Annotated in this window: 56 protein-coding genes (2 of these 56 running past the window's edge); 11 read left to right on the forward strand and 45 right to left on the reverse strand. The window is 56.0% G+C overall.

The genetic code is table 11. From position 1 onward, the window contains the following. The 4 genes from JYG33_RS06380 to JYG33_RS06395 form a co-directional block, all read right to left on the reverse strand. Positions 1-817: the start of an ABC transporter ATP-binding protein gene (locus tag JYG33_RS06380; protein ID WP_207875161.1), read on the reverse strand. Its footprint begins 1070 nt before the window's first position; 817 of the gene's 1887 nt are visible here — the first part of the coding sequence; the start codon lies at positions 815-817; the stop codon falls past the left edge of the window. Beyond that, complete coding sequence (locus tag JYG33_RS06385; protein ID WP_207875162.1) at positions 817-1701, reverse strand: ABC transporter permease; 885 nt, start codon at positions 1699-1701, stop codon at positions 817-819. Before JYG33_RS06385 ends, JYG33_RS06380 begins: the two co-directional genes overlap by 1 nt. Beyond that, on the reverse strand, positions 1698-2711 hold the full coding sequence (locus tag JYG33_RS06390; protein ID WP_207875163.1) for an ABC transporter permease: 1014 nt from the start codon (positions 2709-2711) through the stop codon (positions 1698-1700). The genes JYG33_RS06385 and JYG33_RS06390 overlap by 4 nt, the downstream gene beginning before the upstream one ends. Positions 2712-2793: 82 nt before the next feature. Next, a complete protein-coding gene (locus tag JYG33_RS06395; RefSeq protein ID WP_207875164.1) occupies positions 2794-4317 on the reverse strand; it encodes an ABC transporter substrate-binding protein in 1524 nt (507 codons plus the stop codon). 160 nt (positions 4318-4477) lie between these two features. On the opposite strand from JYG33_RS06395, the gene JYG33_RS06400 reads away from it, so the two are divergent. Both JYG33_RS06400 and JYG33_RS06405 read left to right on the forward strand, forming a co-directional pair. Beyond that, positions 4478-4987, forward strand: coding sequence for a 4-vinyl reductase (locus tag JYG33_RS06400; protein ID WP_243430288.1), 510 nt, complete (start codon positions 4478-4480; stop codon positions 4985-4987). Then, the gene (locus JYG33_RS06405) at positions 4980-5660 is read left to right on the forward strand and encodes a GntR family transcriptional regulator (RefSeq protein WP_207875165.1); all 681 of its coding nucleotides are present in this window, start codon (positions 4980-4982) and stop codon (positions 5658-5660) included. Before JYG33_RS06400 ends, JYG33_RS06405 begins: the two co-directional genes overlap by 8 nt. 55 nt (positions 5661-5715) lie before the next feature. Here JYG33_RS06405 and bla read toward each other — a convergent pair whose 3' ends face one another. Beyond that, entirely contained in the window at positions 5716-6591 is an 876-nt protein-coding gene (gene bla, locus JYG33_RS06410; protein WP_207875166.1) for a class A beta-lactamase, read from the reverse strand. A gap of 117 nt (positions 6592-6708) precedes the next feature. Then, positions 6709-10314 (reverse strand): YhdP family protein, encoded by a 3606-nt coding sequence (locus JYG33_RS06415; protein ID WP_207875167.1) that lies wholly within the window; start codon positions 10312-10314, stop codon positions 6709-6711. 100 nt (positions 10315-10414) lie between these two features. Between JYG33_RS06415 and glnE the strand changes: the two genes are divergently transcribed. Together glnE and JYG33_RS06425 are read left to right on the forward strand one after the other, a co-directional pair. Beyond that, positions 10415-13171 carry a bifunctional [glutamate--ammonia ligase]-adenylyl-L-tyrosine phosphorylase/[glutamate--ammonia-ligase] adenylyltransferase gene (glnE, locus tag JYG33_RS06420; protein WP_207875168.1) on the forward strand — a complete coding sequence of 919 codons (2757 nt, stop codon included), beginning with the start codon at positions 10415-10417 and terminating at the stop codon, positions 13169-13171. A 102-nt stretch (positions 13172-13273) separates the two neighbouring features. Next, the gene (locus JYG33_RS06425; protein ID WP_207875169.1) at positions 13274-13966 is read left to right on the forward strand and encodes an epoxyqueuosine reductase QueH; all 693 of its coding nucleotides are present in this window, start codon (positions 13274-13276) and stop codon (positions 13964-13966) included. Between the two features lie 317 nt (positions 13967-14283). Here the strand turns inward: JYG33_RS06425 and clpB are convergent, their stop codons facing one another. After that, the gene (gene clpB / locus JYG33_RS06430; RefSeq protein ID WP_207875170.1) at positions 14284-16875 is read right to left on the reverse strand and encodes an ATP-dependent chaperone ClpB; all 2592 of its coding nucleotides are present in this window, start codon (positions 16873-16875) and stop codon (positions 14284-14286) included. Positions 16876-17199: 324 nt separating this feature from the next. On the opposite strand from clpB, the gene JYG33_RS06435 reads away from it, so the two are divergent. Next, positions 17200-17928, forward strand: a complete 729-nt coding sequence (locus JYG33_RS06435; protein ID WP_094197086.1) for a helix-turn-helix domain-containing protein — start codon at positions 17200-17202, stop codon at positions 17926-17928. Positions 17929-18074: 146 nt separating this feature from the next. On the opposite strand, the gene JYG33_RS06440 is transcribed toward JYG33_RS06435, so the two are convergent. The 10 genes from JYG33_RS06440 to aceA form a co-directional block, all read right to left on the reverse strand. Then, a complete protein-coding gene (locus JYG33_RS06440; RefSeq protein ID WP_207875171.1) occupies positions 18075-18329 on the reverse strand; it encodes a hypothetical protein in 255 nt (84 codons plus the stop codon). Positions 18330-18395: 66 nt separating this feature from the next. Then, on the reverse strand, positions 18396-18599 hold the full coding sequence (locus tag JYG33_RS06445) for a FixH family protein (protein ID WP_207875172.1): 204 nt from the start codon (positions 18597-18599) through the stop codon (positions 18396-18398). A 19-nt stretch (positions 18600-18618) separates the two neighbouring features. Continuing rightward, positions 18619-20118: a cytochrome c oxidase accessory protein CcoG gene (gene ccoG / locus JYG33_RS06450; RefSeq protein ID WP_207875173.1), complete on the reverse strand. Its 1500-nt coding sequence runs from the start codon at positions 20116-20118 to the stop codon at positions 18619-18621. A gap of 37 nt (positions 20119-20155) precedes the next feature. Next, complete coding sequence (gene ccoP / locus JYG33_RS06455) at positions 20156-21073, reverse strand: cytochrome-c oxidase, cbb3-type subunit III (RefSeq protein ID WP_207875174.1); 918 nt, start codon at positions 21071-21073, stop codon at positions 20156-20158. Next, entirely contained in the window at positions 21070-21243 is a 174-nt protein-coding gene (locus JYG33_RS06460; protein WP_207875175.1) for a cbb3-type cytochrome c oxidase subunit 3, read from the reverse strand. Before JYG33_RS06460 ends, ccoP begins: the two co-directional genes overlap by 4 nt. Then, positions 21244-21903: a cytochrome-c oxidase, cbb3-type subunit II gene (gene ccoO / locus JYG33_RS06465; RefSeq protein WP_207875176.1), complete on the reverse strand. Its 660-nt coding sequence runs from the start codon at positions 21901-21903 to the stop codon at positions 21244-21246. A gap of 10 nt (positions 21904-21913) precedes the next feature. Then, positions 21914-23401 (reverse strand): cytochrome-c oxidase, cbb3-type subunit I, encoded by a 1488-nt coding sequence (gene ccoN / locus JYG33_RS06470; RefSeq protein WP_207875177.1) that lies wholly within the window; start codon positions 23399-23401, stop codon positions 21914-21916. Between the two features lie 182 nt (positions 23402-23583). Beyond that, a complete protein-coding gene (gene ccoS, locus JYG33_RS06475) occupies positions 23584-23769 on the reverse strand; it encodes a cbb3-type cytochrome oxidase assembly protein CcoS (protein ID WP_207875178.1) in 186 nt (61 codons plus the stop codon). 1 nt (position 23770) lies between these two features. Then, positions 23771-24739: a hypothetical protein gene (locus JYG33_RS06480; RefSeq protein ID WP_207875758.1), complete on the reverse strand. Its 969-nt coding sequence runs from the start codon at positions 24737-24739 to the stop codon at positions 23771-23773. A gap of 591 nt (positions 24740-25330) precedes the next feature. Then, the gene (gene aceA, locus JYG33_RS06485) at positions 25331-26638 is read right to left on the reverse strand and encodes an isocitrate lyase (protein ID WP_207875179.1); all 1308 of its coding nucleotides are present in this window, start codon (positions 26636-26638) and stop codon (positions 25331-25333) included. A gap of 308 nt (positions 26639-26946) precedes the next feature. Here aceA and queF point away from each other — a divergent pair, with 308 nt between their 5' ends. Next, on the forward strand, positions 26947-27774 hold the full coding sequence (gene queF / locus JYG33_RS06490; protein ID WP_207875180.1) for an NADPH-dependent 7-cyano-7-deazaguanine reductase QueF: 828 nt from the start codon (positions 26947-26949) through the stop codon (positions 27772-27774). A gap of 168 nt (positions 27775-27942) precedes the next feature. On the opposite strand, the gene JYG33_RS06495 is transcribed toward queF, so the two are convergent. The 15 genes from JYG33_RS06495 to orn all read right to left on the reverse strand — a co-directional run bounded on the left by JYG33_RS06495 (position 27943) and on the right by orn (position 42211). Then, positions 27943-29193, reverse strand: coding sequence for an MFS transporter (locus tag JYG33_RS06495; RefSeq protein ID WP_207875181.1), 1251 nt, complete (start codon positions 29191-29193; stop codon positions 27943-27945). A 5-nt stretch (positions 29194-29198) separates the two neighbouring features. Continuing rightward, entirely contained in the window at positions 29199-29771 is a 573-nt protein-coding gene (gene pgsA / locus JYG33_RS06500) for a CDP-diacylglycerol--glycerol-3-phosphate 3-phosphatidyltransferase (RefSeq protein ID WP_207875182.1), read from the reverse strand. Between the two features lie 39 nt (positions 29772-29810). Beyond that, a complete protein-coding gene (uvrC, locus tag JYG33_RS06505) occupies positions 29811-31634 on the reverse strand; it encodes an excinuclease ABC subunit UvrC (RefSeq protein WP_207875759.1) in 1824 nt (607 codons plus the stop codon). Beyond that, positions 31597-32652: a beta-N-acetylhexosaminidase gene (gene nagZ / locus JYG33_RS06510; RefSeq protein ID WP_207875183.1), complete on the reverse strand. Its 1056-nt coding sequence runs from the start codon at positions 32650-32652 to the stop codon at positions 31597-31599. Before nagZ ends, uvrC begins: the two co-directional genes overlap by 38 nt. After that, positions 32649-33107, reverse strand: a complete 459-nt coding sequence (acpS, locus tag JYG33_RS06515) for a holo-ACP synthase (RefSeq protein ID WP_207875184.1) — start codon at positions 33105-33107, stop codon at positions 32649-32651. The genes nagZ and acpS overlap by 4 nt, the downstream gene beginning before the upstream one ends. Positions 33108-33237: 130 nt before the next feature. Continuing rightward, positions 33238-34551, reverse strand: a complete 1314-nt coding sequence (gene paaK / locus JYG33_RS06520; protein WP_207875185.1) for a phenylacetate--CoA ligase PaaK — start codon at positions 34549-34551, stop codon at positions 33238-33240. A 74-nt stretch (positions 34552-34625) separates the two neighbouring features. Further along, positions 34626-35087 carry a hydroxyphenylacetyl-CoA thioesterase PaaI gene (gene paaI / locus JYG33_RS06525; protein ID WP_207875186.1) on the reverse strand — a complete coding sequence of 154 codons (462 nt, stop codon included), beginning with the start codon at positions 35085-35087 and terminating at the stop codon, positions 34626-34628. Next, positions 35087-35878, reverse strand: a complete 792-nt coding sequence (gene paaG, locus JYG33_RS06530) for a 2-(1,2-epoxy-1,2-dihydrophenyl)acetyl-CoA isomerase PaaG (RefSeq protein WP_042481663.1) — start codon at positions 35876-35878, stop codon at positions 35087-35089. The genes paaI and paaG overlap by 1 nt, the downstream gene beginning before the upstream one ends. Positions 35879-35892: 14 nt before the next feature. After that, on the reverse strand, positions 35893-37557 hold the full coding sequence (gene paaN, locus JYG33_RS06535; protein ID WP_207875187.1) for a phenylacetic acid degradation protein PaaN: 1665 nt from the start codon (positions 37555-37557) through the stop codon (positions 35893-35895). Between the two features lie 83 nt (positions 37558-37640). Then, a complete protein-coding gene (paaE, locus tag JYG33_RS06540; RefSeq protein ID WP_207875188.1) occupies positions 37641-38723 on the reverse strand; it encodes a 1,2-phenylacetyl-CoA epoxidase subunit PaaE in 1083 nt (360 codons plus the stop codon). A gap of 4 nt (positions 38724-38727) precedes the next feature. Then, complete coding sequence (gene paaD, locus JYG33_RS06545) at positions 38728-39228, reverse strand: 1,2-phenylacetyl-CoA epoxidase subunit PaaD (protein ID WP_121740148.1); 501 nt, start codon at positions 39226-39228, stop codon at positions 38728-38730. A 5-nt stretch (positions 39229-39233) separates the two neighbouring features. Next, on the reverse strand, positions 39234-39998 hold the full coding sequence (gene paaC / locus JYG33_RS06550) for a 1,2-phenylacetyl-CoA epoxidase subunit PaaC (protein WP_207875189.1): 765 nt from the start codon (positions 39996-39998) through the stop codon (positions 39234-39236). Positions 39999-40006: 8 nt separating this feature from the next. Next, on the reverse strand, positions 40007-40291 hold the full coding sequence (gene paaB / locus JYG33_RS06555) for a 1,2-phenylacetyl-CoA epoxidase subunit PaaB (RefSeq protein WP_153230488.1): 285 nt from the start codon (positions 40289-40291) through the stop codon (positions 40007-40009). Between the two features lie 94 nt (positions 40292-40385). Continuing rightward, positions 40386-41378: a 1,2-phenylacetyl-CoA epoxidase subunit PaaA gene (paaA, locus tag JYG33_RS06560; protein ID WP_207875190.1), complete on the reverse strand. Its 993-nt coding sequence runs from the start codon at positions 41376-41378 to the stop codon at positions 40386-40388. A gap of 287 nt (positions 41379-41665) precedes the next feature. Next, positions 41666-42211: an oligoribonuclease gene (orn, locus tag JYG33_RS06565; protein WP_207875191.1), complete on the reverse strand. Its 546-nt coding sequence runs from the start codon at positions 42209-42211 to the stop codon at positions 41666-41668. A 43-nt stretch (positions 42212-42254) separates the two neighbouring features. Between orn and JYG33_RS06570 the strand changes: the two genes are divergently transcribed. After that, positions 42255-43502 carry a M48 family metallopeptidase gene (locus tag JYG33_RS06570; RefSeq protein WP_207875192.1) on the forward strand — a complete coding sequence of 416 codons (1248 nt, stop codon included), beginning with the start codon at positions 42255-42257 and terminating at the stop codon, positions 43500-43502. Continuing rightward, positions 43499-44398 (forward strand): ribosome small subunit-dependent GTPase A, encoded by a 900-nt coding sequence (gene rsgA, locus JYG33_RS06575; RefSeq protein ID WP_207875193.1) that lies wholly within the window; start codon positions 43499-43501, stop codon positions 44396-44398. The genes JYG33_RS06570 and rsgA overlap by 4 nt, the downstream gene beginning before the upstream one ends. A gap of 79 nt (positions 44399-44477) precedes the next feature. Here the strand turns inward: rsgA and JYG33_RS06580 are convergent, their stop codons facing one another. Together JYG33_RS06580 and rplS are read right to left on the reverse strand one after the other, a co-directional pair. After that, entirely contained in the window at positions 44478-45149 is a 672-nt protein-coding gene (locus tag JYG33_RS06580; RefSeq protein ID WP_207875760.1) for a CoA pyrophosphatase, read from the reverse strand. 153 nt (positions 45150-45302) lie between these two features. After that, positions 45303-45677 (reverse strand): 50S ribosomal protein L19, encoded by a 375-nt coding sequence (gene rplS, locus JYG33_RS06585; RefSeq protein WP_207875194.1) that lies wholly within the window; start codon positions 45675-45677, stop codon positions 45303-45305. Positions 45678-45953: 276 nt separating this feature from the next. Here rplS and JYG33_RS06590 point away from each other — a divergent pair, with 276 nt between their 5' ends. Both JYG33_RS06590 and JYG33_RS06595 read left to right on the forward strand, forming a co-directional pair. Then, positions 45954-46229, forward strand: coding sequence for a biotin--protein ligase (locus tag JYG33_RS06590; RefSeq protein WP_207875195.1), 276 nt, complete (start codon positions 45954-45956; stop codon positions 46227-46229). Next, positions 46226-46996 (forward strand): biotin/lipoate A/B protein ligase family protein, encoded by a 771-nt coding sequence (locus tag JYG33_RS06595; protein WP_207875196.1) that lies wholly within the window; start codon positions 46226-46228, stop codon positions 46994-46996. The genes JYG33_RS06590 and JYG33_RS06595 overlap by 4 nt, the downstream gene beginning before the upstream one ends. Before the next feature lie 33 nt (positions 46997-47029). Here the strand turns inward: JYG33_RS06595 and JYG33_RS06600 are convergent, their stop codons facing one another. From JYG33_RS06600 to JYG33_RS06625, 6 genes are all read right to left on the reverse strand, one after another. Then, positions 47030-47224 carry a hypothetical protein gene (locus JYG33_RS06600; protein ID WP_207875197.1) on the reverse strand — a complete coding sequence of 65 codons (195 nt, stop codon included), beginning with the start codon at positions 47222-47224 and terminating at the stop codon, positions 47030-47032. 311 nt (positions 47225-47535) lie between these two features. Continuing rightward, a complete protein-coding gene (locus JYG33_RS06605) occupies positions 47536-48177 on the reverse strand; it encodes a peroxiredoxin (protein ID WP_207875198.1) in 642 nt (213 codons plus the stop codon). A 186-nt stretch (positions 48178-48363) separates the two neighbouring features. After that, positions 48364-50181, reverse strand: coding sequence for an acyl-CoA dehydrogenase (locus tag JYG33_RS06610; RefSeq protein WP_207875199.1), 1818 nt, complete (start codon positions 50179-50181; stop codon positions 48364-48366). A 109-nt stretch (positions 50182-50290) separates the two neighbouring features. Further along, a complete protein-coding gene (locus JYG33_RS06615; RefSeq protein WP_207875200.1) occupies positions 50291-51220 on the reverse strand; it encodes an electron transfer flavoprotein subunit alpha/FixB family protein in 930 nt (309 codons plus the stop codon). Next, positions 51221-51970: an electron transfer flavoprotein subunit beta/FixA family protein gene (locus JYG33_RS06620; protein WP_009456000.1), complete on the reverse strand. Its 750-nt coding sequence runs from the start codon at positions 51968-51970 to the stop codon at positions 51221-51223. It abuts the gene before it with no gap. Positions 51971-52055: 85 nt separating this feature from the next. Continuing rightward, a complete protein-coding gene (locus tag JYG33_RS06625) occupies positions 52056-52934 on the reverse strand; it encodes a histone deacetylase family protein (protein WP_243430289.1) in 879 nt (292 codons plus the stop codon). A gap of 56 nt (positions 52935-52990) precedes the next feature. Between JYG33_RS06625 and mltB the strand changes: the two genes are divergently transcribed. Further along, on the forward strand, positions 52991-54184 hold the full coding sequence (gene mltB, locus JYG33_RS06630) for a lytic murein transglycosylase B (protein ID WP_207875202.1): 1194 nt from the start codon (positions 52991-52993) through the stop codon (positions 54182-54184). On the opposite strand, the gene cysM is transcribed toward mltB, so the two are convergent. The 5 genes from cysM to lapB form a co-directional block, all read right to left on the reverse strand. After that, positions 54181-55086 carry a cysteine synthase CysM gene (cysM, locus tag JYG33_RS06635; protein WP_207875203.1) on the reverse strand — a complete coding sequence of 302 codons (906 nt, stop codon included), beginning with the start codon at positions 55084-55086 and terminating at the stop codon, positions 54181-54183. The genes mltB and cysM overlap by 4 nt on opposite strands. Positions 55087-55185: 99 nt before the next feature. After that, on the reverse strand, positions 55186-55572 hold the full coding sequence (locus tag JYG33_RS06640; protein WP_207875204.1) for a DUF655 domain-containing protein: 387 nt from the start codon (positions 55570-55572) through the stop codon (positions 55186-55188). A gap of 116 nt (positions 55573-55688) precedes the next feature. After that, entirely contained in the window at positions 55689-56687 is a 999-nt protein-coding gene (rfaD, locus tag JYG33_RS06645; RefSeq protein ID WP_207875205.1) for an ADP-glyceromanno-heptose 6-epimerase, read from the reverse strand. After that, positions 56684-57613: a D-glycero-beta-D-manno-heptose-7-phosphate kinase gene (gene rfaE1, locus JYG33_RS06650; RefSeq protein ID WP_207875206.1), complete on the reverse strand. Its 930-nt coding sequence runs from the start codon at positions 57611-57613 to the stop codon at positions 56684-56686. Before rfaE1 ends, rfaD begins: the two co-directional genes overlap by 4 nt. Then, positions 57610-57671, reverse strand: the end of a protein-coding gene (gene lapB / locus JYG33_RS06655) for a lipopolysaccharide assembly protein LapB (RefSeq protein ID WP_207875207.1). Its footprint extends 1186 nt past the window's final position; only the last 62 of its 1248 coding nucleotides appear in the window; the start codon falls outside the window, past its right edge — the gene reads right to left on this strand; the stop codon is at positions 57610-57612. Before lapB ends, rfaE1 begins: the two co-directional genes overlap by 4 nt.

The following is a 57671-nucleotide window of genomic DNA, read 5'->3' on the forward strand; positions in this document are numbered from 1 at the left end:
GCATGATGTCAGCCAAGGATGGCAACGCGTATAAAGGGCCATTCAATGCCGGCGTGGCATTTTTCAGTGCCCAGGAATACGGATGCAAAGGCGTATCCAGCACGTCTGCAGCGGGACCTTGTTCGACCACATCTCCGGCATACAGCACGGCAACCTCATCACAAACGTGGGCCGCCATGCGCAAATCGTGGGTGATCAGAATCACGGCCGTTTGATGGCGCTGCTGCACATCTCGCAAAATACGGATGATTTGCGCTTGAGTAATCACATCCAAGGCCGTTGTAGGCTCGTCGGCCACAATCAGCTCCGGGTCGCCGGAAAAGGCCATGGCAATCAAGATACGCTGGCACTGCCCACCCGAAAGTTCATGCGCATATCGGCCCAGCATGGAGGGAGGATCGGGCAAACCCACCTCTTCCAAACGCTCCAGACAGTATTGCTCGCGCGATGTGCGGGGAATACCCAGTCGAGCCAAATGCTCAAACATCTGCTGGCGTATGGTCAGCACGGGGTTCAGGGAGGACAAGGGCTCCTGCGGCACAAAAGCCACTTTTCGGCCCAGCAGGCGACGCATTTGCGCGCCCGTTACCACCGAACCCTGAAAACAGACTTGCCCCGAAGACAAGCGAAGATTGCTAGGCAACATGCCTGAGATCACCCGCCCTATCATGCTCTTGCCCGCGCCGGATTCCCCGACCAGGCCCAAGGTGCGGCCTGCTTGTACTGCAAACGAGACCTTGCGCAGCAGCTCTACCGATTGCCCTTGCACCGGCACTGAGACACTGACTTGCTTGAATTCAATAACTGGCACGCTCATCAGTGCGCTCCTCGTTGCTTGAGCCGAGGATCCAGCGTGGTGCGCAAACCATCACTCAGCAAATTGAAACCCAGCACTGCAAACACAATGCCAATCACTGGTGCCATCAAGCCCCAGCCTGCCTGGTAAATCTGGTCACGACCATCAGCCAGCATCACGCCCCAGGCCACCACATCGGACGGAACGGAAAGCCCCACGAAACTGAGGATCGCTTCAACCACAATGGCTACCCCCATTTGCAGGCTGAACAAGGTGACGATCAGTGGAGCCACGCTAGGGAGCACTTCGCGCAGCATGATGCGCAGGTGGGAAAAACCCAGCAGATGCGCGGCATAGACATAGTCACGCTGACGCGCCACCAGAACTTCGGCCCGAACCACACGATAAAAACGCGTCCAGTCCACCAGCACCACAGCCAAAATCACGTTGAACAGGCCCGTGCCCAGTCCCACCATCAACATCATGGAAAAGACCACAGGCGGAAACGCCATCCACAGCACCACCAGGGAGCTGACACCTCGATCAAACCAGCCACCGATATAGCCAGCCAAAATAGCCAGCACCGTGCCCAGCACCATCGTGCCTGCCGCGGCGGTTACTGCCACCTGAAAGGCCACACGACTGCCATAAATCAGGCGCGACAAAATACATCGCCCCAGGCCATCCGTTCCCAAGGGATACTGCGCCAGACCGCCGTCCTGCCAGGCAGGTGGCAAGAGCGTTGCCAGCAAGTCCTGGGCGTTGGGATCATTCGGAGCCAGCAAGGGGGCAAACAAGGCCACCAGGGCAAAGATCAGTACCAAGGTGCCACCGACCAGCACCTTGGGATGGGCCAGCACAGGCCGCAGCCGCGCTTGCCAAAAAGATTGTGGATGCGCGCTCATGCGGACCTCAAACGTGGATTCATAACGCTATACAAGCCATCGACACAGAAGTTGACGGCCAGCACCATCAAACAGAACACCAGGGCCACGCCCTGAATCAGGGGAAGGTCATGGTTCTTGATGGCTTGCACCATCAGATTGCCGATACCGGGGAAGGAGAAAATGACTTCGATCAGCAAGGTGCCGCCAAACAAAAAGCCAAACTGCACGCCGATCAGAGTCAAGGTGGGCAGGGCCGCGTTTTTCAGCATGTGCACCAGCAGCACGCGCCATTCCGGCACACCGCGCAGACGAGCGACATTCACGTACTGGCTATTGGCCGTTTCAATCAGGCTGGAGCGCAAGACGCGAATCACAATGGGACTGAAAGCCAGCGCCAGGGCCAATGCAGGCAAGATCAGATGCGAGAAGGCATCCCACCAGGCCAGCCATTGACCGCGTATCAACAGATCAAACAGCAAAAAACCCGTACCACCATCGACGGCTGGCGTGCCTTCCATACGTCCCATAAAGGGCAGGACCGGGAACAGCACACCAAACACCACGATCAAAATGATGCCCCACAGAAAGGACGGCACGGACAGCAGCAGCACCAGTACAAAGTCAGCCACAAATTCGATCTTTTTCTTGTCCAGCAAGTACAGAACAATGCCGCCGGGAATAGAGATCAACAAAGCCATCAGCAAACTGACACAGGCCAGCTCCAGCGTGGGGGGCAAGGCCTGGGCCAGCAAACCTGTCACTGGTTGATGAAAGAAGATGGAGTTGCCCAAATTGCCGCGAAATACACCGCTCAACCAAACCTGGTACTGATGCAAGGCCGAGCCATCCATGCCCAGCTCAACACGCAGCGCCTGTGCATCGGCTTCGGTGGCCGAAGGAGGCAACATCATGCCCAGCGAATCAGCCGGAATGACGCGCAGCATGAAGAACACGATCATGGACAGCAGGAACGCCGTCACCAGCACGAAGACGAGCTTGCGCGCCATCAGGAAGCAAACGTTTTTCATGAAGAGAACCGCAGGAGAAAATACGCCGGGAGGAACCCGGTAGACCACCCCGCAGCATCACGCTGCGGGGCGCATGAAAGGCTTACTGCCAGGAATATTCCTGCGGCAGGATGTAACCCGTCTGATAGGTATTGAGCTTCAGGCCCTTTTTGTAGGCAATGGTGGAGATGGACTGCAACACTGGCAGGCTCCAGGCCTGTTCCGCCGCTTCACGGTTCAGCGCCTGGTAACCGGCTACTCGCTTGTCCTCGTCCATCTGACGATTCAGCTCATCCAGCGTGTCCGCCAGGCGCTCTTCTTTCCAGGTGGAGAAACGCAGGCGTGGGTCCAGAATTCGACCCGTGAAAATCTCTGGATCGCCGGTTGCATTGGCCCAGCTATACAGCATGACGCCTGTTAATTTGGACGAATGGCTCAGTTCCAGATACTTGGCCACGGTAATTTCTTCAACCGTAGTCTGTACACCGATCTGGCTCCACATCTGCGCCACCGCACGAGCGACGTCATAGTCCGAAGGGAAGGTGTTATTGGTGGAGTACAAGGTGATGGTCAGCGGTTTTTCCGTGCTGTAACCCGCCTTGGCCAACTCCTCTACCGCCGCTTTCTTGTCGAAAGGAATGTTCAGATCAGGCACATCACCAGGCGAGCCTTTGGTAGCCAGAACCGACAAGGGCTGAGCCACATTTTTATAGAAGGCACGGGACAGACCGGCCTTGTCGATCGCCATATTCATGGCACGACGTACATGCACGTCTTTGAAACTTTCTACATAGCTGGGCATTTGCAGAATGTAGATCTCGCTGTAGGGATAGACCTTGGCTTCCAGCTTGGGATTCTTTTCCAGGCGGCTGATCTCACGTACAGGAATCTGCACAGAGACATCCGCCCGGCCTGACTCGACAGCAGCCACCCGTGCCGACGAATCCGGCACAATCTCGAACACCACTTGCTTCAAGTCTGGCGCACCTTGCCAGTAGTCTTCGAAAGCTTCCAGGGTAATGCGGGAACCACGCTGATAATCGCTCAGCTTGTACGGGCCTGCGCCTATAGGACGCTTCAGGAATTCCTCTTCCCCCACCTTCTCGAAATAGGCTTTGGGCAAGATATAGGCGGACAAGAAAGCCAGACCTTTCGGTGCTGTGGGTGTAGGCGAACTGAAATGAATGATGGCTTCCAGAGGGCCGGTAATTTCTACCGACTTCAGGGTAGGCAACATGCCATTCAATGCCAATGTTTTCTTGTTGATCGCACGATCAAAAGTGAACTTCAGATCCTCGGCTGTCATGTCACTACCGTCATGGAATTTCACCTTGTCGCGCAGCTTGACCTTCAAAGCCTGACCCGTCTCATCCGCCCATTCCCAGGACTCGATCAGGCGGGGTGCCACCTTCAGATCGTCACCCACAAACAGGGGGGAATCAAACACCGCTTTGTAAATCGACTGGCCGGCCGGGAAAGTCACCGAGGTGGGATCCCAGGATGGAATATCCACCGGGAAAGCAATCTTCAGCTCGTTCCCGGCTGCCAGGCTGGCCGTCCCACAGCCCATCATCAAGGCCGCCCCCAAGGCCAACCCCATCACGCTTTTTCGCAACGCTTTCACCATGTGTCCCCTTTTGTTATGCACATCATCCCAGCGGGAGTCCGCCTTGCTAAAAAGTATATAGTTTATTCTTAAATTAAATGGATAATGGTTTTCCCTATAATTTATTCGCTTTAATATCAACATATTATCTAAAAACAAAACAATATACTTTTTATTAAAAATGACTGAATTTAAAGATAGATTGCACTGGGATACGGCTCAGGGCCAGATTCTGGATGCAGATCGGCGTTACCTGATGATGCGTGCCGATGTACTGATGGGGCTCTTTCGCCGCCTGGATGAACCCGCCCGAACACAGGCGCTGGATGCCTTGGGGCAGGCCGTGATGGAACAAGGGGGCTTGTCGGCCAAGGCCTATTGGGAAGCCATCAATCACGAGCCGCAGGCCTTGCTGGACAGCATTGCGGATATTTCGGCACAGCTAGGTTGGGGGAACTGGGATATTCAAACGGCCGCCAGCGCAGGTTTGCAGGTCAGTGTGAAAAACAGCCCCTTTGCCTGGGGGTTTGGGCCCCATGATCAGCCCCTGTGCCGACCTATCGTTGGTATGCTTACAGCCGTCGGCAAACTGATCTACGATCAGCACGTCCAGGTGCAGGAAACTCACTGCTGCGCACAGGGCCAACATGCTGACTGCCTGTTCACCGTCTTACCCAAAATCAATGAATAAAAACCAGCCTGCCGCCCCGAAACTGAACATACGCCAGCAGGTCTACAAGCACTTGCGCAGCCGCATGCGCAGTGGCGAAATCAACTATGACAGCCGTCTGGTCGACCATGAAATTGCGGCTGAATTGCAAGTCTCGCGCATGCCAGTGCGCGAAGCCCTGCTGCAACTGACCAACGAAGGATTGCTGGAAGGCACCTCACGCGGCTTCATGCTGCGGCGCTTCACGCCTGCCGATATTGCGCAGATCTTTGAAATACGGATGTTGCTGGAGCCGGAAGCGGCGGCAGCGGCTTGCCTGCAAGCAAGTCTGGAAGGCCTGGCCTTGATGAACAAGGCCGCCACGGCAGCCGAAAAAGCACATGAAGCCGCAGACCCCATGCAGTACATGATTGCCAACGATGCCTTTCGGGAAAGCTGGATCATGCTGTGCCCCAACCCGCATTTAAGCACCATGATCATGCGCCTGAGCGACCATGTGGAAGCGGTGCGTCTGGCGACCTTGCGCGATACGCGTTACCGGGAGCTGTCCATGCAGGCCACTCGCGGCATCCTGCAGTCCTTTCTGGATAAAGACCCGGAACAGGCCCGCGAGCATGTGCGCGGCAATCTGCGCCATGCGTCCATGAGCTATTACGCGACGCTGGACGAAATGCTGGAGCGCCAGACTGGCTAAGTGCCTGATTGCATAAGGCTGCGCACGGGACTACTGATGCTCAGAACAAGGTGCGTCAAGGCTGCGCTTTCTGCTCCACCGACGCTGCAATGGCCTTGCCAATCCTGGCGATAGCCGCATTGCGATCTTCCATCGACGCCTTGGTTTCCGTGATGTAAACGGCCGCCACCAAGGGTGCACGCTCTGGTGGCCACATCACCGCGACCACTCCGCGTGTGCCATACCCCCCTGCCCCCGTTCGGTCTGCGACAAGCCAGCTTTCAGGCACACCGGCCCGCAATAAAGGCCCACCCACTTCGTTATGGCGCAGCCAGTCAATCAGCCGATCACGGGAAGGGGATTCAAGCCCCTCTCCCAGAACCAGCTTCTGCAAGGTTTGCACCATGGCCTGGGGAGTAGTCGTGTCACGAGGGTCGCCCGGCGTAGCTTCATTCAAGTCCGGCTCATTGCGATCCAGGCGAGTCACCGTATCGCCCTGCGTGTGCAGAAAAGAGCTGATGGCCCCTGGCCCACCCAACATTTCCAAGACCCCGTTAGCGGCCGTATTGTCGCTGTTGCGCATCGTAATCGCACATAATTGAGCCGCCGATACATACTGACCAATCATGTTTTCCGTGGTGGGCGCATACGACTGTATGGCCTCCTCCTTGACCAGCCAGGCGGTCTTCATCGCCCCCTGCCCTCTGGCCAGCAACGCGGCACAAATCAGGGCTTTGCTAGTGCTGGCCATAGGGAAACGCTCATCAGCACGGTACTGCCAAAGCTGCGCGTCTGCGGTATCCAGGACGGCCACGCCAACACGAGCCTGCAGCGACTGCTCAGCCTCTTGAGCAGCCTGCACGACAGGATGGGTGCCAGCCCCAAACACATTGAAAGACAGGCCTGCTGCAATCAGCAGCACCCCGAGTCGCTTCAGTTTATTTGTACTCATCGGCCTATCTTTACATATCAGTTAACACACAGAAAAAACCTTGCTGCCGGACCGGCCTTTAACTTGAATCTGGCCCCATCAAGTCATGCCACCCAACTTGATGGACTACGGCGAACCTTAAGGTTCAATCCGCGGCGGCGGCTCTCTTTTCTCAGCGCTGACAACTGGGGCATCCAGCTCTTTCAATTGAGGATCATCAATTTTGCCGGTCACCGCGTAAGTCACTGACAAATGGCTGCTCATCGGAATTTGCATCAGCCACTGCGTCAGCAAAGCCCCTACCCCCACGACAGGGTTAACCGTGAAATACGCGGCAATCGCCGCGCCACTCATATCCAGATTGGGGTTCACCACCGCCACCAGATCCAGCGTCTCGTCCTTGATGTCAATCCAGCCCTTCAGCTTGATTGCCCCTGCTGGGCCTTTGATCTGATAGTTATCCAGTTCCAGCTTGCCCTGTGCCAGGTTCATGCGCCCAGTCAGGCTATCAAAAGCAAAGCCTGTTTTGACGGCTCCGAACAAATCCAGATCCAGTCGGCTTAAACGTGAAATGGACTGCAGACTCAAGAGCTCCAGCAACTTGGCTGAACGCGATTTCAAACTGATAAAGCGCCCTTTTTTCAAATCCACATTGAACTGCCCGCTGATCTTGCGCTTGTCGAATGTCCAGGGGAAGTCACTCCAGAACAAGGCAGCTTGTACTGTGCCGTCACCGTCTTTGATTGACTCGGTCAGCAAACCACTGACATCAACAAACTTCCCCAGATCAGCAACATAACTATTGGCAATCAGCTCCAAGCCACGCTGTGGTCCACGCAATGCCAAGGAGCCCTGTCCTTGCAATTGCATACCGTCCGCACTCAGGGCAAAGTTCTCCAGCTTCCACTGCTGTCCCTTTCCGTCAGGCTTGCCCTTGGCTTCCAGCTTGCCAAAACGCATGCCCTGAATCTGCAAGTCATCAACCTTGAGCGAGATCGCAGGCAAGAGCAGATCGTCGTCCATAGGCAAGTCGGCATCGGGCCAGGCCCAATCCGGGCGACGGCTATCAATATGCAAACGGGAAAAATTGGCACTGAACAAGCCGGTAAAACGTCCGTCCTGATGCTGCGCCTGCACATTCCCTTCTGCTTGCCGGGCTTTCAGACTCATGTACAACTTGCCTGCAGCATCTTCGGTACTTTCCAGTTCCAACTGATCAAGCCACTGCCCTCTGAAAAACGCTTGATCTGTTTTCAGACGTACCCGTTCCAACAGGGGCAGCAAAGGGCGGGCCGAGGAAGCCAGGGCACTGCCATCCAAATTCTGGCCAAACTCCTGCACGACCTGCTCCCACGCATCCAGATCTATCCGGTTGTAGCGACTGTGCAATTCCAGACCACGCTTGGGCCAGTTCACCAGACCGGGGGTTCCTATGCTTCCGCTCTGGAAATAACTGCCTTGGCGGGAGCCTTGCAGGTGCAGCAGATTCAGCAAAAAAGTCTGCCTGTCTTCCAGACTGATCTGCAAACGATCTAGCTTGGCGGCGGAGTCGCTACGCCAATCCGCCTTCAATTTAGCCGCCCGCTCCGCAGGCTTATGAAAAGGCTCGGGCAAGTTCAAGGCCAGCCCGCTCAGATCAGATTCCACACCAAAAGAAAAAGAGCTCTTGGCATCCAACATCATCAATGCGCTGTACGGTGTCTGGCCTTGCAAACGCTGCAGGCCTTTCAATTCCAGGTACTGCTCCAGACCTTGTGCGGTCAGCACGCCATTCAAACGCAAGCCGGGCTTGCCCGGCTCCAGCACACCGCTAATTTGGGTATCACCGCCCAGGAGCTTGCCTGACAAAGTCTGCGCGCTAATGCCTTTTTCGTTAAAGGCCAACTCCCCCTTCAAGGCTGTCAAAGACGGCGCCTGAGGCATGTATTGAAACTCGCCATTGTCTATCTGGATCTGGCCCTGGACTTGTGTGTCGTCTGCATTATCCAAGGGAATCTGCAGCTTGAGAGGAACCGTCCAGTCCCCTTTGACCCGGCTCTCTGACAGCAAGCCATCCAGGAGCGAATCCAGGGGGGATTGATGCACCAAAGCCAGATAGCTGGTGGCCGGGGCTTGAGACAAGCCTTCCAGCTTCAAGAAGCTTTCTTTTTCCAAAGAGGTGATGTGTGTCTGGATATCCCGCAGGGCAATATCCTGATGCTTGGCAATTGGCATGCGCGCCTGCTGAGCCAGGATATCCAGATTGTCGTTGTGCATGCGTATGCTGCCCTGCACGCCTTCCAGACGCGGCCAGGCCAAGCGCTTGGGACGTGCAGGCTGGTAATCCACAATCCCGTTATCCAAGGCCCCCGCCACTTCAAAACTGCCATCTTCCGGACTCAAGCCATAGGGAAAGGTATCCAGACCGCCCTGCACACGAATCGTGCCATCACGTACCGCCCCTTGCACCAATCCAGTCTGCATCCATTCGCGGGCCAGCGGATTAACGGTTAAAGGCAGGTAATTCACCAAAGCGCCCAAATTCAGGTATTTGAATTGGCCCTGCCAATCCGCCACCCCGGCTTCAAAATGAGCATCTTCACGCCAGCTTCCACTGATCTGTGCATCCAGATCGGGATTACGCACACCCAGACTCATCTTGCTGATGCTCAGTCTGGCCTGCTCATCACGATGAAGGGTGCCTTGAGCAGCAAGCTGGTCCACGGCCAGATACTGGGCGAACACATCCGGTACACGCAGGCCAAAGCCATTCATAGCCAGCGCCCACTGCAGATCGCCACTTTGCTTGCCCTGAGCCAGCGCCTGCACGTCGTTCAGCCCGCCAGCCAGCTCAACAGCGGCCTGTTCCAGTTGCAGCCGATCTTCGCTTTCAGTCAGCACGGCCACATCGCGCAGTTGTGCGACTAGCTGCATCTGTATGGGCTGAACCGATTGGGTCTGACTGGCCTGGGCACGCAGATCAAGCCAGCCTTTGTCCAGAACTGCAGGCACATCCAGCCAAGGGCGCAGCGCGGGAGTATCTACCCCTTTGGCCTGCACCGTCATCTCCCAAGGCAGGTCCATCACATCCACATTCTCTGGCAGACGACGCTTGCCTTGCACCCGCAAGGCAAGGTCCAGGGACTCTCCCAGATTCGCGGGCAAGGCCGTGGCCAGATTCACCTCGTGCCAGCCCTGTCTATACCCGATCTGCAACTGAATGGAAGGCAGGCTCAACACCGGCGCACCGCGCAAGTCGTCCTGCCACTGCAAGGATGTGCCCTGAATACGAATGCCCCGCTGTTCCAGCAGCCAACGAACCGGCCCTTGCCAAGCCTGAGGCTCGGTGTCCGTGCTGTCATCCTCCAGATCCAGCACTTGCCCCATCACCAGAATCTGGCCTTGAGGATCGCGCCGCACAGGAATCGTCAAACCTTGCACATCCAGTTGACGCAATTGCAGCGAGCCGCTGAACAGCGACTTCCAACTGATATCGGCTTCCAATTGAGGCAGTTGCAGCATGGGCTCCTGGCCCGGCTCAGCCAGGGACAAGCCCGTCACTGCAATATGGGGATTCCAGCCTTGCCAGTCGCCTTTTAATTCTTGAATCTGGACGTTCAGACCGGTTTGCTCACTGATTTTCTGCACCAGATAAGGACGCAAATTATCCAGTTGGGGCACGAGCAGGTAACGTAGCCCGACCAGGCTTAGCATCAGCGCAAAATAGAGCAGCAGCGCCAGTCGCACAAGCCCTCGAACTACCATGCAATCAATTCCCGAGTATAGTTAGATGCGGTCATTTCCGGCATTGTCAGACAAGTAATGGCACTTGCCGTTCCCCCTTCTCCGAAAAGCCTCTTATCGTATGAGCCCGTCCATTATATTGAAGCCCGTGATGCAATGGTCCGGCCCCTTGCGTCGAAAAGTAAACGCTCAGCCACAATTTGGAACGTGGCTGGAAGAGCAAGCGCAACACGCGGTCACCCCCACCCTCATTACGCAATGGTATCGGACTTTACTGCCCGAGCCCGATAATGATCGTCTGGCGCAAGTGCGCCAGGCCTTGCGCCAACTGCGTGAACGGGTCTTTCTGGTGCTGATGATCCGCGATATCAATGGCCTGGCGCCCCTGGAAGAAGTCATGCAGGCCATGAGTAGCCTGGCTGATCTGGCCGTCGCTCAAGCCTACGAAACCGTGGCCCGGCAACTGGCGGAAATCCACGGCATCCCAAAAAATTCGGAAACCGGCCTACCCCAGGAGATGATTATTTTGGGTATGGGCAAGCTGGGTGGGGGCGAATTAAACGTCTCCTCGGATATTGATCTGATCATGCTCTACGACGAGGACGGTGAAACTGACGGTCGCCGCCCCCTGAGCTATCACGAGTTTTACGGCAAAGTTACCCAGCGCATGATGCCCGTGCTGTCCGATACCGACGCCTTCGGCCAGGTGTTTCGCACCGACTTGCGCCTGCGCCCGGACGGAGATTCCGGGCCGCTGGCCTGGAGCATGCAGGCGCTGGAAAACTACCTGGTCAATCAAGGCCGGGAATGGGAGCGCTATGCCTGGATCAAGGCCCGCCCTATCAAGGCCCAGGCTTTTGAAGGCAGCCGCAGTGCAGGCGATGTGCATCACTTCGAGGCCCTGCGTACCCCATTTGTATACCGCAAGTATTTTGATTTTGATGCCTTGTCGGCCCTGCGTGGCCTGCGCGAGCGCATCCGCCAGGATTGGACCCGCCGCGCCCTGAACCGCAATGGCGTGGAGACCTGGCACAACATCAAGCTGGGCGACGGTGGAATTCGGGAAATTGAATTCGTGGTCCAACTGAATCAGTTGATTCGGGGTGGGCGACAGCCTTCCTTGCAAACCCCCAGCCTGCACAAAGCCCTGAAAGGCCAATGTGCCGCTGGTTTGCTGGATCAGGAGGTCTGCGACAAGCTGTTGGCCGCCTATACCTTCTTGCGACGCGTCGAACACCGTTTGCAGTACCGCGAGGACGAGCAAACCCATTTGCTGCCTCAGGACGAGGAGCAGCGCACCGAGCTGGCCTCCACCTTGGGGCTGAGTCTGGCCGATTTCGACGAACAACTAGGCCAGCACAGAAAGTTTGTGTCGCACACCTTCCGCAATGCCTTCCGCCTGGCGGGTATGGGCGAAGAAGCTAGTGCCGAGCCGCCTGCGGCCACAGCTCCCACCCCCGAAATCAACAGCGCCGAACAGGATCAGGCTTTGCAGGAACGCATCGAACAATTGCGTCAGGCCCTGCTGAACAGCCATCGCCTGCGCAGCCTGCCTAATGCCAGCCTGGATCGCGTCCAGCGCTTGATCCCCTTGGCCGAAGATTACGCCTACCGCTCCGAAAACCCGGAAATGACAGCGACCCGGCTCTTCAATCTGATCGAGCTGATTGCCCAACGCAGCGCCTATCTGGCCTTGCTGGCCGAATACCCCGATACCCTGGCCCGCGTCGCCCGTATTGTCTCGGCCAGCCCGTGGGCCGCGCAGTATCTGGCTCAATACCCGCTCCTGCTGGACAGCCTGATCGAATGGCATTCGCTGATGGAGATTCCGGACTTCGCCGCTCTGTCCGAACAAATGTGCCGGGATCTGGACGCCTGCCGTCTGCCCGATGGGCAGGCCGATGTCGAACAGCAAATGAACATGATGCGCGACTGGCAGCATCAGATCACCTTCCAATTGCTGGCTCAGGATCTGGAAGGCGTGCTAACGGTTGAGGCCCTGGCCGACCAGCTCTCGGCCCTGGCCGATATGATGCTGGCCGAAACGCTGGAGCGCACCTGGCCACTGACGCGCCCCCGCAGCCTGGGCCCCGAACACGACACCCCGCCGCGCTTTGCCGTCATTGCCTACGGCAAGCTGGGCGGCAAGGAAATTGGCTACGCCTCGGACCTGGATCTGGTGTTTCTGTACGACGATCCCAGCCAGGACAATGTGGAGCGCTACATCAAACTGGCTCGCCGCATGACCAGTTGGCTGTCCGCCATGACCTCCTCCGGCCGCCTCTACGATATTGACCTGCGTTTGCGCCCGGATGGCGATGCGGGTTTGCTGGCTGTCAGCGTCGATGCCTTCGAGCAGTATCAAACCCGCAGCGCCTGGTCTTGGGAGCACCAAGCCATTACCCGCGCCCGTTTTGTGACCGGGGATGCCCAGATCAAAGAGCGTTTCGATGAAATCCGCCGCTCCATCCTGTTGATGGAGCGGGATCGCCGCAAACTGCGTGCCGATATTCTGGACATGCGTGACAAGATCAGTGCCGGACACCCCAATCGCAGCGAACTGTTTGACTTGAAACACGACCGAGGCGGCATGGTGGATGTGGAGTTCATCACCCAATATCTGGTGCTGTGCCATAGCCGAGAGCATCCCAAACTGCTGGAAAATCTGGGCAATATCGCCCTGCTGGGCATTGCCGCCCAGGCAGGACTGATCGAAGTCGACCATGCCCAGGAGGTGGCAGACGCCTATCGCGCCTTGCGCCGTCGTCAGCATGCATTGCGTCTGGAAGGGGCAGAAAAAGCCCGTGTACCGCAAACCGAGCTGACCCAAGAGCGGCAGGCCGTAACCCGGCTGTGGGATGAGGTCCTGGGGTACTAAGGCAACAGATTGATTTCACTAAACTTTGCCAAGAATCTACAATAGTCGCATTGATTTATTGTGCGACCGACTCGGGACGCCTTTTTACTCGGATTCAGATTCATGTCCACTCAGCTCAATCGTCCAGTTTTAACCATGCCGGAGAAGCGCGAGAAATTGCTGCTGCACTCCTGCTGCGCCCCCTGTTCGGGCGAGGTGATGGAGGCCTTGCACGCCTCGGGGATTGAATACACCGTTTTCTTCTACAACCCCAATATCCACCCTGCCCGCGAGTACGAACTGCGCAAGCAGGAAAACATCCGCTTTGCCGAAGAACACGGCATCGAGTTCATTGACGCCGATTACGACGTGGATAACTGGTTCGAGCGCGTACGCGGCCTGGAACACGCTCCCGAGCGTGGCGAACGCTGCACCGTCTGCTTTGACATGCGCTTTGAGCGTACCGCGCTCTACGCCCATGAAAATGGCTATGACATCATCTCCAGCGTGCTGGGTATCTCGCGCTGGAAGGACATGAACCAGATCAACGACTGCGGCGAACGCGCTGCAGCGCGTTATCCGGAGATGAAGTACTGGACCTACAACTGGCGCAAAGGTGGCGGATCGCAACGCATGCTGGAGATCAGCAAGCGCGAGAACTTCTACCAGCAGGAATACTGCGGCTGTGTGTACTCGCTGCGCGACACCAACCGTCACCGCCGCTCGCAAGGCCGCCCTCGCGTCGAGATCGGCGTGAAGTTCTACGGCAAGGATGAACTGGACCTGACACCGCCTCCGGTTCAAGAGAATGCCTAAGCAAGACCTGCACGGTCTTTACGGACTCAGTACACCTGGCTAAGACAGCCTCCGCCTGACCGATGTCCCATATACGAACATTGCATCGATGAGCCACACCAAGACTCTGGATAGCTTTGTCTTTGCTAAAACCGGAGTGGGTGGCACAGATCAGAGGTAAAGCAACCCAGGCTTGAAACATTCCGTAGAGCCGAAGAAAAAGCGCCTTGGGTACCCAAGGCGCTTTTTTACTGCCGTTTCAACTACGGTTTACTGCATGTGCTGGTCAGCTCTACTGCTCAACTCTCACCAGCACAGCAGTAATCAGAGTCTGCTTATTACTGGATGCTGCGGCTGAACGTAAACTCGCCGTCCTTCCAGTCCACAGGCACCACATCTTTAGGACCAAAGCGGCCTTCCAGAATCAAACGTGCCACTGGGTTTTCAATGTGCTGCTGGATAGCACGTTTCAAAGGACGTGCACCGAACACAGGGTCAAACCCGGCTTTGGCCAACTGCTCCAAAGCAGCCTCGCTGACTTCCAGGTGCATGTCACGCTGAGCCAGTCGCTGATCCAGACGTTGAAGCTGGATACGAGCAATAGACGCAATGTGTTCTGCTTCCAGACCGTGGAACACCACCACCTCGTCGATACGGTTCAGGAACTCGGGGCGGAAATGCTGCTTCACTTCTTCCCACACCACTTCCTTGATCACATCATAAGGCTCACCCGACAAACGCTGGATATGCTGTGAACCCAGGTTGGAGGTCATGATGATTACCGTATTGCGGAAGTCCACCGTACGGCCCTGGCCATCGGTCAAGCGACCATCGTCCAGCACTTGCAAGAGCACGTTAAAGACGTCGGGGTGTGCTTTCTCCACCTCGTCCAGCAAAATCACCGAATAAGGTTTGCGACGCACAGCCTCGGTCAGGTAACCGCCCTCTTCGTAGCCCACGTAGCCGGGAGGCGCCCCGATCAAACGAGCCACCGAGTGCTTCTCCATGAATTCGCTCATGTCGATACGAATCATGTGATCCTCGGAGTCAAAGAGGAAGTTGGCCAAGGCCTTGGTCAGCTCGGTCTTACCCACACCGGTTGGCCCCAGGAACAGGAAGGAACCATAGGGGCGGGACGGATCAGACAAGCCCGCACGCGAGCGACGGATTGCATCCGACACCAGACGTACTGCCTCGCTTTGGCCGACCACACGTTTGTGCAGGTAGTCTTCCATCTGCAAGAGCTTTTCACGCTCGCCCTGCATCATCTTGGATACGGGAATACCGGTAGCGCGGGACACAACTTCCGCAATTTCCTCGGCACCCACCTGAGTACGCAGCAAGCGTGGCTTTTCCTGATCAGCCTTGTCCATATTGGCTTCGGCTGCTTTCAGGCGTTCTTCCAGCTCGGGCAACTTGCCGTATTGCAGCTCGGCCAACTTGTCGAACTGGCCCTTGCGCTGCAGCTCGGCCATTTCGGCACGAACTTTCTCGATTTCCTCTTTAACGACTTGCGAACCCTGAACGGCCGCTTTTTCGGCTTTCCAGATTTCTTCGTAGTCGTTATACTCGCGCTGCAGCTTTTCCATCTCATCATTGATGGCCTGCAAACGGCGCTGAGAAGCCTCGTCCGTGTCCTTGATGACGGCTTCACGCTCGATCTTCAACTGAATGATACGGCGATCCAGCTTGTCCATGACCTCGGGCTTGGAGTCGATCTCCATACGGATACGGGCTGCGGCCTCGTCGATCAGGTCAATAGCCTTATCGGGCAGGAAGCGGTCCGTAATGTAACGCTGTGACAGCTCGGCCGCGGCCACAATGGCGGGGTCGGTAATCGCAACACCGTGGTGCAGCTCGTAGCGCTCCTGCAAACCGCGCAGAATCGCAATCGTGGACTCCATATCGGGCTCGTTCACCAGCACCTTCTGGAAACGACGCTCCAGAGCGGCGTCCTTCTCGATGTACTGGCGGTACTCGTTCAGGGTGGTAGCACCGATACAGTGCAACTCGCCGCGCGACAAGGCAGGCTTGAGCATATTGCCCGCATCCATCGCACCCTCGGCCTTGCCAGCGCCCACCATGGTGTGCAGCTCGTCAATGAAGACAATGGTTTTGCCATCGTCCTTGGACAGCTCTTTCAGTACGGCTTTCAGGCGCTCTTCAAATTCGCCACGATACTTGGCACCGGCCAGCAAAGCGGCCAGATCCAGCACCAGAACGCGCTTGCCCTTCAGGGTTTCAGGCACTTCGTTGTTCACGATCCGCTGCGCCAAACCCTCCACAATGGCGGTCTTACCCACCCCTGGCTCACCAATCAGCACAGGGTTGTTCTTGGTACGACGCTGCAGAATCTGGATAGTGCGACGAATTTCGTCGTCACGGCCAATGACCGGGTCCAGCTTGCCCAGACGGGCACGCTCGGTCAGGTCTGTGGTGTATTTATCCAGGGCTTCACGGTTGCTATCGCCTTCGGCGTCGCTCACGTTGGCACCACCACGTACGGCTTCAATCGCAGCCTCCAAGGCACGGCGCTGCAAACCGGCATCGCGCAAGGCACGCCCGGTTTCGCCTTTGTCATCAGCCAGGGCCAGCAAGAACAGCTCGCTGGCAATATAGGTATCACCGCGCTGGGCCGCTTCCTTGTCGGTCTTGGCCAACGCCGCTTGCAGGGCCGAGCTTAGCTGCTGCTGACCTTCCGCCCCTTGCACCTTGGGCAGATTGGAGATCAGGCGGTTAAGCTCACTTTCCAGACGAGGAATGGCAACGCCCGCACGAGCAAGCAAGCTGCCGGTGCCAGAATCAGCATCAGCCAGCAAGGCGACCAGTACGTGAGCGGGTTCCAGATAGGGGTTGTCTTCGCGAACAGCCAGGCTTTGCGCATCCGCTAAAGCCTGTTGAAACTTCGTTGTCAATTTATCGATTCGCATAGAATTTTCACTTCAGAAAATATGCGATAAGCTAAAGCAAACAGTTACTAAATACTGCTCGCCCAGATCTCGCAACAAATAACAGGATGAATTGAAGATAAGGACAAAAACCAAGTATTCAAGTGTTTAGATCGCTTTTAAACAACAACATGGCAGGAGTAGCTACAGTGCGCTGTACCCGGCATGGGGAGCCACTTCCCGCATGGCGCAGGCCTTAAGAACTAAACATATTAAGGATTATCGGGAATACCAACCAATAAAAAGCTACAATTACACTTGATTTGACTCAAAGATTTAGCGTTTCGCCATCTGACATTATTCCTTATGCAAAAACGTATCTCGGTTACCGCTGACTCCATACGCTGCTCTAGCTGTATGCTCAATGAGGTGTGTCTACCTCTTGGGATGCCTAAGCATGAAATGGAGCGGTTGGACGAATTAGTCAAGGAGCGCATCCGCATCCCCAAGGGCGGCGTGCTGTTTCGACTGGCCGATTCAGTCGAAGGAATCTATGGTCTGCGCTCTGGTTCGATCAAGATGCAGTTGGAAGATTCCACCGGCCACATCCAGATTACGGGCTTTTTATTACCGGGTGAAATCCTGGGTATGGACAGCCTGGTTGAAAACCGCCACGTCTCCCACGCCATCGCGCTGGAAGACAGCGAAGTCTGTGTGATCCGTCTGGACGATCTGGACCGCCTGTCGGCCCAACTGCCTATCTTGCAACAACAGTTCCGTCGCCTGATGAGCAAGGAAATCAACCGCGCCCATCAATTGATGATGACCTTGGCCGGACTGCGCTCTGAACAGCGCCTGGCCGCCTTCTTGCTGAATCTGTCCCAGCGCCTGTCGCTGCTTGGCTATTCCCCTTACGAATTCATTCTGCGCATGAGCCGCGAAGAAATCGGCAACTTCCTGGGCCTGACGCTGGAAACGGTCAGCCGCCTGTTCTCGCGCTTTGCGCGTGAAGGTCTGCTGAAAATCTCGCAACGCGAAGTCCACTTGCTGGACCTGGCTGCCCTGCGCTCCCTGGCAGGCACAGAGTGCGACTAAACGGCCCTGCTGCTGTCTAGGGCTCAAGTACATCGCTGAACGCCCTTGCGGCCTGCTGGTGCCCTCCTGAGCACTCACTACTACAAGATAAAAAAAAGCACATGCAATTTGCATGTGCTTTTTTTATCTCTTCCCGACGATCTGAATCAATCCAGACTATCCGCCGGTTCAGTCAGTACAGCAGGCGACCCTGAGGACATATACAGACTAAGCGTACAAGCCACCGAGACGGCCACCCAAAACAGGAAAAACGCTACCGTATAAAAAGTCAGTCGATCTACTTGCATATGTCCAAGTACAACAATGTCCAGCGGGTCCACCAAAGCAAACACAATTGCGCTTAGCACCCCAGCGACCAGGAATGAAGGCCACAGTATCCACATCAACGATCGGATGGTCATTCGTACCCCCTTCTTGAACGGAAACATACTTCTCTCAACCCTAGCGTAACGGTGAATCGACTGCTTTTAGCGCTGCTCGCGGGCAGGCTCTACTTTGGTGACAACCAGACCTTGCTTGACGCCACCATCCGTAACTCCTTGATTACTGAAGTTCTGGAAGGCCAGCACAATAGTGATGACGCAGCCCACGATAGCCAGAGCGGGGCCGGCCATCAGCAACCAGGGCCACGGCTCACGCCACCAGGGTCCACTGTCCTTTGATTCGTCCATGTTTTTGCTCTTTATAAAGTTACTGAGGAATATAAAAACTACTGCGTTCGTTCACGTAGGTCTTGCGGCCCCCTTCATGCTCGCCCACGGCCTGAATGGAAATATCATACAGGCCCGGCTTGGCACTACTAATTGGGACTTGCACCACGACCGGCAAGAGTCGGTTGCCTGCAGGCGCCACATGAATATGATCCTGACCATTCTCGGTCAGGTGAATACTCGCACCTTCCAGACCCGTCACCGACAACTGCAGCTCCATCGCCTCTTCCGAGGTATTGATCACCTGCAAGCGGAACACGTTTTCAATCAGGCCACCGGGCACTTCACGTCCCAGAGCACCACGATCCCGGATAACGTCCACACGCATCGGCGTACGAGTAGCCAATGTGTACACAAAGGCACCACAGATCACGGCCAGAATCAGAATGTAGGACAGAACACGTGGGCGCAACATCCGACGTCGCACTTCAGGCTGCGTCATGCGCTCTTTGATGGCGCGCTCCGAGGTATAGCGGATCAAGCCTTTCTCGTAGCCCATTTTGTCCATGACCTGATCACAGACGTCCACACAGGCACCGCAACCAATACACATGTATTGCAGGCCATCACGAATATCAATACCGGTCGGACAGACCTGCACACACAGGCTGCAGTCGACACAGTCGCCCATACCCGCTTCCTTGTGATCGATCTTGCGAGATCGACCACCCCGGGTTTCACCACGCACGAAGTCGTAGGTCACCACAAAGGTATCGCTGTCCACCATGGCACTTTGGAAACGAGCGTAGGGGCACATGTACTTACAGACCGCTTCGCGCATGAAACCTGCGTTACCCCAGGTGGCAAAGGCGTAGAACAAGAGCCAGAACCACTGCCAGGGGCCCAGGGACAAGGCGATCAGCTCGCCACCCAGTTCACGGATAGGTGCGAAGTAGCCAATAAAGGTAAAGCCGGTCCACAAAGCCAGCACGATCCACAGGAAGTGCTTGGTGGCTTTGAGACGTAATTTTCGGGCGTTCCAGGCTTGTTCATCCAAGCGGATACGCGCCAGACGGTCCCCTTCCACCTTGCGCTCCACCCACATGAAGATCTCGGTGTAGACCGTCTGCGGACAGGCATAGCCACAGAATAAGCGGCCCGCCATGGCGGTAAAGAGGAATAGGGAAAAGGCTGATATCAGCAGCAGCACCGTCAGGTAAATAACGTCCTGGGGCCACAGAATCATGCCAAAGATGTAGAACTTGCGTTCCAGCAGGTCGAACAGCACGGCCTGACGGCCATGCCATTCCAACCAGGGCAGACCATAGAAAATGATCTGCGTGAAATACACCATCCAGATCCGCCAGCGGGCAAAGACGCCCTTGACGGATCGTGGATAGATTTTGCTGCGTACATCGACCAGCGCCTTCTCGACTTGCGGAGAGGTTCCACCCGCTCCCTTGGTGTTGCGTGGAGGTTGCCACTTGGGCACGGTTCCCTGCGCGTTATCAGCGCTGGGTTGGGGAGAATCACTACTCATTGCAAGTCCTGAAGGCGTCAGATCAATTTAAAACACACTAGTTAGCCTGGGCAGGCTCGGCATTGTTGGACAAGCCCCAGACCCAACCTGCCAGCAAACGAATCTGCTCAGGAGTCATGGTGGCTTTTTGTGCCGGCATCTGGTTAGTGCGACCCTGCAAGACGGTCTGAACGATAGTGGCTTCAGAACTGCCATACAGCCAGTAGTCGTCGGTCAGGTCAGGCGCACCCAACAAGGTATTGCCCTTGGCATCAGCACCGTGACAGGCAAAACATGCGCTGTCATAAACACGTTTACCAGCCACCAGGCGCAAAGGATCTGCAGCCAGGCCCGACAGGGAGCGCACGTACTGCGCCACATCGGAGGCTTGAGCTGGGGTGAATTGCGCTTGTGGCGGCATCATCCCAGTACGGCCTTCGGTAATGGTGTGCAGAATCTGCTCAGGCTCACCGCCCCACAACCAGGCTTTATTGGCCAGGTTAGGGAAGCTGGGCGCACCTTGTGCATCCGAACCGTGACACTGGGCGCAGTTGTTCAGGAACAGGCGCTGACCGATTTCACGGGCTTCCTGATCGCGAGCAATCTCTTCGATAGGCATTTCGCGGTAACGGGCGTACACAGGCTCCAGGCGAGCATTGATCTCGGCCTGTTGCTGCTTGACCTGTTGACCGGAGCTAAAGCCCAACGTGCCCTTGAAGTTGCCCAAGCCGGGGTACAACACCAGATAGCCCAAGGCAAACACACACAAACCGATGTACATCACGGTCCACCAGCGTGGTACGGGTGTATTCAGTTCGGTCAGGTCACCGTCCCAAACGTGGCCGGTTTCTTCTACGTCGACGGTCTTACCCAGAAATGCGCGCTGGGTAAAGAGCAGCCACAAGCAAAACACGATGCCCAGCAAGGCGATACCGGAGATCCAGAGGCTCCAGCCATTATTAAAAAAGTCACTCATTCGGAACCCCCAGGGTTTTTATCGTTACTTCCCTCGTCGGGCAAGGCGAAAGGCAGAAGCGCTGCTTCTTCGTTGGCCTGGCGGCGTCCCCGAGAGAACGCCCACCAGCAAATGCCAAGGAAGGTAGCCATCGCCAAAGCGGTCACAACACCGTTGATGATGGCTAACATTTAGTGGCTCCCCTGCTCCACAGCCTTGGCGGCTGCGTCGCGACTGGCTACACCCAGGCCTTGCAGATAAGCAACCACCGCGTCTTCTTCGGTCTTGCCTACCAGCTCCTGAGGAGCAGCATCAATTTGTTCCTGCGTGTAAGGCACACCCAAAGTACGCAAGACGTTCATGCGATCCTGAATGTTTTCGCCTTCCACCGAGTTTTTCTGCAGCCAAGGGTAGGCAGGCATATTGGACTCTTTGACCACGTTACGTGGGTTGCGCAAGTGAATGCGGTGCCATTCGTCGCTGTAGCGCTGACCCACACGAGCCAGATCAGGGCCGGTACGCTTGGAGCCCCACAGGAAGGGGTAGTCGTACACGGACTCACCCGCCAGCGAGTAAGGACCGTAGCGCTGCACTTCGGACTGCAGCATACGAATTTGCTGCGAGTGACAGCCCACACACCCTTCACGGATGTAGATATCGCGACCCATCAGTCTTAACGGCTCGTAAGGCTGAATGCCTTCGGTAGGCTGGGTGGTCGAGTGTTGAAAGAACAAAGGTACGATCTGCACCAGGCCTGCGAAGGAAATCACCAAGATACTCAGGATGATCAGCAGCCCGGTGTTTTTCTCGATCGTGGCGTGCGAAAAGCGCTTATTAGTGTCATTAGCCATGATTTACTCCTTAGGCCAGCAAAGTGGTTTGACCCACCAGCGCTGGATCGCGGGCGTCCGGATTCTTGAGAGGCACAACAGGGTTGATACCTTTCTCACCTGCACGAATGGTCAGGAACACGTTCCAGGACATCAGCAAGATACCGGCCACAAAGAAGGCGCCGCCCAAAGCACGGATTGCGTAGAAGGGGTACGTAGCCTTCACGACTTCCACGAAGCTGTAGGTCAAGGTGCCATCAATACCGGTAGCACGCCACATCAGACCTTGCATCACACCGGCAATCCACATCGCGGCGATATATAGCACCACGCCCAGGGTAGCCAGCCAGAAGTGCAGGTCGATCAAACGTGGACGGGCCATTTCCGTACGGCCGTACAGACGTGGGATCAGGTAGTACAGAGAACCGAAGGTAATCATGGCAACCCAGCCCAGCGCACCGGAGTGCACGTGACCAATGGTCCAGTCGGTGTAGTGCGACAGTGCATTCACTGTACGGATGGCCATCATGGAGCCTTCAAAGGTAGACATACCGTAGAAGGACAGCGCCACCACCATGAACTTCAGGATCGCGTCAGTACGCAGCTTGTGCCAGGCACCCGACATCGTCATGATCCCGTTGATCATGCCACCCCAGGAAGGAGCCAGCAGAATCAGGGAGAAGGTCATGCCCAGGGACTGGGTCCAGTCTGGCAAGGAGGTGTACAGCAAGTGGTGAGGACCGGCCCACATGTACGTAAAGCCCAGCGCCCAGAAGTGAACGATGGACAGACGGTACGAGTAGATAGGACGGTTGGCCTGTTTGGGGATGAAGTAGTACATCATGCCCAGGAACGAGGTCGTCAGGAAAAAGCCCACGGCGTTATGGCCGTACCACCACTGCACCATGGCGTCCTGAACACCCGCGTAAGCCGAGTAAGACTTCATGAAGCTGACGGGCAGTTCCAGGTTATTGAAAATGTGCAGTACGGCGATGGTGACGATGTACGAGCCAAAGAACCAGTTGGCCACATAAATGTGACGCACACGGCGCTTGACGATCGTGCCAAAGAACACAATGGCGTATGCCACCCAGACCAATGTGATCAGGATGTCGATGGGCCATTCCAGTTCGGCGTACTCTTTGGAGCTGGTGTAGCCCATAGGCAGCGTGATGACAGCGGCTACCAGCACGGCTTGCCAACCCCAGAAGGTGAAGGCTGCCAGCTTGTCGCTGAACAAACGGGCCTGACAGGTACGCTGCACCACATAGTAGGATGTCGCGAACAAGCCGGTGCCACCAAAGGCAAAAATCACAGCGTTAGTGTGCAGTGGACGCAAACGTCCAAAACTAAGCCACGGTGTGTCGAAATTGAGTTCTGGCCAAATCAACTGCAAGGCAATAAAGAGGCCTATTGCCATGCCGATGACGCCCCAAAATACGGTCATGATGGCGAACTGCCTCACAATCCCGTAATTGAAGACTTCGGCGTTATTTCCGACTGCATCGGAAGTGCCCATTTGCTTCCCCTAAACAAACATTGTTAATACAAGCGACAACAAGCTACATCATCCAGCAAGTCGGTAATTCGCTACTTGATGCTTATCAAAAAACTTTGGAAAGCACGCACTCGCGCGTGTTTCCGCCCCGCAGACTGTGTGTCGCCGACCATTTGCAGGGCTAAAAAACCAATCAGTAAGTATCAGGTATCGGGCGGACGCTTTACACCCGACAGGCTGGCCGTGGAGTCATCATCAAGCAAGATGGAATCAGCCGCATTGCCCGTATCTTCAAACTGACCGGCAAAAATAGCCCACCAGAATGCGATGCCAATGACAACGACCAGGAAAATGGAGATGGGGATCAGGACCAGCAAGGAGCCGAACATATCAGCCCTGCCTTGCTGCTGGACCGGTCCATTGCGCCGGCACCTCGCGGGTGCGGCTGCGATAGATGCGCCAGGAGTTGGCCGCAACGGCCAAAGAGGACACCAGCATGCTGACCGCGGCCAACCAGGGGGCCACAATGCCCAAGGCAGCCAAGGGTGTCATGAGCAAATGCCAGACAATCGAACCGTACAAGTTCTGACGGGCGATGCGACCGGTTTGCTGGGTCAATTGAACAACTTCAAATTCGTTCTTGGCGGGTCGTGCCAGTAAACCGGCATGGGCCGACGCCACAGCCGAGGGCACCGACATGGACATGGCACAGGGACAGCTCATGACCAGCATGGCGACCACAACGGGGACCACATGCGAAGGGTCCATCCAGTACCAGACCAGACCAAAGGCGGCAGCCAGCACCAGCTGAATACTGACGAACCAAAATGCCAGCGTATCGGAATGACCTGTCACGGACTGACGAAAGCGTTCGATCAGATCATGGGAGGCGGATTGCGTAACCGACTGGCGCGCACAAAGCTCCAGATAACGAGCGGTCAGCAAAAAGGCCACGAACATCGTGACCGAGTCGTAGTAGACCTCGCCTTGCTGGGTCCAGGTGTTATAGACGCTGGGCAGGAAGGCGCCAACAATACCCAAGGCCACCGGCACATCCATGCCAACGCGACCTTCGGACAGGCTTTTGACAGCCCCTTTCAGAATAGGCCAGGCACAGTACAGGACAACAGGCATGGTCAGGCACAGGCCTGCCCAGTTCATGAGCACGATGACTTGCGAGAGGGATTCAATGTCTTCAGGCCGGGTGCTGAAGGAGCGCATATAACCGGGGAAAGCAAACATCATCACCTGCATGGCCGCCAGCCATGCCAGACCCAAACGGGCTAAGGTGTGCCGCCGACGCGACCGCTGCTCATCAGTGAGAGGCTTGGGAAGAGAAAAAATCGAATATGCGCGCATGGAAGGACTATAAGCCACTGATATTTCTTCATTCTTGATTTAAATCAATACGACTTTGCTTCGATCCTATATCGTTGTCCTTATGCATCTTGTTCAGGCCGTTACCCCCCCAACACGGCGCTAACTGTTCAATGCTTTCAAGGCTGCTTATTGGCAGCCTTTTTTTTATTCCCTACCCGCAAGGTTGGACAAGAATTCCACACCCAACAATTCACCCTTGCGCGGCCAAAGTCTACCACGCCTTTCCCCTATGAGAATGCCTTGATTATCAAGAGTTTTCTTACCGAAATCACCCAGTCCTGAGAATGCAAATCAATTCATGGAAAGTTGAATCTTGAATATAAAAAGGGGGAACTCTTGCCGCCCGCTTTGGACGCCTTCCCGAGCTTGTTTTCAGGCGCAATAAACAGCCTTTTTGAGACCTATTCAAACCCGGTTTTACAAATATCAAGCCTTCAATTTTGATATTTTAAATATGTAGCTTTTAAGCAAAAGAATTAGAGATTCAAACAAAAAAGCAGCCCACCGACTGGAGCGTACGGTGGGCTGCCTGCAACCAGGAAAGGGGCTATCTACCCTTCCCTGTCCTGCTTATGCCTCGGACGGTGCAAACTGCTCGGCTTCTGTCGAACCAGCCAATGCGGTTGTCGAGGACTTACCGGCTTCAACTGTCTGTGTGACAGCATCAAAGTAGCCTGTACCCACTTCGCGCTGGTGCTTCACAGCGGTAAAGCCCAGTGGTGCAGCGGCGAACTCTTTTTCCTGCAACTGAACAAAGGCGCTCATCTGGTTGCGAGCGTAGCCGTGAGCCAGCTCGAACATGCCGTAGTTCAGTGCGTGGAAACCCGCCAGGGTGATGAACTGGAACTTGTAGCCCATGGCACCGAGCTCGCGCTGGAACTTGGCAATGGTGGCGTCGTCCAGGTTCTTCTTCCAGTTGAACGAAGGCGAGCAGTTGTAGGACAACATCTTGCCTGGGAACTGGCGATGAATGGCTTCGGCAAAACGACGGGCGTATTCCAGATCCGGCGTGGAAGTTTCGCACCAGACCAGATCAGCGTAAGGAGCGTAGGCCAGACCACGAGCAATGGCTTGATCCAGACCGGCGCGGGTACGGTAGAAACCCTCAACCGTACGCTCGTCCAGAATGAAAGGACGGTCGTATTCGTCGACATCGCTGGTGATCAGATCTGCAGCATCTGCGTCGGTACGGGCAACCAGAATCGTTGGCACATCCAGAACGTCAGCCGCCAGACGCGCAGCCACCAGCTTCGAGACAGCTTCACGTGTAGGCACCAGCACCTTGCCACCCAAGTGACCACACTTTTTGGCCGATGCCAGTTGGTCTTCAAAGTGAACGCCTGCAGCGCCAGCCACAATCATGGCTTTCATCAGTTCAAATGCGTTCAGCACGCCACCGAAACCGGCTTCTGCGTCGGCCACGATAGGAGCGAAGTAATCCACGTAGCCTTCGTCGCCTGGGTTCACCCCTTCCATCCACTGGATCTGATCACAGCGGGCCAGGGAGTTGTTGATGCGACGCACCACGGATGGCACCGAGTTAACGGGGTACAGCGATTGGTCAGGGTACATTTCGCCAGCGCTGTTGGCGTCGCCAGCCACTTGCCAACCCGACAAGTAAATTGCTTTCAAACCAGCCTTGACCTGTTGCATGGCCTGATTACCCGTCAGGGCGCCCAGTGCATTCACAAAGGGCTCCTGATTGATGGATTGCCACAGACGCTCAGCGCCACGGCGAGCCAGAGTGTGCTCCTCGACCAGAGAACCACGCAAACGAATCACTTCCTCAGCGGTGTAACCACGCTTGATACCTTGCCAGCGTGGATCTTCTGCCCAGCGTTTTTGCAAATTGCGGATCTCAGTTTCTCGAGCATTCATGATGGACTCCTAAGATGGATTTAACAGTGAACAAGATGACTACAGTCTACCCAAATGCTGCACCGCAACCATGTTTTCTATCTTATATAAGAGTAATTATTTTTTTGTTTAAAATCATATAGATAAATAATTAATTTCGAGATATGAAACGACTTACCTGTTTGTGAAATGAAAAACTGTGCGGCGCGACAGCCGTTTTTTGCATACTGAGACAAGGATTTCACAATGTGGGATAATCGCCTTTATACCGCCCGGTGGGCGCCTGCTCGCTGCACCGGTTTCCTGTTTTATTTCTGCAGCACCCGCCAATGAGCAACACCTCTCCTCTTAAAGACTCGCCTCTTGGGCACGATGTGGTTTATCCCACACAGTACGACCCTAGTGTCCTGTTTGGCATTGAGCGCTCCCTGAACCGCCAGGCGCTTCACGTTCCCGAGCAATGGCATGGCGCCGATATCTGGAACGGTTACGAGATCTCCTGGCTCAATCCCAAAGGCAAACCTGTGGTTGCCCTGGCCCGGTTCGTAATTCCCTGGAATAGCCCACGCATCATCGAGTCCAAATCCTTCAAGCTCTATCTGAATTCGTTCAACGATGAAGTCGTGGAAGACTGGAACAGCCTTGTTCAGCGCATGGAGCAGGACTTAAGCGCCGTGGCAGGCGCAGCCGTTCATGTGACGCTGCTCCCTCTTGGCGCCTTAAATGGCCAGCCCATTGCCCAATTGGAAGGCCACTGCATTGACGAACTGGATATCAGCATTCAGGACTACACGCCTCAAAGCGGCCTGCTGACATGCCTGCCAAACGCTCCCATCGTGACCGAGTCCCTGGTCTCTGACCTGCTCAAGTCCAATTGCCCGGTAACTGGCCAGCCAGATTGGGGTAGCGTGCAAGTGCGTTACACCGGCCCACAGATCGACCCAGCGTCCTTGCTGCGTTACATCGTCTCCCTGCGCCGCCATACCGAGTTCCACGAACATTGTGTGGAGCGCCTGTTTAGCGATATTCAGCAAAGCTGTCAGCCCGAGCGTTTGCTGGTGTACGCCCGTTATACCCGCCGCGGTGGTCTGGACATCAACCCCTGGCGTAGCAGCCATGCTGATAGCGTTGACGAGCCACGACTGGCTCGTCAATGATCTCTATCTAGTTGGGTTCAGAAAAAGCAGAGAAGCCAGACGCTTTTCTGCGACCTCAGCATCAAGCTCTGTCTTGGAACAGGGCAAGAAAAAACCCCAAAAACACAATACGTTTTTGGGGTTTTCTTTTAGAGCAGCTTGAGGCGGCTAGTCCTCTCACTCAGCGAATCAGGATTTGCTGGCACGACTTACCGTAGAAGCCACATACACGGCCAGACCGGCTGCAGTCCAATATCCAATGGCCGCTCCGTACCAGGGGGCCTGGGTCAAACCCACGTCCAGCAGCAAACCAAAGCCGACTGGTGCCATGGACGAACCCACATCCATCCCCGAATACACCAGGCCATACACCGCCCCGGTCGAACCTTTAGGGGTGACGCGGCGGATCAGCATATCGCGCGATGGCGAGGCAATACCGGAACAAAAGCCAGCCGCCCCCACCACAAACAGCGCCAGGGAAGGCATCACCCACCCTGCCCCCAATACCAGGAGCAAGGCCCCCGATACGCATAGGGAAGCAAAGACGATGAGTTCCGAGCGCGGGGTCGTGGAAGCAATAAAGCCACCTACAAACATGCCTGCTGCCGAGGCCAGCATAAAGCCGGACAGTGCGGTACCCGCCACCACCTTATCAATACCGTAGGTGTTATGCAGCATGGGGATGGTGTAGTTCTGCACCACCGCCATCGCGGCCGTCGCAAAAGCAAAAAACAAGAAGGCGCCCCACAAGGAGGAACGCGACAGCAAGGTGGACAAGGTCGTCCAGACCGACTCTTTGCTTTGCGGCCGGGCCTGTGTACCACCTGCAACCGTCCGCCCTGCCAGGGCATCCCGGTTCAGCAGCACCAGCACCAGAATCGACGCAATCAAGGCGGCTGCTGCCAGCACTGCTACGCGCCAGTTGAAGTAAATCGTCAAGCTTGTGATAAAGACAGGCGTCAGCGCCCAGCCCAGGTTTCCGGTCAAGCCGTGCGCGCTAAAGGCATGGCCCAGACGAGCCGGACTGACACGGTGATTCAAAATGGAGTAATCCACCGGATGAAACACGGCATTGCCCACACCACCGATCAAGGCCGCCGCCAGCAACATGCCATAGCCATTGGCCGTCCCGATCAGCAAGGCCGCGACCACAAAACAGGACAGCCCCACTTTCAGTACCGGCAAGGCACCAATGCGATCAACCAGAAAACCCGAAGAAGCCTGCCCAAAACAGGACACCAGATAAAAGGTGGTGACCAGGCCACCCAGGGTCAGGAAGTCGTAGCCAAACTCCTGGCCCAGGGAGATATACAGCGTAGGCAGAATGAGCTGAAAGAAGTGCGAACTGGCGTGTGCGATACCGATAACGCCAATAACCCGCCAGTCCTGTGAACCATCAGGCCCCGCCCCATCCAGCGTCGTTGTTGATGAATTAGCCATTTGTCTCAGAGTTGCTTTTTCTTGATTTCCGGCCAGGCCTTTTGCAGGTAATAGCACATGGACCAGACCGTCAGGACCGCGGCCACAATAATCAGGGCTTGCCCAATAATCCGTGTTGGCAACCCCATGACGGGGGACCAGTACAGCAGACAAGGAATGGCAACCATTTGCGCGGCGGTTTTGAATTTACCCAAGCGATGCACTGCCACACTACCACTGGCACCAATCTTGGCCATCCATTCCCGCAACGCCGAAATGGTGATTTCGCGGCCAATAATAATCAGGGCGATAAAGGCATCGACACGACCCAGGTCCAGCAAAACCAGCAAAGCGGCGCTGACCATGAGCTTGTCGGCGACGGGGTCCAGGAAGGCCCCGAATGAGGACGTCTGGTTCCAGCGTCGAGCCAGCCAACCGTCAAACCAGTCCGTTGCGGCGGCCACGATAAACACGGAGGCGGCCCACAGATCGCGTGTCTCCATCGTCAGCCAATGCTCTGGCAAATAAAACAGGGCGACGATCAAGGGGATCAGAACGATACGAAGCCACGTCAGGGCAATGGGCAGATTAAAAGGCATAGCTTGGATACCAACCTAATTTAAAACAAAGGCTCTCGCCTATCGTAAAGCATGATAAATGCGTTCGGCCAGTTCAGTAGATATTCCATCAACCGCACTAAGCTCATCAATACTTGCATCGGCAACGCCGCTAAAACCACCAAAGCGAGCCAGCAAACGCTGACGCCGTTTAGCGCCAATCCCGTCAATATCTTCCAGGCGTGACACATTGCGCGTTTTGGCACGTTGGGCACGCATGCCCGTAATGGCAAAACGGTGCGCTTCATCACGCACCTGCGCGACCAGCATCAGTGCCGCAGACTCCACGCCCAAAGCCACAGGCGGGCGATCATCGGCAAACACCAGGGTTTCCAGACCTACTTTACGCTTTTCCCCCTTGGCAACACCGACCAGGACGTGAATATCCAGGCCCAGTTCCACAAAAACCTGGCGGGCAATTTCAACCTGGCCCTTGCCACCGTCAATCAAAACAATGTCCGGCAAAGGTGCCAAACCTTCGGCAACCCGCGAGAAACGTCGGTTCAGCACTTGGCGCATGGCCGCGTAATCGTCACCCGGCGTGATGCCTGCAATGTTGTAGCGGCGATAAAGCGAGTTCTGCATTTCGTGGTGTTTATAAACCACACAGGAGGCCTGGGTGGCCTCCCCCGCCGTATGGCTGATGTCAAAACATTCGATGTGCAGGGTATCGAGCTGGGCCTCGTCCAGATCCAATTGCAGGGCTTCGGCCAGGGCTCGGGTACGGTCGGCACGGGCGGTGGATTCGCTCAACACTCGGGCCAGTGCCAGACCGGCGTTCTTGGTGGCCTGCTCCAGCCAGATCTTGCGCACCCCTTGCGGGCGCACGACAACACGCGCTTTTACGCCCGTTTGCTCGGCCAGCAGTGGCATCAGGTCCGCATCGGGCAAAGCGTGCGAACAGACCAGAACCGGCGGCATGCGGCGTTCCAGGTAGTGCTGGGCGATAAATGCCGCCAACACATCACTGGGAGTGTCATCGTTGATTTGTGTAGGGAAGAAAGCGCGGTCACCCAGGTGACGGCCACCGCGCACCATGGCCAGATTCACACAGAACTTACCGCCCGCGTTCAGAACCACAATAATATCTACGTCTTCCTTGCCCACCTGCTCCATGCTTTGCTGCTGCAGCACGGCCGACAAGGCTTTCATCTGGTCACGCAGGGCCGCCGCCTGCTCAAAGTCCAGGGAATCAGACGCCTGCATCATGCGCTCTTGCAACTCGCCCAGAATTTCCGCCGTATTGCCGTCCAGAAAACTGATCGCGCGCTGCACGTCGAGCTGATACTGCTCAGGTGAGATCAGGTTCACACAGGGGGCCGAACAGCGTCCGATCTGATGCAGCAAACAGGGACGGCTGCGGTTGGCGTAGACGCTGTCTTCACAGGTACGCAGGCGGAACACCCGTTGCAGAATCTGTATGGTTTCGCGCACCGCCCAGGAATTGGGATAAGGGCCGAAGAAATGTCCCTTCCCGCTGGTACTGCCCCGGTAATAGGCAATACGCGGCGCCTGGTGGGCGCTGATCATCAGGTAGGGGTAGGACTTGTCGTCCCGGAAAAGAATGTTGTAGCGCGGCCGTAGACGCTTGATGAGGTTATTTTCCAGCAGCAAGGCCTCGGCCTCGCTGCGGGTCACAGTGACCTCGATGCGCGCGACGCGCGCCACCATATGGGCAATACGGGGACTGCTCAGCGTTTTCTGGAAGTACGAGCTGACACGGCGCTTGAGATCACGCGCCTTGCCCACATACAGTACCTCGCCCTGATCGTCGATATGCCGGTACACGCCCGGCAGATTCGGCAGATCAGACAGATAGGATTTTAGATTGAAGTCCGCGGGCATATTGATAGTGTTCATCCGCTTGCAAAGCGTCCCAATCCAAAGCTGGCGTCGTAGGCATCAGACGACGAATGCGATTTTGCGATTCCTCGGAAATCGTGAAATCCAGGCGCGACAGCAAATCGTCTGCCAGGTCTGGGCGATTGCACACCAGCACCATATCGCAACCCGCCCCCAGAGCGGCCTGGGCACGAGCCAGGATGTCGCCAACAACGGTGGCGCCTTCCATGGTCAGGTCGTCGGAGAAAATCACGCCGTCATAAGCCAGCGCCTTGCGCAGTACACGTTGAATCCAGTAGGGCGAGAAACCGGCAGGCAGCGGGTCTACCTTGGAGTAGATCACGTGAGCGGGCATCACCGATGGCAGTTGCAAGGTGCCCAGCCAGCCATAGGGGGCGGCATCCTCGTCCAGAATTTCTTCCAGCGTACGCTCATCAACCGGAATTTCGTGGTGTGAATCCGCCTCTACACCGCCATGACCGGGAAAGTGCTTGCCGCAAGCGGCCATACCCGCCTTGTTCAAACCACGAATCAGGCCAGCGGCCAGCATGGAGACGGCACGAGGGCTGCGGTGGAAAGAGCGGTCGCCAATTACCTTGCTGACACCCCAATCCAGATCCAGAACGGGCGTGAAACTCATGTCCACGCCACACGCGCGCAGCTCGGCTGCCAGCACGTAGCCTGTGTCTGCGGCAACAGCAGCCGCCTTGACCGCGTCACGGGTCCAGAGCTGTCCTAGCTGGCTCATGGCGGGCAAGGTCGTGAAACCGTCTTCGCGAAAACGCTGAACGCGGCCACCTTCGTGGTCCACAGCGATCAGCAAGGGCTCGTTACGCGCTTCGTGAATGGACTGACACAAAGCAGTCAGTTGGGCACGGTTTTCAAAGTTGCGGCTGAACAGGATCACGCCACCCACCAAAGGATGACGCAGGCGCTCGCGCTCCTGATCCGTCAGGACCATGCCCTGCACGTCCACCATGACTGGGCCCGGAGGCAATACGGCTTGCGAGGAAGAACTCATTTAGTGTCAGACTCAGCTAAGGATAAGGAAGGGATGGCAGGCGCTTTGACTTCCAGCACAACAAAGGCCATGGCCATATCAGACTCGTCGGTCAGGGAAATATGAACAGCCCCGTAGCGGGCATCAAACCAGCTTTGCAGATCTGCGGACAGGCGCACCACCGGGCGGCCGCCCGGTGCATTCAGGGTTTGCATGCGCGACCAGGCCATAGGCATGCGCATTCCCAGGCCCACGGCTTTGGAAAAGGCTTCTTTGGCTGCAAAACGGGTGGCCAGATAACGCAGACCACGCACCGGATCACGTGCCTGACGGCGGGCGTAGACTTCGCGCTCTTGCTCGCCCAGGATGCGCTTTACAAAGCGATCACCATGACGAGCCAAGGCGCGCTCGATCCGGTCAATACGGATCAGGTCGGTGCCGATGCCGGCAATCAAACCGGGCTGTATTGGGGGCATGATGTTATCGAAAAAAAAACGCAAAAACGGCCTGCGCCGCCTACCAGCTTGCAATGATACCGTGAGAGCGCCGAATACAAAAACGGCCCTGCCTGGGCAGAGCCGTTTTTTTACTTCAGGCCAGGTACGTTCAGAACGCGCGTTTGTCGATCACACGTTTGGCTTTACCTGTCACGGTACGCTCCACCATGCCGGAGGACTGCACACGGATACGTGCGCTGACCCCGATAAAGGTCTTGATAGAGTGAGTCAAGCGACGAGCCAGTTGCTCGCGCTGGGCTTCATTCAAATGATTGAACTCGGCACGCACTTCCACCAGAATTTCCAGCTCGTCCATATTGCCGTTACGGCTCAGAACCAATTGGTATTGGGCGGCCAGCTCAGGCATTTTCAGAACCAGTTCTTCGACCTGGGTCGGGAACAGGTTCACGCCACGCACAATCAGCATATCGTCACTGCGGCCAGTGATCTTGCCGATGCGGCGCATGCTGCGCGAAGTGGGTGGCAACAGTTGCGTCAGGTCGCGAGTGCGGTAGCGAATGACGGGCATGGCTTCTTTGCTCAAGGAGGTGAAGACCAGCTCACCGCTTTCGCCCTCAGCCACCGGTTCGCCGGTTTCAGGGTTGATGATTTCGGGGTAGAAATGGTCTTCCCAGACCACTGGGCCGTCCTTGCTTTCCACACACTCCATGGCCACGCCTGGGCCCATTACTTCGGACAGACCGTAAATATCTACCGCATCGATACCGGCACGCTGCTCGATATCCAGACGCATCTGGCCTGTCCAGGGCTCGGCACCAAAAATACCGATGCGCAGGGAGGTGTCACGTGGGTCCATGCCCTGGCGCTCGATCTCTTCCACGATATTGCAGAAGTACGAAGGGGTCACCAGAATCACGTCGGGACGGAAATCCTGAATCAACTGAACTTGTTTTTCAGTCTGGCCACCGGACATGGGGACCACGGTACAACCCAGGCGCTCTGCACCGTAATGCGCACCCAGACCGCCCGTGAACAAGCCATAGCCGTAAGCCACGTGGGCGATATCGCCAGGACGAGCACCGGCCGCCCACATGGAGCGGGCAAACAGATCGGCCCAGGTGGAAATGTCATTGGCGGTGTAACCGACCACGGTAGGTTTACCAGTGGTGCCGCTGGAAGCATGAACGCGTGCTACCTGTTCGCGGGGAACCGCAAACATCTTGAAGGGGTAGTTATCACGCAAGTCTTGCTTGGTCGTGAAGGGAAACTTGGAAATATCCGACAGTTGCTTCAAATCATCGGGATGCACGCCCGCTTCATCAAATTTCTGCCGGTAATGCGGCACATTGTCGTAAGCATGCTTCAACGTCCACTTCAGACGTTCCAGTTGCAAGTTACGGATTTCGTCAACACTTGCATGCTCGATGGCATCGCGGCCAACCTGTTCTTTAATTGCTGTCATGGTGTACTCCTGCCCTGCCGCTGGTGTGGTACTTCCGACCCCCCCGGGTCCACAGGGTATGTATCTTCAAAAAGTTATTTTTTCTCAATTCCGCCCAGTACCGTGCCATTCAGCCGGTACGAGCGCCCACGGAACAAGGCAATACGCTTGTCGTTCTGGTTGACCACTTCGATGTCATACACACCAGTGCGACCTGCCAGGGAGGCCTCGACAGCGCGAGCCGTCAGGACATCCCCTTCAAAGGCAGGTGCCAGGTAATCGATGGTGCAACCTGAAGCAACGGTCGGTGCATTGCGAGAATTGCAGGCAAACGCAAACGTGCTGTCAGCCAAAGCAAAAATGAAACCACCGTGACAGGTCTTGTGGCCGTTAAGCATGTCGGCGCGGACCGTCATGCTCATATTGGCCGCACCGGGTGCCACGGTATCCAGGCTCAGGCCCAGAGCCTGGGATGCCTGGTCATTGCCATACATATGCTCGCTGACCTGTTGGGCCAGCGCTTGTGGATCTTCAACAGCAAGTGCGTTGCTTTGCATCACTTTCCTTTGAATTGGGGGGCACGTTTGCCCAGGAATGCATTAACACCCTCGCGATAATCCTCGGATGCACCCAGCTCACGCATCAGATCGCGCTCCAGGTCCAACTGCTGATCAAGCGAATGGGCATCACTGGCATAAATCGCTTTCTTGGCATAGGCCAGACCTTTGGTCGGCGCCTGCGCAAAATGGGCAGCCAGCTCGTTCAGGCGAGCCTGGAACGCGTCATCGTCGACACATTCCCAGATCAGGCCCCACTGAGCCGCCTGCTCGGCCGAGAGCTTATCGCCCAGCAAAGACAGACCCATGGCGCGTGCCGTACCCACCAGACGCGGCAAGAAGAAAGTACCGCCGGTATCAGGCAGCAGGCCCAGACGGCAGAAAGGCTGGATGAAGCTGGCCGAGCGAGTGGCGATCACGATGTCACCGGCCAAGGCCAGGTTGGCCCCGGCACCGGCGGCCACACCATTCACACCCACTACAACGGGAGCCGCCAGCGCGCGCAGACGACGCACCAGGGGTGCGTAGTATTTTTCGATGGTGCCACCCAGATCCACGGGAGCATCACCGGCGCTCATCTGACGCTCGGACAAATCCTGACCCGCGCAAAAGCCACGGCCATTACCCGTCAGAATCAGTACGCGCAGATCCGCGCACTGTTCGACTTTATCCAGCGCCTGAGCCAGCTCACCGTGCATATCGGCCGTAAAGCTGTTGAGCTTGTCGGGACGATTCAAGGTAATGCGTGCTACGCCATTTTCTAGCTGAAATTGAATACTTTGGTCAGTCACCTGGCCACCCTCCTTTAGAAATGCCAGCGAGTCTGAACGACACGGAAACGGTTAGCGACATAGGCCGAATCCGACAAGGATGCGTTGGCAGCCGGGTTGGCGCCCGTGCCGTGGAAGTCGCTATAGGCTGCAGTCTGGTTAATGAACACAGCGCCGGTCAGGTTCAGGGACAGGGACACGCCGGAACGCTCGGCCATACGCTGAATCTTGGCAGTCACAGCATCATCGGTGCTGTAAGCCGACAAGGTCAGTGCGCCGTGCTCGATCACGTTGCGACCTGCCACTTCAATGCTTTGCTCGGTCGAATCGGTTTGCACCACAAACACGATGGGGCCAAACCATTCTTGCTGGATTTCAGGCTGGTCCACACGGGCCTGCAAAACCAGCGGTGTGCGTACGCGGGCACCGGGGAATGCGGGGTGTTCCAGCGTCTGGCTGTCAGCCAGGATAGGCATGCCCAGTTGGCGAGCCTGATCAATACGCTGTGCGCAAGCGTCGTTTTGCACGGCGCCGGTAATTTCAACGGCACGGGCCGGGTCAGACACCAGTTTTTGTACAGCTAGAGCTAGGCCTTGAGCCACTTCATCAAAGCTCATCACGCCGTCGGCCGTACGGATACCATCGCGAGGCACGTAGATGTTCTGAGGAGCGGTACACATCTGGCCGGAGTACAGCGCAAAGGAGAAAGCCAGGTTGCGGGCAACGGCCTTGAAATCTTCAACCGAATCAATAATGACCTGGTTCACACCGGCTTTTTCGGTATAGACCAACGCGTGGCGGGCGTTTTCTTCCAGCCAGTTACCGTTTTGGCTGCTGCCGGTAAAGTCGATCAGCTTGACGGCCTTGTGCATCGCCAGTTGCTGTGCGGTATCTTCCGAAGGGTCGTGAGCGGCCAGCAAGACCACATTCGGATTGAAACCGGCTTCAGCCAGCACTTCGCGAGCGATCGCAACGGTAATAGCCAAAGGCAGGATTGCACCAGGGTGCGGCTTCACAATTACCGTGTTACCGGTTGCCAGGGAAGCAAACAGGCCGGGGTAACCGTTCCAGGTCGGGAAGGTGGAGCAACCAATCACCAGACCAATGCCACGGGGCACCACTTTGAACTGCTTCTTCATCTGGATGGGATCGTGCTTGCCCTGAGGCTTGATCCAGTCAACCAGACCGGGAATGCGAGACATTTCCTGCCAGGCGTAGGCCACGGCTTCCAGTGCGCGTTCCTGAGCGTGAGGACCACCAGCCTGGAAAGCCATCATGAAGCCCTGACCCGTGGTGTGCTGCACAGCGTGCGCAATCTCGAAGCTGCGCTGATTCAGACGATGCAGAATTTCCAGGCAGATACCGACCCAGGCTTGTGGGCCCGCGTCACGCCAGCTATCCAGCGCCAGTTGCGACTGGGCCAGCAATTGGTCCACTGGCACTTTGGGGTAGCGGATGCCCAGATCAAAACCAAAAGGCGATTGCTCATTGCCCACCTCACCTTGTGCGCCTTCCAGCGTCAAAGGAAAGGCCTTGCCACGGTAGGCTTCAAAAGCAGCCTGACCATCCTGAGCCGCGGTTTCACCATAGGCGCGCGGGCTGGGATTTTCAGGGTAAGCGCTCCAGAAGTTGCGCTCCAGAATACTGCTCAAAGCGTGATCCAGCGTCGCCTGATGCGTCTTGAAAAAATCTGCTGCCATACAATGTGCTCCTGAAACTAGTAGGACGCCAAGCTGGGAAGCTGGCGTCCAGATTCTTGAAAAACCGCTTGTTTGCTGCGGTCTTAGGTTTCCTGATCGAAGTCAATGACCACCCGGTCGGTGACCGGGAAGCTTTGACAACTGAGCACGAAACCGCGGGCTACTTCGTAATCTTCCAGTGCAAAGTTGGCGTCCATGTCCACTTCGCCCTCTACCACTTTGCAACGGCAGGTGGAACAAACCCCACCTTTACAGGAGTAAGGCAATTCCAGCCCTTGCTCCAGCGCCGCGTCCAAAATACTGCTGTTGCTCTTGCTGATGGTCAGGTTGCGGGTGATGCCGTCCTGAATCACGGTCAGCTCGCACTCTTCCTTGCCCGGAGCCTTGCGCGACTCCTCGCCCGTACGCAGGGCACGGGGGCCTTTAGGCGCACCAAACAGCTCGAACTTGATCTGGGATTTTTCCAGGCCATTTTCCTGCAAGGCAGCGACTACCTGCTCGCTCATGTCCTGGGGACCGCAGACAAAGGCCACATCCACACTGCTGGGATCAAACCATTGCTGCATCAACTGGCGTACTTTTTCGCCATCCAGACGACCATTGAAGAGGTCAATATCCTGCGTTTCCCGGCTCATGATATACACGATGGAGAAACGTTCCATATAGGTGTTTTTCAGGTCCTCGATCTCTTCGCGGAACATGATGGCCGAGGAAGCACGGTTACCGAAAAACAGCGTGAAAGTGGAATTAGCCTCGGTATCCAGCGCGGTTTTCACCAGCGACAGAATCGGCGTGATTCCGCTACCCACCGCAAAGGCAGCGTAACGGTGAGCCTGGCTGGGATCAAAGTCCACAGTGAAATTGCCATCCGGTGGCATCACTTCCAGGGAAGCTCCCGCCTCCAGATTGCTATTCGCCCAGGTGGAGAACGCACCATCATTCACACGCTTGATCGCCACACGCAGCAAACGGTCGTGCGGCGCCGCACAGATCGAATAGGAGCGACGCAGTTCCTGGCCGTCCAGATGGGTACGCAAGGTCAGGTACTGACCGGGGCGGAACTGAAACACATCCTGCAAATCGTCGGGCACGGTAAAGGCCACCACCACGGCGTCGCGGGTGCTGCGGGAGACCGAGGCCACAGGAAGAGAATAAAACTGACTCATAGGACTAATGCGCCTTAAAGTAATCGAATGGTTCACCGCAGCTAATGCAGCGATACAGCGCCTTACAGGGTGTGGAGCCAAACTGGCTGATCACCCGTGTATGCGTGGACCCGCATTGAGGACAGGCCACCACGGGCGCCTCGGGCTGACGGAGCAAACCAGAAATATCAACCGCATTTTGGGCTGGAGGAGCGATGCCGTAATCGCGCAAGGCCAGCTTGCCCTGCTCGCTCATCCAATCGGTCGTCCAGGCCGGAGACAACTTGGTATCCACCCGAACCTGCTCGATACCGGCCTGCTGCAAAGCCTGCTCAATGGAGTGGCTCATCTCGTACATCGCCGGACAACCGGAGTAGGTCGGTGTGATGGTGACCACACACACGCCCTCCTCCCAGTTCACATCACGCACAATGCCCAGGTCCAGCAAGGAGATCACGGGGATCTCCGGATCGGGAACCGTAGCCAATACGTGCATGACCTGCTCGGTGCTCCAGGTCTGTGTCATGACGATCACCAGCGAGCGTCGGGGTACATACGTGGCAGATGCTGCATTTCTGCCAGCAGAAACCCTAACGCTTCCGTGTGACGGCCTTGCGGGCCACCGCGATACGCTTTGTGCTGAGCATCCTGCTCGGCCGGGCAACGCAAGGTGGCGCGTTCCAGCACAGACTGAATGTAAGCCAGGCAAGGCTCCCACAGGCTGGCCATCAAGGGCACGGCCTGACGCTGGGCCAGTTCCTCGGTGACTTCGTCATCCAGGAACAATTCGCCGGTGTAGTACCAGGCCTCATCAATCGCTTGTTGCATGCGCTGATGGCTTTCTGGCGTACCGTCGCCCAGACGCACGATCAAATCGGTCGAGCGGCGCAGGTGATACAGCACTTCTTTATGCCCTTTCTGAGCAATGGCACGAATCTGCTCGTCACTGGATTCGACCAACTGCTCCAGCAAGAAGCAATGCCAGGCATCAAACAGGAATTGACGTGCCAGGGTTTCGCCGTAATGACCGTTTTCACGCTCGACCAACAGGTAGTTGGTGTACTCATGCACATCACGGTGATAAGCCAGACGATCTTCGTCACGGCCCTGACCTTCGGTCTCGCCAGCCAGTGTCAGCCACATGCGGGCCTGACCCAGCAAGTCCAGTGCGGTATTGGCACAGGCCAGCTCTTCTTCCAGTGCCGGACCGTGGCCCGTCCACTCACCCAGACGCTGAGCCAGCACCAGGTTGGAATCGCCCATGCGCAGGGCGTAGGAAAATAAGGCTTTATCCATACCGATTCCTACATATTGATGCCGTCAGGCATGGGGAAAAACGTAGGGTGACGATAGACCTTGGTGTTGGAAGGCTCGAACAGCGGGCCTTTGTCGCCAGGGCTGGACGCCGCGATATCTGCCGCACGCACAACCCAGATGCTCACGCCTTCGTTACGACGGGTGTAGACATCACGGGCATTGTTGATCGCCATTTCGGCGTCCGGAGCGTGCAGGCTGCCTACGTGTTTGTGGGCCAGGCCGTGCTGGCTGCGAATAAAGATTTCCCACAGGGGCCAATCGTTCTTGCTCATAACTGAAAATTCCTTGCTGTGCAGCGGCGCGGTCAAAGCGCCTGCTGCGAATCGGATCGAATCAGAAACCGTGCCGGTTTCTTAGCCTTATTGATCAGGCCACCTTGCGGACGGCTTCCTGCTTTTGGGCATGTGCCTCCAGGGCATCACGGAACCAGGCGCCGTTCTCGTGGGCCTGGACTCGAGCCTGGAGTCGCTCACGATTACAGGGACCGTTGCCCTTGATCACTGCCCAGAATTCTTCCCAGTCAATCTCGCCAAAGTCGTAGTGACCGCGCTCTTCGTTCCAGCGCAGATCAGGATCAGGAATGGTCAGGCCCAGGTATTCGGCCTGAGGCACGGTCTGGTCCACCATCTTCTGGCGCAGCTCGTCGTTGGAGAACAGCTTGATCTTCCACTGCATGGACTGGGCGCTATTGGTGGAGTCTGCGTCCGAAGGACCGAACATCATCAAGGCAGGCCACCACCAGCGGTTGATGGAATCCTGAACCATGGCCTTTTGCTCTGGTGTGCCGTGCAGGCACATCTGGATCAACAGGTCGTAACCCTGGCGCTGGTGGAAGGATTCTTCTTTACACACGCGCACCATGGCACGGGCGTAAGGGCCGTAAGAACAACGGCACAGCGGAATCTGGTTGATGATGGCCGAACCGTCGACCAGCCAGCCAACCATGCCAATATCGGCCCAGTTCAGCGTAGGGTAATTAAAAATGCTGGAGTACTTGGCTTTGCCCGACAGCAGGTCGTCGACCAGCTTGTCACGGCCTACGCCCAGTGTTTCAGCAGCGCTGTACAGATACAGACCGTGACCGGCCTCGTCCTGCACCTTGGCCATCAAAATGGCTTTGCGCTTGAGCGAGGGTGCGCGGGTAATCCAGTTGCCTTCAGGCAGCATCCCGACGATCTCGGAGTGCGCGTGCTGAGAGATCTGGCGCACCAAGGTTTTGCGATAGGCTTCGGGCATCCAGTCCCTGGCTTCGATGCGGACACCCTCATCGATGCGCTCTTGGAACCGACGTTCTTCGTCGGACATCTGCTCGATATCCTGGACCTGCTTGACGCCTGTCTCTACAAGTTGTGCATACATGACCATCCCCGGTAAGAGTGCAGAAAGCGCCAAACAAACTTTGTTTCGACGCAAACCATATACACTTCATTATTTAATACGAAAAATGTGATGTCAATCGCAAAACCGTATCATATGGCCTCAGAACAGATGCTTTAAGGGTAAATACTTAGACATAAAAAAACCGAGGAGCGACAAATCGCTATCCTCGGTTTTGATCCTGCCAATGCGTCTTTGCTCAAGGGCTGCAGACAGGTCGCAGACCATGCCTGGGCCAACGCAACATCCGCCTTGCCCCCCCTCTCCGTTTACAGGCGGATAAAGTGCTCGCGGTAGTGCTTCAGCTCGTCAATGGACTCGTAAATATCAGCCAAAGCCTCGTGGCGGCTTTGTTTGACGAAACTTTTAACCACTTCAGGCTTCCAACGCAAAGCCAGCTCTTTCAAGGTGCTGACATCCAGATTGCGATAGTGGAAGAAGGCCTCCAGACGAGGCATGTAGCGGTACATGAAACGACGATCCTGGCTGATGGTGTTGCCACACAAAGGGGACTTGCCAGCCGGCACGTGTTCTTTCAGGAACTCCAGCAACTGGTCCTCGGCCTGCGCTTCGGTCAGGGTGGACGCTTTGACCTTGTCGATCAGGCCACTACGACCATGCGTCCCTTTGTTCCAGGCATCCATGCCGTCGAGCAATTGATTGCTTTGATGAACCACCAGAACCGGACCTTCGGCCACCAGGGTCAAGTCTGCCTCTGTGACTACAACCGCAACTTCGATGATGCGCTCTTTGTCCGGATCCAGTCCCGTCATCTCCATATCGAGCCAGACCAGACGCTGTGTATGAACCGCCATATAATCATTCCTCAAAACGCCCATTTTACATATAGCCGCCTACATGCTGACCTTGTTGTTCATTATCTTTCTGCTTGCGGATGTTTTGCTGCGCTTTTATTTAGGCCTGCGGCAGATCCGGCACGTGTACCGTCATCAAAACGAAGTACCTGCCGAGTTTTCCGAGCGCATTGGCCTGCATAGCCACCAGCGCGCGGCGCGCTACACCATTGCACGCACCCGATTGGGCTTAAGCGAACGCCTGGTCGAAGCCATTGTCTTGCTGGGCTTTACGCTGTTGGGCGGCCTGGAATGGCTGGATATCGTCCTGAGCAACTGGATCAGCCACGAGTTACTGCGTCAACTGAGCCTGATTGGTGCCGTGCTGGCGATTATGGGGGTGGTTGGCCTGCCCTTTGCCTGGTATCGCAAGTTTGTGCTGGAAGCCCGTTTTGGCTTTAACCGCATGAAACCCGCCCTGTTTTTTGCAGACACCGCCAAAACCTTGATCATCGTGCTGATTCTGGGCACGCCCTTGTGCGCTGCCCTGCTTAGCCTGATGGCCTGGGCAGGTCCTGCCTGGCCCTGGTATGGCTGGGGCTTGTGGCTGGTGTTCAATTTGCTGGTGCTGTGGCTGTACCCACGCGTCATCGCCCCCCTCTTCAACACGTTCAAGCCGCTGGACGACGCCAGCTTGCGTGACCGCATTAATGCTCTGGCCCAACGCTGCGGTTTTCAGACCAATGGCTTGTACGTGATGGACGGCTCGCGCCGCTCGGCTCACGGCAACGCCTACTTCACCGGCCTGGGCCGCCAAAAACGGATCGTTTTTTTTGATACCTTGCTGAACAAGCTGCAGCCTGAGGAAGTGGAAGCCGTATTGGCCCATGAACTGGGCCACTTCAAGCATCGCCATATTCAACGTCGACTGCTGATCAGCGTTGTCACCTCGCTGATCTTTTTCCTGCTGGCAGGCTGGGCCTGGGGGCACGTCGACTTTTATACGGGCCTGGGTGTGATTCCTCAACTGGATCACGCCAATGATGCCCTGGCCCTGATTCTGTTCTTCATGGTGGTGCCCACCTTCACTTTCTGGATGGGCCCCTTGAGCGCCCTGCTGTCACGCCGTGACGAATATCAGGCGGACAGCTTTGCGGCCGAGCACAGCCAAGCCCAGGACTTGATCAGCGCCTTACTGAAACTCTATAACGACAATGCGGCTACCTTGACGCCCGACCCCATGCATTCTGCCTTTTACGACAGCCACCCCAACGCGATTGATCGCATCCGACACCTGAAAAGCCTGGCATGACATCCAAATACATTAGCGGTCTTGTGACTGCCGCCCACGGTCGCCACTACTTTGTCGAGCTGCCTGACGGAGAAACGATCAAGTGCTTTCCACGCGGCAAAAAAGCAGGCATCGCCGTTGGCGATCAGGTCGATGTGCTGATGCAGGCCAAGGGGGAAGGCTCTATTGAATCGGTACAGGAACGGCGCAATCTGCTGTATCGCTCTGACGATTTCCGCACCAAACAGTTTGCTGCCAATATCGACCAGCTTCTGATTGTGGTCGCGCCGGAACCGGCCTACTCCGAAGACTTGCTGGGGCGTGCCCTGGTGGCAGCCTGGAGCGTGGATATTGAACCGGTCATTATCTTGAACAAGGCCGATCTGGGCACCCATCTGGAACGAGCACGCAAGAAGCTGGCCCCTATTGCCGCTCTGGGTGTACCCATTCTGGAAATGGTCGCACTGGAGCCCGAACAGACCCGGCAAACCCTGGCACCTTGGCTGGCCAACAAACGCACCTTGTTGCTGGGGCAAAGTGGCATGGGTAAATCTACGCTACTCAATGCCCTGGTCCCGGATGCGGGGGCCTTGACCCAGGAATATTCCATCGCACTCGGAGCCGGTCGGCACACCACCACCAGCACCCGCCTGTACCACTTGCCCAATAGTGGCGACCTGATCGACAGCCCCGGCTTTCAAGCCTTTGGCCTGTCGCATATGACACAGGAAGATATTGCCCACGGCTTCCCCGATTTTCGGAAGGCGGTGGAATCCTGCCGTTTTTATAACTGTACCCACAGGCATGAACCGGGCTGCGGCGTACTGGCGGCTATCGAAGCAGGCAGCATTCACCCCGAGCGGCACGCGCTATACCAGCGCCTGCTGGCCGAGCACGAAAACAAGCCACGCTATTAAGAGAATAAGGGGCGAAGCAGAACGCCCCTTTTTTGTGAAGGCTAGGTCCGCTGCCAGAGCGCTCGCCTGACAGGCCTGTTTACAGGCCCTTGGCGCGTGTATCTCCACCCGCAGACAACTGCACCCAGGCAGCCGACAGGTGGTGGTAGAGATTGCGAATCAAGACCGCTGTGGCACCCCAGATAAAGTAGGGCCCCCAGGGGATAGAAAAGTAGTAGCGACCTGCCCCATCGGGCAAATCCGCGTGGTGCAATTGATGGCGCTGCGGGTCCAGCAAGACAGACAGTGGTACCTCGAAAACCTCGGCCACTTCAGAGCTATCGGGCAGTACCTGAAAACCTTCTTGCAGTTCGCCAATAATGGGGCGCATCGCAAACTGAGTGCTGGTCACAAAAATAGGATGCTGGCCCAGATAACGCACAAAGCGCGGTTCAATGCCGATTTCTTCCTGCGTTTCACGCAAGGCGGCTTCTACCGGCCCCAGATCCGAGGCTTCAATACGTCCACCGGGAAAACTGATCTGCCCCGCATGGTTGTGCAGGTGCATGGCCCGGCGCGTGAAAATGACAGTAGGCCCGTCCGGGCGCTGCATCACGCCAATACAGACGGCGGAGCGCACATTCATGGAACCGGGCAAGAAATCTGGATAAAAGGAGCTGCGAAACAAAGGCTCTACCTGCCACTGTATGGGCTGGGCAAAAGCACTGCGCAGAAAATCCAGTTGCTGGGCCTGAGCAGGCAAATCAGGCAAGGGGTCTAGAGCAACCAAGGGCTGGCTGCGAGGGTCGAATCCAGGAACGATAACGGGCCTGATACGAGGCTTATCCATATGAACTGGTATGTGATCCCACATAAAAACAAAGGCACCCGCCTGGGTGCCTTTGCATCGCTGTTCGCTTGGGAATTAGTTACCCGAACGACGAACGAGTTTTTCTTTGATGCGAGCGGCTTTACCCGAGCGTTCGCGCAGATAGTACAGTTTAGCACGACGCACAGCGCCACGACGCTTGACTTCGATGCTGGAGATCTGCGGGGAATAAAGCTGGAATGTACGCTCAACAGCTTCGCCAGAAGAAATCTTGCGAACGATGAAAGAAGAGTTCAGACCACGATTGCGACGGCCGATAACCACGCCTTCGTAAGCCTGGACACGCTTACGCGTACCTTCAACCACGTTTACGTTCACAACAACGGTGTCACCAGGACCGAACTCGGGAGGCAGTTTGCCACCGGTCAGGCGCTGGATTTCTTCTTGCTCAAGAATAGCGATCAAATCCACGATTAACTCCAAAACCATCGTATCAGCCGCACACACAATTAAAACAGCGCTGACAGAGGATGAAAAAATGATTAGCCCATGATTCTATCAGCAAAAAGCAGGAATTACCAAGCTTTTTGACAGATCAAGGCGTCGTTCAGGGGCGTTTAACTACGCTAAAATACGACACTTTGGGCATGGTGCCCCAGCATTAAACGCAGCACGAGTGACATTTTACTCGTGCTGCCCTCCCCCATTGCTTCCATGGGGGCCGACCTTATCAAAAGGACACAGTCTATGCATGCTGAATACAAAGTTCCTGGCGGCAAGCTGGTCGTGGTCGATCTGGACGTCAAAGACAATCTGATCGAACAAGCACGATTAAGCGGCGACTTTTTTCTGGAACCCCCCGAAGCGCTGGGCCTGATCAATCAGGCCTTGTTAGGCCTGTCCGTCAATAGCAGTGCTGAAGAAATTGCTGCTCACGTAAGCCGTGCCCTGCCTGCCGATACCGAAATGTTTGGCCTGGACCCGCAGGCCATTGGCGTGGTCGTGCGGAGGGCATTGGCATGATGAGCTGGAACGAGTTGCCCTGGGAGCTGGTCCATATGGAGCCACAACCGGCTGCCCTGCATATGGCACTGGATGAAATTATCACCCAAGAAGTCAGCGAAGGCACCCGCGCCCCCACCCTGCGTATCTGGGAATGGCAGGAAGCCGCGGTAGTGATTGGACGTTTCCAGTCCTTGCGTAACGAGATTGAAGCCGATGCGGCTGCCCATCATGGTATTCGAGTCGTACGCCGCATCAGTGGCGGTGGCGCCATGTTTATTGAGCCAGGCAACACCATTACCTATTCGCTCAGCGTGCCCAAGCAGTTTGTAGCAGGCATGACGTTTCAGGAGTCCTATGAGTTTCTGGATTCCTGGGTGATTGAAGCCCTGCGTGAAATCGGTATTGATGCCTGGTATCAGCCCTTGAACGACATTACCAGTGCCGGAGGCAAAATTGGTGGTGCTGCACAAGCACGTCGCGGCAATGCCGTTTTGCACCATGTGACCATGGCCTACGACATTGATGCCGACAAAATGCTGGAAGTCCTGCGCATCGGCAAGGAAAAGCTGTCGGACAAAGGCACAACCAGTGCCAAGAAACGTGTGGACCCTATCCGTAGCCAAACCGGCATGAGCCGCGAAGCAGTCATTGACGCCATGCTGGACGTATTCCGCAAGAAAACGGCACTGAAACCCAGCACACTGGATGCCTCTACATTGGAACGGGCCGAGAAACTGGCACGGGACCGCTTCCTATCGAACGAATGGACACAACTGGTGCCCTGATCGCCCTCTGAAGGGCAGCGTTGCAGTGCCGGTTCAGAACCCGCCCATGCTGCCCAGCCACAACAAGCCAGGAATGCTGGCACCCCACACAGCAACCAAACACACATCCATGACTTTGGCCTTCAAGGTCAGGGGTTTGGTGAACGGACCCGATGTCGCAGCAGAACGTACTGGCCCACGAAAACGTGGTGTGGCTTGAGGACGGTAATGGCGGCTTGGACTGGTCATGGTTAACTCCGTTTACTGTTTTCTTATACAGTACTGTACTTAAAACCAGCATCTAGTGCAATCAGTACCTGCAGTGATGTTGCGCCCACCCCACTGACAGGCTGAAACCCAGTCCTGACGCCATTCACAGCCAACTCCCCACCCAACCTGCCATGCCTTCCCGAATCATTGTCGGGGCTAAACAGTCATATTCACCCAGTACTTTATACAGTAGTTCTGTACAGCCACGCTCCCCATAACACCCACAAAAAAGCCCTCGTGCCGCTATGGCACGAGGGCTTTTTATCTGAACCCGAAGGCCCAGCTAATGCTTACTTGTTAGGCTGAGGCGTCACACGCAGGTAAGGACGGATCTCGGTAAAGCCTTTGGGGAATTTCTGCTTCAGAACTTCAGGATCTTTCAGACTAGGAACGATGATCACATCGTCGCCGTCTTCCCAGTTCACTGGCGTAGCCACGCTATGGCTGTCAGTCAGTTGCAGGGAATCGATCACGCGCAGAATTTCGTTGAAGTTACGGCCTGTGCTGGCTGGGTACGTAATGATCAGACGCACTTTCTTGGCAGGGTCGATGATGAACACCGAACGCACAGTCACGGTGGTGCTGGCGTTGGGGTGGATCATATCGTACAGATCCGACACCTTGCGGTCAGCGTCAGCCAGGATTGGGAAGTTAACGGTGGTCTTTTGGGTTTCGTTGATGTCATCAATCCACTTGCCGTGGGAATCAACATCGTCAACCGAAACGGCAATGACTTTTACGCCGCGCTTGGCGAACTCGTCCGCCAGTTTGGCGGTGTAGCCCAGTTCGGTGGTGCACACAGGCGTGAAATCGGCTGGGTGGGAGAACAAGACGCCCCAGCTATTACCCAAGAACTCGTGAAACTTGATGGTGCCAGCGGAGGATTTTTGTTCAAAATCAGGGGCCAGGTCACCCAGACGAAGTGTAGCCATTACGTTCCTCTTTTCTAAATGCAGCAGCGATTAGGAGATCACTGACTTAAATAATCAGGACTAGTCAGATGATTTTGTCAGTATAAAGAGTGCGTTTCAAATAATTAAAAGCTATATAAATATACCCAAAAAAGGCCCGGCAGCCAAAGAGGCGGCGCGGGCCTTTATGCCTTGCGGCTTGTCGACTTACAGCAGTTCAGTCGACAGGTAAGGAGTCAGCTCCACACCATCCGCCACAGACTGAGCCAAGGCACCGGCACGTGGCAGCAAGTGGCTGGCAAAGAACACGCTGGTCGACAGCTTGCGGCGCAGGAATGGATCCTGATTGCCTTCGCTCAATGCTTTTTCTGCAGCCAAAGCAGCACGAGCCATTTGCCAACCCGTCAGCACGTAACCGGACAGCATCAGGAATGGCACGCTGCCCAGGAATACCGCGGACAGGTCTTTCTGAGCGTTCATCAAGGTGAACATGGCCGCACGTTCCACGCTCTTCACACCTGCTTCCAGGCGATCAGCGATCAAGCTCAATGCAGCTTTGTGCTCACCGCCTTGAGCAGCGCGTTCACGCAGCTTGGCAACGGTTGCACCCAGCTCTGGAGCCAGACCCTGGATCACAGCACCTGCATCACGCAGCACCTTGCGACCGATAAAGTCGTTGGCCTGAATCGCTGTGGTGCCTTCGTAGATAGGCAGAATGCGAGAGTCACGGTAGTGCTGAGCGGCGCCCGTTTCTTCGATAAAGCCCGTACCACCATGCACCTGCACGCCCAGAGAAGTCACTTCCAGGGACATTTCAGTGCTGAAACCCTTGACCACAGGCACCAGGAACTCATACAGAGCCTGATAACGCTTGCGAGCATTTTCGTCTGCGCTGTGACGTGCCTTGTCATTTACACCGGCGGCAAAGTAAGCCAGCGCACGGGAGCCTTCAGTCAAAGCACGCATTTGAACCAGCATGCGCTGCACATCAGGGTGATGGGCGATGGAAACGGCTTTACCGCCCGTCAGGGGAGCACCCTGCACACGGTCGTTCGCGTATTCAACCGCTTGTTGCAAAGCACGTTCAGCCACAGCGATACCCTGCACGCCCACAGCGTAACGGGCTGCGTTCATCATGATGAACATGTACTTCAGGCCTTCGTTTTCCTTGCCGACCAGGTAGCCAACAGCGCCCTCGCCTACATCGCCCTTGCCCGAACCGTACAGCAGCACAGCAGTTGGGCTGCCGTGAATGCCCAGCTTGTGCTCCAGCGACGCACACCAGACATCGTTACGCTCACCCAGAGAGCCATCGTCCTTGACCATGAACTTGGGCACGATGAACAGCGAGATACCCTTCACACCGGCAGGCGCATCAGGCGTGCGGGCCAGCACCAGATGGACGATGTTCTCGGCCATATCGTGCTCACCGTAGGTGATGAAAATCTTTTGACCGCTGATACGGTAGCTGCCGTCATCCTGAGGAACGGCACGGCTGGCAACCTGGGCCAGATCCGAACCGGCCTGAGGCTCGGTCAAGTTCATGGTGCCAGTCCAGCGACCTTCCATCAAAGGCGGCAGGAAACGTTCTTTCTGTTCGTCCGAGCCGACCATGGACACGGCTTCGATCACGCCGTCAGTCAGCAAAGGACACAGGGAAAAAGCCAGGTTGGCGGCATTGATGTTTTCACATGCCACAGCACCAATCAGCTTGGGCAGGCCTTGGCCACCCAGCTCGGCTTCGTGTTGCAAGCCTTGCCAACCGGCTTTTGCAAATTCTTCAAAGGCTTTTTTAAAGCCGGGTGTGGTGGTGACCACACCGTCATTCCACTTGGCGCCATTCTGATCACCGGCGCGGTTCAAAGGTGCTACTTCCTGCTCAACGAAGCGGGCGTTCTCATCAATAATGGCATCGATCAACTCGGCCGAGAAATCCTCAAAGCCAGGCAATTCCAGCACACCAGGTAGATCAGCCAGCTCTGTAAGTGCAAAGCGGATGTCTTGGGTGGGTACACGATACGTCATGAACACTCCTACACAGAAACAAAAAGGACCGAAGCCACAATCAGGCCCCCAGGATATATACGTACTGAAAAAAAGCCTGCTGGAGAAACCCCAGCAGGCCGATTGACGCTTAGAGCGCTTTTTCTAACTCAGGCACGGCTTCAAACAGATCCGCAACCAGACCGTAGTCGGCCACGCCAAAAATAGGCGCTTCTGGATCTTTATTGATAGCAACAATCACTTTGGAATCTTTCATGCCAGCCAAGTGCTGAATGGCACCGGAGATACCGACGGCCACATACAACTGAGGAGCCACGATCTTGCCTGTCTGCCCCACCTGCCAGTCGTTCGGCGCATAGCCAGCGTCAACAGCCGCACGCGAAGCGCCCAATGCCGCACCCAGCTTGTCTGCCAGACCGTCCAGCAACTTGAAGTTTTCGGCACTGCCCATACCGCGGCCACCGGAAACCACGACACCTGCACCGGCCAGTTCTGGGCGGTCGCTCTTAGCCACTTCACGGCTGACAAAAGTCGAACGGCCCGAATCAGCCACAGCGCTCAGTTCTTCAACCGCGGCGCTACCACCTTCAGCGGCAACAGCGTCAAATGCGGTGGTACGCACGGTGATCACTTTAACGGCATCGCTGGACTGAACCGTTGCCACCGCATTACCGGCATAAATAGGACGGGTGAAGGTATCAGCCGACTCCACGGACAAAATGTCCGACAGTTGGGCAACATCCAGCTTGGCCGCAACGCGAGGAGCAATATTCTTGCCCGAAGCGGTAGCGGGGAACAGGATGTGGCTGTAGCCGGATGCAATGGCCAGCACTTGAGCAGCCACGTTTTCAGCCAGGCCTTCAGCCAATGCGGGGCCATCAGCCAACAGTACTTTGCTGACACCCTGGGCTTTGGCAGCCGCCTGGGCCACGCCAGCAGCCTGGTTACCTGCGACCAGAACATGCACATCACCGCCGATTTTCTGAGCGGCAGCCAGAGCGTTGAGCGTTGCAGCCTTGAGCTGCTGATTATCGTGCTCGGCAATAACAAGGATAGCCATTTAAATCACCTTCGCTTCGTTCTTCAGTTTCTCGACCAGTGTCGCTACGTCGGGCACCATGATGCCAGCGGCACGAGCTGGGGGCTCTGTCACTTTCAGCGTTTTGATACGGGGAGCCACATCAATGCCCAGCTCTTCAGGAGTCAGGGTTTCCAAGGGCTTTTTCTTGGCCTTCATGATGTTGGGCAGGGTCACGTAACGAGGCTCGTTCAAGCGCAGGTCGGTGGTGATCACGGCGGGCAGGCTCAGTTTCAATGTTTCCAGGCCGCCGTCCACTTCACGAGTGACCGACACGCTGTCGCCCGAAACTTCAACCTTGCTGGCGAACGTGGCTTGTGGCCAGTCCAGCAGCGCAGCCAGCATCTGGCCGGTTTGGTTGGCATCGTCATCAATGGCTTGTTTGCCCAGGATCACGAGTTGAGGCTGCTCTTTGTCCACCACGGCCTTGATCAGCTTGGCCACGGCCAAAGGCTGCAATTCTGCGTCGGTTTGCACCAGGGTGGCCCGATCCGCACCAATGGCCAAGGCCGTGCGCAGCGTTTCCTGGCTTTGTGCAACGCCGCAAGAAAGCGCGATCACTTCAGTGGCTGCACCGCTTTCTTTGAGGCGAGTGGCCTCTTCGACAGCGATTTCGTCAAAGGGGTTCATGGACATTTTCACATTGGCAATGTCCACCCCGGTTTGGTCAGATTTCACGCGTACCTTGACGTTATAGTCAACTACGCGTTTCACGGGTACTAACACCTTCATGTAATGTTCTCCAGTGCAGTCTTAAATAAAAATTGTTCTGTTGAAATAAGGCTTTAGAAGAATTCCAAAGCCCGGAGCCACTTGCCTAAAGCCCGGCAAGGGCCCTGATGTGGGCCACCACGCTGCGTCCCAGGGACGAGGGATCGTACCCCCCTTCCAGCATACTGACCAGACGTTGTCCGGCACTAGGCGCACAGGCTTGAACCACCATCTCGGTCAATTCCGCATAATCGGCTTCCACCAGGCTTAACTGTCCCATCTCGTCTTCGCGGTGAGCATCAAAGCCTGCCGAGAAAAAGACCATTTCAGGGGCAAACGCCTCTATGCGGGGCAAACAAAGCTGTTTGAACAGATCGATAATCTGCGCAGACTTGGTGTAAGCCTCAACCGGTATATTTACCATGTTTTGCGCCGCCGGGTCCTGAAAGGAATCAGGAAAAAACGGGGACTGAAAGAAACTGCACATCAGAACCCGCTCGTCACCGGCAAAAATCTGTTCGGTCCCATTGCCGTGATGCACGTCAAAATCGACGATCAACACGCGCTTGAGATCATATTTTTCCATCGCATAGGCCACGGCCACCGCGATATTGTTGAAAAAACAAAAACCCATCGCCCGAGCCCGTTCGGCATGATGTCCGGGGGGCCGCACTGCACAAAAAGCACCGGTCGCTCCCTCGTTCATGACGCCATCGACCGCATCCAGACCCGCCCCGGCAGCGGCATAGGCCGCTTCCAGGGTATAGGGATTCATCAGGGTGTCAGGATCGATATTGAAATACCCCTGCTTGGGCAATTGCTCTTTGAGCTTTTGCAGATAAGCAGCATCATGCACCCGCAGGATATCCTCATCCGTCGCCAGCCGAGCTTGCCGCTGGGCCAGATAGGATGCCAGACCGCTGGATAGCAGTTGATCGTTTATGGCATCGAGTCGCTGCGGACTTTCCGGATGCCATCGACCCATCTCATGCAAATGGCACGATGGATGGATAAAATATAGTGTCTCCATGAGGATGGATTATGTTCAGACCCACTCGAATTTTGCAAGCAGTACTGATCGCGCTGAGCACTGCCGGCTGCGCCACAACCACCACCCAAGCCCCGGCCTTGGACTCCAAACCCAGTAAAGACGCGGCTTCCCAAGCCTCTTCAAAAAAACCAACGATCGTCGCCATCAAGGCTTTGGACGAGCCGGTGTCCATTCAGGCCGGTGAATCTCGCTCCGGACGGACACAATTTTTTAAATTAAACGGTGAATTAAACGATGACATTGCGGCCTATGCCCAAGAAGTGGCAAGTGCACGCAAGATTCCATTGGATCTGGTCACCGATATTTTGCAGCAGGCTCAATATAACGAGACCGCTGCCAAATTAATGCGCCCTACAAAAGGTCGTATCAAGCGCAGTTGGGTCACGTACAAGCAGCGCAATGTGGACCCTGCCCGTATTCAGGGTGGCGTCCAGTTCTGGCAAAAACACCGTCTTGCCCTGGACCAGATCTCCCAGACCTACGGTGTACCCCCGTCTATTATTGTGTCGATTCTGGGAGTGGAAACCGTCTACGGCAAAATCATGGGAGACTTCAAGGTACTGGATGCCTTGTTTACCCTGGGCTTTGCGTACCCGGATGACAGCCGCCCCGAACGCGGCCAATTATTTCGCGATCAACTGGCTGACCTGATCGAGCTGCACTATCAAGGGGAACTGGATGCTCGTATTGTTCAGGGTTCGTTTGCTGGCGCGATGGGCATGTCCCAATTCATGCCAGGCAGCCTGATACGGTATGCAGTAGACGGTGACGGCGATGGTCGAATCGACCTGCGCAATAATCCGACTGATGCAATGGCCTCGATTGCCAACTTCTTGCGCGCCCATGGCTGGGAGCCCGGCCTGCCAGTCTTTGCCCCGGCCCAGCTTAGCAATGCCAATAAAGGCATGGTCGATGGCGGCATCTACCCCAAACTGAACTGGACACAGTTGCAAGCGGCCGGAGCCAGCGTAAAAGGCCAGAGCCAGAATACTGGCCCCTGGCAGCAGGCTCAACTAGGCGTCGTGAACCTGGTGGACGAACCGCGCAACACGACAGAATATCGCCTGGGTACGCCCAACTTCTTTGCCATTACCCATTACAACCGCAGTTATTTTTATGCCAGCTCGGTGGCAGATCTGGCCTCCGAACTGGCTAAACAAATGGGCTATGGCGACCCTAATTAATTAAAGATACCGGTAGACAAGTAGCGGTCGCCACGGTCGCACACAATAAAAACGATCGTGGCGTTTTCTACGCGCTGAGCAACGCGCATGGCGGCAACCAGTGCCCCACCCGAAGAAATACCAGCACAGATCCCTTCTTCAGCGGCCATACGACGCGTCATGATCTCGGCCTCTTGCTGACCAATTTCCTCGAACATATCCACTTTGGACGGATCGTAAATCTTGGGCAGATACGCCTCAGGCCATTTACGAATACCGGCAATCTGCGCACCGGGCGCAGGCTGTGCACCCACCACCACAATGCCACTGTTCTGGCTGCGCAAGTAGTTACCTACACCCATGATGGTGCCGGTCGTCCCCATGGCGCTGACAAAGTGAGTGACCTGGCCGTCGGTCTGCTGCCAGATTTCCGGACCGGTGCTGTGTACGTGAGCTGCCGGGTTGTCCATATTGGCAAACTGATCCAGCACCTTGCCCTGCCCTTCGGCCTGCATCTTCATGGCCAGATCTCGGGCATACTCCATGCCGCCTTGATCCGCTGGTGTCAGAATCAGCTTGGCACCGTAAGCGGTCATGGAAGCGCGACGCTCCAGCGACAGATTGTCGGGCATGATCAAAATCATTTTGTAGCCACGCACGGCCGCAATCATGGCCAAGGCAATACCTGTATTACCACTGGTAGCCTCGATCAAGGTGTCTCCCGGCTTGATGTCACCGCGGCGCTCGGCCTCTTGAATCATGGAGCTGGCTGCACGGTCTTTCACCGAACCGGCGGGATTATTGCCTTCCAGTTTGGCCAGCAAGACATTACCGCGTGCCTGCCCAAACTCGCCGGGGATACGCTGCAAGCGCACCAAGGGGGTTTGGCCAACGGTATCTTCAATGGTGGGATAATTTTTCATCGATCAATCTCTTACCTTGAGCAAGAAGGCAGCCAGCTCACACTGACTGCCCATGCAGACTAAACAAACTACTAGCTTAAAGCGAGTCTACGCCCAGAGCTACGGCTTTCTTCTTATATCCGCGTCGGCCGTATTGGAAACTGCTTTGGTGGCGACTTTGGCTGGCTCCACTTTCAAGCCGGATTGCTCCATCGTAATGATCTTTTTCGCGCCTATGCCTTTGACGCGATCCGCCAGATCCTGAAGAGAGTCAAAAGGACCACCACGCTGACGCTCTTCCAGAATCAATTCCGCTGTACGAGGGCCTATGCCTTTAATCTGCTGCAGTTGCTGAGCATCTGCAGAATTCAAATCCACTGCAGCCGCCAGCCCGAACGGCCCTAACAAACATAGCGCCAGCAAGAACCGCAGCACAGATCCGCGCCAGCCTTGCATCAAGGACAAGCGACGAGGGGTGTCAAAGGAAAATTTCAAGCAGGTAGACATGATAAAGGCTCCTTGGAAAGAAGCCTTTATGGTGCTGCCTGCGGGATCACAACGCCTGTTGGAAGACAGCGTTTAGCCATGCGTGGCAGCCCGCATGGACTTTATCGTCCGAATACTTAGCGCAAAGCCCCCGACTGCAGCAGACGACGTACATACTCGGCCACGCCAGTCTGTACATCATGGAAAGGTTTGTCGTAACCAGCAGCCCGCAACTGAGTCAGATCCGCTTGCGTATGGCTTTGATAGCGACCTTTCAGATCATCCGGGAACGGGATGTATTGCAGGAACTGCTGCGTCACCAGGTCTTCCAATGGCAAAGCGGCCAAGCCGTCATGCTCACGCAAGGTATTGACGACCGTCTGGGCCACATCATTGAAAGGCTGGGCACGACCCGAACCGCAGTTAAATACACCGGACTGATTGTCCTGACCCAGGAAATGCAGGTTTACCGATACAACATCATCAATAAAGACGAAGTCACGTTGCTGACCACCATCCACATAACCATCCCAGCCGCCAAACAGCAGCACATGGCCATCACGGCGGTATTGCAGCATATTGTGATATGCCACCGACGCCATGCGACCTTTGTGCTGCTCTTGTGGACCATAGACGTTGAAGTAACGCAGGCCCACCACCGGCGCACGCAGGCTATCCAGATGACGACGCAGTACCTGATCAAACAGGAACTTGGAGTAACCATAGACGTTCAAGGGCGCTTCATTGCTCAGATCTTCGGCATACAGCGGACCCGCACCATAAACAGCGGCCGACGAGGCGTACAACAAGGGGATACGCTTGGCCTGGCAATACTCGAAGATTTCCAGCGTCACGCGGTAGTTGTTGTCCATCATGAACTGACCATTGCGCTCGGTGGTATCCGAACATGCGCCCTGATGCAGAACCGCTTCAATATTGGAAAACTCGTCCCGAGCCAGACGGGCACGGAAATCGTCCTTATCCATATAGTCAGCAATTTGGCCATGCACCAGATTGACGAACTTGTCGCCATCACTCAGATCGTCCACTACCAGAATATCGGTCACACCCTGCTGGTTCAGACCCTTCACCAAATTGCTGCCAATAAAGCCAGCGCCACCGGTCACTACGATCATGCCAATTCCTTTGCCGTCACAATGGACGTACCCAATTTTCCGACTACGATACCGCCCGCACGGTTTGCCCAGCGCATGGCCTGCAACCAATCCAGGCCCGCGGCTCGCATTACCGCCAGCGTCGCCAATACCGTGTCCCCTGCACCGGAGACATCAAACACTTCTTGTGCCTGAGCATCCACATGCTCACGCCCCTGTTCGGTGAACAAGGTCATGCCTTGTTCGGAACGGGTGATCAGCAGGCATTCCAGATTCAGCTTGCGACGCAAATTCTGGGCACGCTGCATTAAATCGTCTTCATCTTTCCAGGCCCCTACGGCTTCCTGCATTTCCGAACGGTTCGGTGTCAGGATAGTGGCGCCCTGATAGCGCTCGTAGGTCTTGCCTTTGGGGTCGACCAAAACGGGAATATTCTTCGAGCGTGCCAAGGCAATCAGGCTTTCAACCTGCGCCAAAGCCCCTTTGGCGTAATCAGACAGAACCAGCACCTGATGCTGATCCAGCAGGTCGCTCATGTTTTGCTGTAGCTGCTCCAGAGCGCCGTCAGCGGGGCTTTCTTCAAAGTCCACCCGCAACAACTGCTGCTGACGACCTAGTACCCGCAACTTCAAGGAAGTAGGCATCAGAGGGTCTTGCACCCAGTGGGCCTGAACATGGTCGGCTTTCGCCAGATCTTGCACTGTCTTGCCTGCTTCGTCCTGCCCAATCACGCCCAGCAAGCTGGCTTGAGCACCCAAAGCGGCGATATTGCGTGCCACGTTGGCCGCACCACCCAAACGATCTTCCACGCGGCCCATCTTGACCACAGGAACAGGCGCTTCGGGGGAGATACGATCCACATCGCCGAACCAGTAACGATCCAGCATGACATCGCCCACGACCAGCACACGGCTGGCAGCAACGGCTTCACCAGGAAACGTCATCATTTCAACTCCTCAAGACGTCGAGGAGCATAGGTTTCCCAGGAGTTGCAACCGGGACACT

Origin of the sequence: Alcaligenes sp. SORT26 (assembly GCF_017377875.1) — a bacterium.
GTDB lineage: Bacteria > Pseudomonadota > Gammaproteobacteria > Burkholderiales > Burkholderiaceae_B > Alcaligenes > Alcaligenes parafaecalis.

Excerpts from the sequence above, each read along its gene's own strand:
- rsgA (WP_207875193.1), top strand. The coding sequence starts at position 43,499 with ATGACATCCAAATACATTAGCGGTCTTGTGACTGCCGCCCACGGTCGC.
- ccoG (WP_207875173.1), bottom strand. The coding sequence starts at position 20,118 with ATGAGTAGTGATTCTCCCCAACCCAGCGCTGATAACGCGCAGGGAACC.
- JYG33_RS06395 (WP_207875164.1), bottom strand. The coding sequence starts at position 4,317 with ATGGTGAAAGCGTTGCGAAAAAGCGTGATGGGGTTGGCCTTGGGGGCG.
- acpS (WP_207875184.1), bottom strand. The coding sequence starts at position 33,107 with ATGCCCCCAATACAGCCCGGTTTGATTGCCGGCATCGGCACCGACCTG.
- JYG33_RS06625 (WP_243430289.1), bottom strand. The coding sequence starts at position 52,934 with ATGGGTCGATGGCATCCGGAAAGTCCGCAGCGACTCGATGCCATAAAC.
- uvrC (WP_207875759.1), bottom strand. The coding sequence starts at position 31,634 with ATGCCCGCGGACTTCAATCTAAAATCCTATCTGTCTGATCTGCCGAAT.
- JYG33_RS06415 (WP_207875167.1), bottom strand. The coding sequence starts at position 10,314 with ATGGTAGTTCGAGGGCTTGTGCGACTGGCGCTGCTGCTCTATTTTGCG.
- paaA (WP_207875190.1), bottom strand. The coding sequence starts at position 41,378 with ATGTATGCACAACTTGTAGAGACAGGCGTCAAGCAGGTCCAGGATATC.
- JYG33_RS06460 (WP_207875175.1), bottom strand. The coding sequence starts at position 21,243 with ATGTTAGCCATCATCAACGGTGTTGTGACCGCTTTGGCGATGGCTACC.
- cysM (WP_207875203.1), bottom strand. The coding sequence starts at position 55,086 with ATGAAAAATTATCCCACCATTGAAGATACCGTTGGCCAAACCCCCTTG.
- clpB (WP_207875170.1), bottom strand. The coding sequence starts at position 16,875 with ATGCGAATCGATAAATTGACAACGAAGTTTCAACAGGCTTTAGCGGAT.
- queF (WP_207875180.1), top strand. The coding sequence starts at position 26,947 with ATGAGCAACACCTCTCCTCTTAAAGACTCGCCTCTTGGGCACGATGTG.
- JYG33_RS06400 (WP_243430288.1), top strand. The coding sequence starts at position 4,478 with ATGACTGAATTTAAAGATAGATTGCACTGGGATACGGCTCAGGGCCAG.
- bla (WP_207875166.1), bottom strand. The coding sequence starts at position 6,591 with ATGAGTACAAATAAACTGAAGCGACTCGGGGTGCTGCTGATTGCAGCA.
- mltB (WP_207875202.1), top strand. The coding sequence starts at position 52,991 with ATGTTCAGACCCACTCGAATTTTGCAAGCAGTACTGATCGCGCTGAGC.
- JYG33_RS06605 (WP_207875198.1), bottom strand. The coding sequence starts at position 48,177 with ATGGCTACACTTCGTCTGGGTGACCTGGCCCCTGATTTTGAACAAAAA.
- paaN (WP_207875187.1), bottom strand. The coding sequence starts at position 37,557 with ATGGCAGCAGATTTTTTCAAGACGCATCAGGCGACGCTGGATCACGCT.
- ccoS (WP_207875178.1), bottom strand. The coding sequence starts at position 23,769 with ATGTTCGGCTCCTTGCTGGTCCTGATCCCCATCTCCATTTTCCTGGTC.
- rfaD (WP_207875205.1), bottom strand. The coding sequence starts at position 56,687 with ATGATCGTAGTGACCGGTGGCGCTGGCTTTATTGGCAGCAATTTGGTG.
- aceA (WP_207875179.1), bottom strand. The coding sequence starts at position 26,638 with ATGAATGCTCGAGAAACTGAGATCCGCAATTTGCAAAAACGCTGGGCA.
- JYG33_RS06615 (WP_207875200.1), bottom strand. The coding sequence starts at position 51,220 with ATGGCTATCCTTGTTATTGCCGAGCACGATAATCAGCAGCTCAAGGCT.
- paaC (WP_207875189.1), bottom strand. The coding sequence starts at position 39,998 with ATGGATAAAGCCTTATTTTCCTACGCCCTGCGCATGGGCGATTCCAAC.
- JYG33_RS06445 (WP_207875172.1), bottom strand. The coding sequence starts at position 18,599 with ATGGACGAATCAAAGGACAGTGGACCCTGGTGGCGTGAGCCGTGGCCC.
- JYG33_RS06440 (WP_207875171.1), bottom strand. The coding sequence starts at position 18,329 with ATGACCATCCGATCGTTGATGTGGATACTGTGGCCTTCATTCCTGGTC.
- ccoP (WP_207875174.1), bottom strand. The coding sequence starts at position 21,073 with ATGAGTGACTTTTTTAATAATGGCTGGAGCCTCTGGATCTCCGGTATC.
- orn (WP_207875191.1), bottom strand. The coding sequence starts at position 42,211 with ATGGCGGTTCATACACAGCGTCTGGTCTGGCTCGATATGGAGATGACG.
- nagZ (WP_207875183.1), bottom strand. The coding sequence starts at position 32,652 with ATGAGTTCTTCCTCGCAAGCCGTATTGCCTCCGGGCCCAGTCATGGTG.
- JYG33_RS06640 (WP_207875204.1), bottom strand. The coding sequence starts at position 55,572 with ATGTCTACCTGCTTGAAATTTTCCTTTGACACCCCTCGTCGCTTGTCC.
- paaI (WP_207875186.1), bottom strand. The coding sequence starts at position 35,087 with ATGCAAAGCAACGCACTTGCTGTTGAAGATCCACAAGCGCTGGCCCAA.
- ccoO (WP_207875176.1), bottom strand. The coding sequence starts at position 21,903 with ATGGCTAATGACACTAATAAGCGCTTTTCGCACGCCACGATCGAGAAA.
- JYG33_RS06590 (WP_207875195.1), top strand. The coding sequence starts at position 45,954 with ATGCATGCTGAATACAAAGTTCCTGGCGGCAAGCTGGTCGTGGTCGAT.
- JYG33_RS06595 (WP_207875196.1), top strand. The coding sequence starts at position 46,226 with ATGATGAGCTGGAACGAGTTGCCCTGGGAGCTGGTCCATATGGAGCCA.
- JYG33_RS06385 (WP_207875162.1), bottom strand. The coding sequence starts at position 1,701 with ATGAGCGCGCATCCACAATCTTTTTGGCAAGCGCGGCTGCGGCCTGTG.
- JYG33_RS06390 (WP_207875163.1), bottom strand. The coding sequence starts at position 2,711 with ATGAAAAACGTTTGCTTCCTGATGGCGCGCAAGCTCGTCTTCGTGCTG.
- pgsA (WP_207875182.1), bottom strand. The coding sequence starts at position 29,771 with ATGCCTTTTAATCTGCCCATTGCCCTGACGTGGCTTCGTATCGTTCTG.
- JYG33_RS06600 (WP_207875197.1), bottom strand. The coding sequence starts at position 47,224 with ATGACCAGTCCAAGCCGCCATTACCGTCCTCAAGCCACACCACGTTTT.
- JYG33_RS06425 (WP_207875169.1), top strand. The coding sequence starts at position 13,274 with ATGTCCACTCAGCTCAATCGTCCAGTTTTAACCATGCCGGAGAAGCGC.
- JYG33_RS06405 (WP_207875165.1), top strand. The coding sequence starts at position 4,980 with ATGAATAAAAACCAGCCTGCCGCCCCGAAACTGAACATACGCCAGCAG.
- JYG33_RS06570 (WP_207875192.1), top strand. The coding sequence starts at position 42,255 with ATGCTGACCTTGTTGTTCATTATCTTTCTGCTTGCGGATGTTTTGCTG.
- JYG33_RS06480 (WP_207875758.1), bottom strand. The coding sequence starts at position 24,739 with ATGCGCGCATATTCGATTTTTTCTCTTCCCAAGCCTCTCACTGATGAG.
- JYG33_RS06620 (WP_009456000.1), bottom strand. The coding sequence starts at position 51,970 with ATGAAGGTGTTAGTACCCGTGAAACGCGTAGTTGACTATAACGTCAAG.
- JYG33_RS06435 (WP_094197086.1), top strand. The coding sequence starts at position 17,200 with ATGCAAAAACGTATCTCGGTTACCGCTGACTCCATACGCTGCTCTAGC.
- rfaE1 (WP_207875206.1), bottom strand. The coding sequence starts at position 57,613 with ATGATGACGTTTCCTGGTGAAGCCGTTGCTGCCAGCCGTGTGCTGGTC.
- paaB (WP_153230488.1), bottom strand. The coding sequence starts at position 40,291 with ATGAGCAAGAACGATTGGCCCCTGTGGGAAATCTTTATTCGCAGCCAG.
- paaE (WP_207875188.1), bottom strand. The coding sequence starts at position 38,723 with ATGAGTCAGTTTTATTCTCTTCCTGTGGCCTCGGTCTCCCGCAGCACC.
- ccoN (WP_207875177.1), bottom strand. The coding sequence starts at position 23,401 with ATGGGCACTTCCGATGCAGTCGGAAATAACGCCGAAGTCTTCAATTAC.
- paaK (WP_207875185.1), bottom strand. The coding sequence starts at position 34,551 with ATGACAGCAATTAAAGAACAGGTTGGCCGCGATGCCATCGAGCATGCA.
- glnE (WP_207875168.1), top strand. The coding sequence starts at position 10,415 with ATGAGCCCGTCCATTATATTGAAGCCCGTGATGCAATGGTCCGGCCCC.
- paaD (WP_121740148.1), bottom strand. The coding sequence starts at position 39,228 with ATGACACAGACCTGGAGCACCGAGCAGGTCATGCACGTATTGGCTACG.
- JYG33_RS06610 (WP_207875199.1), bottom strand. The coding sequence starts at position 50,181 with ATGACGTATCGTGTACCCACCCAAGACATCCGCTTTGCACTTACAGAG.
- JYG33_RS06495 (WP_207875181.1), bottom strand. The coding sequence starts at position 29,193 with ATGGCTAATTCATCAACAACGACGCTGGATGGGGCGGGGCCTGATGGT.